Raw genomic sequence first — 56,500 nt, 5'->3', positions numbered from 1 at the left:
GGCGGCATTGAAAGAGCTCAACCAGATTCTCGAGAAGCAGTTCTCCGGCAACTCGAATGCCTCGCGCACCACCCTGGGTGGCATCAAGCGTGCGGCCGACATCATGAACTTCCTCGACAGCTCGATCGAAGGCCAGCTCATGGACTCGATCCGCGAAGTCGACGAAGACCTGTCCGGTCAGATCGAAGACCTCATGTTCGTGTTCAACAACCTCGCCGATGTCGACGACCGCGGGATCCAGGCGCTGCTGCGCGAAGTGTCCTCCGACGTGCTGGTCCTGGCCCTCAAGGGTTCGGACGAAGGCGTCAAGGAGAAGATCTTCAAGAACATGTCCAAACGTGCCGCCGAACTGTTGCGCGACGACCTCGAGGCCAAAGGCCCGGTGCGCGTCAGCGACGTCGAAACCGCGCAGAAGGAAATCCTCACCATCGCCCGCCGTATGGCCGAAGCCGGAGAAATCGTGCTCGGTGGCAAGGGCGGCGAGGAAATGATCTAAGCCCATGGACAAGCACGACGACGATGTGACGGATCTGATCCGTGCCCGCGATGTACGCGGTTTCGAGTCCTGGGCGATGCCAAGCTTCGATCCGCCAAAACCGGAACCCGAGCCTGAGCCAGAGCCCGAACCGCCGGAAATGGAAGAAGTGCCGCTGGAAGAAGTCCAGCCACTGACCCTGGAAGAACTCGAAAGCATCCGTCAGGAGGCTTATAACGAAGGCTTCGCGACCGGCGAAAAAGAGGGCTTTCACAGCACCACTTTGAAGGTGCGCCAAGAGGCTGAGGTCGCCTTGGCGGCGAAACTGGCCAGCCTTGAGCAATTGATGGCGAACCTGTTCGAGCCCATTGCCGAGCAAGACACACAGATCGAAAAATCGTTGGTTGATCTCGTTCAGCACATCACCAAACAGGTGATCAAGCGCGAACTGTCCATCGATTCGAGCCAGATCGAACACGTCATGCGCGACGCCCTCAAGCTGTTGCCGCTGGGTGTCGACAATGTCCGCCTGTTCGTCAATCCGCAGGACTTCGAACAGGCCAAAGCCCTGCGCGAACGTCACGAAGAAACCTGGCGCATTGTCGAGGATGAAGCGCTGATGCCGGGCGGTTGCCGGGTTGAGACGGCGCACAGTCGCATCGATGCAAGCATTGAATCGCGTGTGACGCAGGTCATGGACAAACTGTTCAATCAGTTGCACGAACAGTCCCTGCACCCGGCGGCGGCGGACTTGAGTCTGGACATTGCCGAAGACGTCAAACCGGCTGCCGTGACTGAAGAGCCGCTCGCGGACGCCGACGATGCGCCTTGAACGCACCAGTTTCGCCAAGCGCCTGAGCACTTACGCCGAGGCCACTGAAATTGCCGGGGCGCCGATTCTTGAAGGTCGCCTGCTGCGCATGGTCGGCCTCACGCTGGAAGCTGAAGGACTGCGCGCCGCCATGGGCACGCGCTGCCTGGTGATCAACGACGACAGCTACCATCCTTCGCAGGTGGAAGCCGAAGTCATGGGCTTCTCCGGCAGCAAAGTCTTTCTGATGCCGGTTGGCAGCGTCGCCGGTATTGCCCCGGGCGCCCGCGTGGTGCCTTTGGCCGATACCGGTCGCCTGCCGATGGGCATGAGCATGCTCGGTCGTGTGCTCGATGGCGCCGGTCGTGCGCTGGACGGCAAGGGCGGCATGAAAGCCGAAGACTGGGTGCCGATGGACGGCCCGACCATCAACCCGCTCAACCGTGACCCGATCAGCGAACCGCTGGACGTCGGCATCCGTTGCATCAACGGTTTGCTGACGGTCGGTCGTGGCCAGCGTCTGGGTCTGTTCGCCGGTACCGGTGTCGGTAAATCAGTATTGCTGGGCATGATGACTCGCTTCACCGAGGCCGACATTATCGTCGTCGGGCTGATCGGTGAGCGGGGTCGGGAAGTGAAAGAATTCATCGAGCACAGCCTTGGTGAAGAAGGCCTCCAGCGCTCGGTGGTGGTCGCGTCGCCTGCGGACGACGCACCATTGATGCGTTTGCGCGCGGCGATGTACTGCACACGTATCGCCGAGTATTTTCGCGACAAGGGCAAGAACGTCCTGTTGCTGATGGATTCGCTGACCCGTTTCGCCCAGGCCCAGCGGGAAATCGCCTTGGCCATCGGCGAACCGCCAGCGACCAAGGGTTATCCGCCGTCGGTATTCGCCAAACTGCCGAAACTGGTGGAGCGCGCCGGTAATGCCGAGAAGGGCGGGGGTTCGATTACCGCGTTTTACACCGTGTTATCAGAAGGCGATGACCAGCAGGACCCGATTGCCGACTCGGCGCGGGGCGTGCTCGACGGTCACATCGTGCTGTCGCGGCGTCTGGCCGAGGAAGGTCACTACCCGGCCATCGATATCGAAGCGTCGATCAGTCGGGTAATGCCGGCGGTGGTCTCGGCGGAGCACATGCAGCGCGCGCAATATTTCAAGCAGCTGTGGTCGCGTTATCAGCAGAGTCGCGACTTGATCAGCGTCGGTGCCTATGTCGCCGGTGGCGACCGCGAGACAGACCTGGCGATTTCCCTGCAAGCGCAGTTGGTCAGGTATCAGCGTCAGGGCCTGAACGACAAAATCAACATGGGCGAAAGCCAGGCATATCTCGAAACCCTGTTCGCCCCTGCGGCGGGCGGGTAACCGTTTATGGCCGTCAGCCGAGCCGCGCGCCTGGCGCCGGTGGTGGACATGGCCGAGAAGGCCGAGAAAACCGCTGTGCAGCGCCTTGGGTACTTTCAGGGCCAGGTCAAGGTCGCTGAAAGCAAACTCGCCGACCTGAACGCCTTTCGTCTGGATTACTCCGAGCAGTGGATCGTGCGCGGCAGCACTGGCGTGAGCGGGCAATGGTTGCTCGGCTTTCAGGGGTTTCTCGCGCAACTCGATACGGCTGTTGATCAGCAGCGCCAGAGCCTGGTCTGGCACCAGAACAATCTCGACAAGGCGCGTGACGAATGGCAGAAAGCGTTCGCCAAGGTCGAAGGCCTGCGCAAACTGGTCCAGCGGTATCGCGAAGAGGCGCAACGCCTGGAAGACAAGCGTGAGCAGAAGTTGCTGGATGAGTTGTCCCAGCGTTTGCCACGGCATGATCCGTTTTAAACCACTGCGATATCTCCTGTGAGAGCGAGCCTGCTCGCGAATGCAATCGGCCAGTTGACTGAAATGTTGACTGACACGACGCCTTCGCGAGCAGGCTCGCCCCCACATTTGATCCTGCGTTGCACCTTGCCCCTGCGTCTACCAAGTGCTAAACCTTGTAGACGTTTGTTAATGACAAGGAAGCCAGTCAATGTCAGTCGTTACAGAAGTCTCTCCCGATGGTCACAAACTGACGATTTCAGTCAAAGGGCGGTTCGATTTCGGTCGCCATCAGGAGTTTCGCGAGTCCTACGAGCGACTCAATCAAAAGCCCGAGTCCATCGTGGTCGACCTGAAAGACGCCACTTACCTGGACAGTTCCGCGCTTGGGATGCTGCTGCTTTTGCGTGATCACGCTGGCGGAGACGACTCGCAGATCCGCGTCGTCAACTCTAACTCCGACGTGCGCAAAATCCTCGCCATCTCCAACTTCGACAAGCTCTTTGATATCAGTTGACGGCCATGCAGGCGCAAGAGCCGCTGATAATCCTGATCGCCGAAGACAGCGCCGCTGACCGGTTGCTGCTGTCGACTATTGTCCGCCGCCAAGGTCACGAGGTACTGACGGCGGCCAACGGTGCCGAGGCTGTCGATATCTTTCGCCAGCAGCAACCGAGTCTGGTGCTGATGGACGCGATGATGCCGGTGATGGACGGCTTCGAGGCTGCGCGGCAGATCAAGGCGCTGGCCGGGGAAACGCTGGTGCCGATCATCTTCCTCACGTCGCTGACTGAAAGTGAAGCGCTGGCCCGTTGTCTGGAGGCTGGCGGCGACGACTTTCTGGCGAAGCCCTACAACCAGGTGATCCTTGCCGCCAAAATCAAGGCGATGGACCGCTTGCGCCGCTTGCAGGCCACGGTGCTGCAACAGCGCGACCTGATCGCCAAACATCACGACTACCTGCTTAACGAGCAACGTGTTGCCAAAGCGGTATTCGATAAAGTGGCGCATTCCGGTTGCTTGAGTGCGCCGAACATCCGTTATCTGCAATCCCCCTACGCGCTGTTCAATGGTGATTTGTTGCTGGCGGCGTACACGCCGGCGGGCGACATGCACGTGCTGCTCGGCGATTTCACCGGGCACGGCTTGCCGGCTGCGGTGGGGGCCATGCCGTTGGCGGAGGTGTTTTATGGCATGACAGCCAAGGGTTACGGCTTGTCCGAAACCCTGCGCGAGATGAATGCCAAGCTCAAACGCATTCTGCCGGTGGATATGTTTTGCTGCGCGACGCTGCTGTCCCTGAGCTTTCAGCGGTGCTCGGTTGAGGTGTGGAACGGCGGCATGCCGGACGGTTATCTGCACCGGATCGCCAGCGGTGAACGCATACCGTTGGCCGCACGGCATTTGCCGCTGGGTGTGCTCAGCCCGCAAGCATTTGATGACGGTACGCAAGTGCACCCGATGGCCGTTGGTGATCGGGTCTTTCTGTTGTCTGACGGGGTGATCGACACCAGCGATGCCAACGATCAATTGTTCGGCGTCGAGCGTTTACAGCAAGTATTTGCCGCCAACCGTGAGCCGGATCGGCTGTTCGAGGACATCGAGCGGGCGCTGCGGGATTTTCGCGGCGAGGCTCGCGACGATGTCAGCATGGTCGAGGTCAGTCTGCTGGAGCCTGAGCAGGTTCATCCGCCGGCGCCCATGTATTCCGACAGCGGCCAATTGAGCCCGCTGGACTGGTCGGTAAGCTTCGAATTCCGTGGCGCTACGCTCAGGCGTTACAACCCGTTGCCCTACCTGCTGCAGTTGCTGTTGGAAGTGCACGGCCTGCGCACGCAAAGCGGCGCGCTGTACAGTGTGCTCGCGGAGTTGTATTCCAATGCGTTGGAGCACGGGGTGCTGGGGCTCGATTCCAGCCTCAAGCGCGATGCCGCAGGGTTCGCCCGCTATTATGAACAGCGCAACGCGCGTCTGGAGATCTTGCAGGACGGCTATGTGCGTGTGCATTTGCAGGTCAGGCCGCAAGGCGCGGGCGGCTGTCTGGTCATTCGTGTCGATGACAGCGGCAAGGGATTTGATGTGGCGCGGGTGATGGAGCGACCGCTGGACGGTGTCCGTTTGTCGGGGCGTGGTGTCAGCTTGGTCCGGCAATTGGGGCGCAACGCCCGTTGGTCGGACGAAGGTCGTAGTGCCCACGTGGAGTTTTTCTGGGAGGTTGAGGCATAATCCGCGCAATTCTTGATCAAGGAGTGAACAAGTGGCAGATAAACAAGTTGATCGCGAGGTACTCGATACCTTGCGCGAAGTGATGGAAGACAGTTATCCGGACCTGCTGGATACCTTCCTGAGCGATTCCGAAAGCCGTTTGCATGAGCTGCAAAAGACCGCTGACGCCAGGGTTCTTTCGGAGGTTGCGCACAGCTTCAAGGGCAGCGCCAGCAATATGGGGGCTGTTCGACTGGCAGCGCTTTGCCAGGAGCTTGAATCGGACGCAAAAAACAAGAGCCCGGCAGAAAACGTCAAACTGGTTGCTGAAATCAGCGGCGAATTTGCCAATGTGCGCCCTGTTTACGAAAACGAACGACAGCACATCCACCTCCACTGATTCTTCCGTTCGGCGCTTTTCTCAAGTGTGGGGCAAATATGGCCCGGTGCTTGCTAATAACTCCATAACTGTACCTACGATCCCAGTGCAGCGGAGACCGTTTCATGCCTGCGACCCCCAACATTCTTCTTCAGAACGCCGCCCAGGCCAAGGCTCAGGCCGCGTCTGCCAAATCGTCGGCAATGGCCGCAGACGCTGGGGACAAGGCTACAAGCTTCGCCAAAGTGTTCGCCGATCAGGGCTCGAACAAGCCTGCGGTCTCTGCTGATAATTCGGTGAAATCGGCGCGCGACAAGGTTGCCGATACCGGTGGCAAAAAGGACGCCGGCACCGATCAGTCTGCCGCTCCCGAGCCGGCGGTTGCCGATAGCGGCAAGGCGTTGCCTGCTGATACAGCGGCATCGAGCAACGACAAGGCTGCCAGCGACGATGGCGCACAGACGCCGGTAGCCGACGCCACTGTCGGTGACGCCGCAGTGGTTGACCCGGCCCTGGATCCGGCGTTGGCTGCCATCGTGCAGCCGACCGTGACGGCGCCCGTCGTAGCGGGTCCAGCGGCCGCACCGGCCCAGGACGAAACTCCGGAAGTTGCCGTGCTGGCGAGTATGGTCAAAGACCCGGCGGCCAGCGCCGACAGCGATTTCGACCCTTCGGCCGATCCGCTTGATTCGCTGCCTGCCGTGCGGATGGCGATGGAGCAGGGTGGTCATATTTCCGCCGCTAGCCAGGCTCAGCCCAAAGCTGCGCCAGCACAGGCCGATGGTGAATTGACCTCGGCGCAGACTTTTGCCGCGGGCATGGCGAGCATGCTCGACGTGCAGACCGACAAGGACAGCACCAGTCAGGGCGGTGACAAAGCTTTCAGCGGGCTGCTCGATGACGGCCTCAAAGACCTCAAGTCCGCCACCAGCGATACCCGCGTCGATGACTTCGCTAACCGTCTGGCGGCGCTGACCCAGGCCGCTACACCGAAGACCGCGAACGCTGTGCCGGTCAATCAGCCGATTGCCATGCATCAGAGCGGCTGGACCGAAGAAGTGGTCAATCGCGTCATGTATCTGTCGAGCGTCAATCTCAAGGCGGCGGACATTCAGTTGCAGCCGGCCGAATTGGGTCGTCTGGATATCCGCGTGAACATGGTCCCGGACCAGCAAACCCAAGTGACGTTCATGAGTGCGCACCCGAGTGTGCGTGAAGCGCTCGATGGGCAGATGCATCGCCTGCGTGAGATGTTCAACCAGCAGGGCATGGGCCAGGTCGACGTCAACGTCTCCGACCAGAGCCGTGGCTGGCAGGGTCAGCAAGGTCAGGAACAGGCGCAACAAGGCCAGAGCGGGCGCACCAGCGCTGGCGGTGGTCGACTGGATTCGGCAGATGAAGAATTGGCAGCCGCCGCTGTTGCTGAAGCAGCCGTTCAAACCACCAGCGTGATCGGTACCAGCGCAGTCGATTATTACGCCTGATAAAGCACTGATCGCCCTTGTGGGAGCGAGCCTGCTCGCGAATGCGGTTTAACATTCAACTTTTATGTCGACTGTTACATCGCTTTCGCGAGCAGGCTCGCTCCCACAGTTGTTTTATGGTGCCCGTCCTCCCCTCCAACACTTCTGGCATAACACTTGCTCTTGCCTTGCCGTGCGACTGTGAAAACCCGAATAGTGACGGATTATTGGCATGGCGAAGAGCGAAACAGCAGCAGTAAAAGACCCCGCAACCAAAGGCAAACTCAAGCTGATCATCGTGATCGTGCTGGCGTTGTTGTTGGCCATTGGTGCGTCCGTGGGGGCGACCTGGTTCTTCATGCACAGCGCTCAGAGCAAGCCTGCCGATGCCGCCCAAGCAGCGCCGGTCGGCAAGCAGCCGGCGATTTTCGAACCTATGGCCCCCGCCTTTGTCGCCAACTACAACCAGAACGGCCGTCAGCGCTACATGCAGGTGAGCATCACCATGCTGGCGCGTAACCAGGCCGACCTGGAAGCGCTGAAAGTGCACATGCCGGTGATCCGCAACAACCTGGTAATGCTCTTCTCCGGTCAGGACTTCGCCACCTTGGCGACCCCGGTCGGCCAGGAAATGTTGCGCCAGAAGGCCACCGCCAGCGTCCAGGAAGTGGCGCAGAAAGAGCTGGGCAAAGTGGTGATCGAACAGTTGCTTTTCACTAATTTCGTACTGCAGTAGGAACACGACATGGCCGTGCAGGATCTGCTGTCCCAGGATGAAATCGATGCGCTGTTGCATGGCGTCGACGATGGTCTGGTACAGACCGATAACGCTGCCGAACCCGGCAGTGTCAAAAGCTACGACCTGACCAGCCAGGATCGCATCGTCCGTGGACGCATGCCGACTCTGGAAATGATCAACGAGCGTTTTGCCCGCTACACCCGCATCAGCATGTTCAACATGCTGCGCCGCTCGGCGGACGTTGCCGTCGGTGGCGTACAGGTGATGAAGTTCGGCGAATACGTGCACTCGTTGTATGTGCCGACCAGTCTCAACCTGGTCAAGATCAAACCCCTGCGCGGCACCGCGCTGTTCATCCTCGACGCCAAACTGGTGTTCAAACTGGTGGACAACTTCTTCGGCGGCGACGGCCGTCACGCCAAGATCGAAGGGCGTGAATTCACCCCGACCGAACTGCGCGTGGTGCGCATGGTGCTGGAGCAGGCCTTCGTCGATCTGAAAGAAGCCTGGCAAGCGATCATGGAAGTCAATTTCGAGTACATCAACTCGGAAGTGAACCCGGCCATGGCCAACATCGTCGGCCCGAGCGAAGCGATTGTGGTCTCCACCTTCCACATCGAACTCGATGGCGGTGGCGGCGACCTGCACGTGACCATGCCGTACTCGATGATCGAGCCGGTGCGGGAAATGCTCGACGCCGGTTTCCAGTCGGACCTCGACGATCAGGACGAGCGCTGGGTCAACGCCCTGCGCCAGGACGTGCTCGATGTCGACGTGCCGATCGGTGCCACCGTGGCCCGCCGCCAGTTGAAGTTGCGCGACATCCTGCACATGCAGCCGGGGGATGTGATCCCGGTCGAGATGCCGGACGAAATGATCATGCGCGCCAACGGCGTGCCGGCCTTCAAGGTCAAGATGGGCTCGCACAAAGGCAACCTCGCGTTGCAGGTGATCGAGCCGATCGAGCGTCGCTGAAGCGGCGCTTTTACCCCCACATTTAGCTGAATTTTTGCCCGCCGAGGACAAATGATGAACGACGATATGAACGCCCAGGACGATCAGGCACTGGCTGACGAATGGGCTGCTGCCCTGGAAGAGACCGGTGATGGTCAATCCGAAATCGACGCACTGCTGGCGGCCGATGCATCCAGTGGCTCGCGTCTGCCGATGGAAGAGTTCGGCAGCGTGCCGAAGAACAACGATCCAGTGACACTGGACGGCCCGAACCTGGACGTGATTCTCGACATCCCGGTGTCCATCTCGATGGAAGTCGGCAGCACCGACATCAACATCCGCAACCTGCTGCAACTCAACCAGGGTTCGGTGATCGAGCTCGATCGCCTGGCCGGTGAGCCGCTGGACGTGCTGGTCAACGGCACGCTGATCGCTCACGGCGAAGTAGTGGTGGTCAACGAGAAGTTCGGCATCCGCCTGACCGACGTGATCAGCCCAAGCGAACGCATCAAGAAGCTGCGCTGAGTGAAAAGGTTTCTCTGGGCTCTGCTGGCCTTGCCCCTGAGCGTGTTGGCCGCCGAACCGGTGGCTGGCCACGCCGCGCCTGCCGCTGCTACCGCACCGATGGTCAACAGTGGCGTGGCCGGGCAATTGACGCAGTTGGTGTTCGGCCTGCTGCTGGTGCTGGGGTTGATCTTCTTCCTCGCCTGGCTGTTGCGTCGGGTGCAGCAGGCAGGGCCTGCGGGCAAAGGGCAGGTGATCGAGCTGATTGGCTCGCGCGCGCTCGGCCCGCGTGACCGTCTGATGCTGGTGCAGGTCGGCAATGAGCAGATTCTGCTCGGCTTTAGCCCCGGCACCATCACCGCGCTGCACGTGCTCAAGGAACCGGTCGAGGTGCCGAGCACCAGCGAGAAAGCGACGCCGGAATTTGCCCAGCATCTGCTGAGGATTCTCGGCAAGGATCAGAAGGATAAGAAGTAATGGGTGCGCTACGCATCGTCTTGACGCTGGCCCTGATGCTGGCCGCGCCGCTGGCGTTCGCCGCCGATCCGTTGTCGATCCCGGCAATCACGCTGGGCACCAACGCCGACGGCGCGCAGGAGTATTCGGTCAGTCTGCAGATCCTGCTGATCATGACCGCGCTGAGTTTTATCCCGGCGGCGGTCATCCTGATGACCAGTTTTACGCGGATCATCATCGTCTTCTCGATCCTGCGTCAGGCCCTGGGCTTGCAGCAGACGCCGTCGAATCAGATCCTCACCGGCATGGCGCTGTTCCTGACGATGTTCATCATGGCGCCGGTGTTCGACCGGGTGAACAAAGATGCGCTGCAACCGTATCTGGCGGAGACACTCACCGCCCAGCAAGCGGTGGAAAAAGCCCAGGTGCCGATCAAGGACTTCATGCTCGCCCAGACGCGCACCAGCGATCTTGAGTTGTTCATGCGCCTGTCCAAGCGCACCGACATCGCCACCCCGGATCAGGCACCACTGACTATTCTGGTGCCGGCGTTCGTCACGTCCGAGCTGAAAACGGCGTTCCAGATCGGCTTCATGATCTTCATTCCGTTCCTGATCATCGACCTCGTCGTGGCCAGTGTGCTGATGGCGATGGGTATGATGATGCTCTCGCCGCTGATCATCTCGCTGCCTTTCAAGATCATGCTGTTCGTGCTGGTGGATGGCTGGGCGCTGATTATCGGCACCTTGGCCAGCAGTTTCGGAGGTGTCTCGCCATGACGCCGGAAGTCGCGGTCGATATCTTTCGTGAGGCGCTGTGGCTGACCACACTCATGGTCGCGATTCTGGTGGTGCCGAGCCTGTTGGTGGGCTTGCTGGTGGCGATGTTTCAGGCGGCCACGCAAATCAACGAACAGACCTTGAGCTTTCTGCCGCGTCTGCTGGTGATGCTGGTGACCCTGATCGTCGGCGGTCCGTGGATCGTGCAGACGTTCATGGAATACATCATCGAGCTGTACAAAAACATCCCGATGGTCATCGGCTAAGCCATGCAATCGCTGCTTCAGCTGACCGACACCCAGATCAGTTCCTGGGTGGCGACGTTCATGTTGCCGCTGTTTCGCGTGGCCTCGATGCTGATGGTCATGCCGGTATTCGGCACGACCCTCATCCCGCGGCGCGTGCGCCTGTATTTCGCCGTCGCAATCACCGTGGTGATTGTCCCGGGCCTGCCGCCGATGCCGGCGGTGAGTCCGCTCGATCTCAGTGGCTTGCTGCTGATTGCCGAGCAGATTCTGATCGGCGCCGTGCTCGGCTTTTCCCTGCAGCTGTTTTTCCAGGCATTTGCCGTGGCCGGGCAAATTGTCGCGATCCAGATGGGTATGGGCTTCGCCTCGATGGTCGACCCGGCCAACGGCGTTTCGGTGGCAGTGATCGGGCAGTTCTTCACCATGCTCGTGACGTTGTTGTTCCTGTCGATGAACGGCCATCTGGTGGTTTTCGAAGTCCTCACCGAGAGCTTCACCACGTTGCCGGTGGGTAGCGGGCTGATGACCGCGCATTATTGGGAGCTGGCCGGCAAACTCGGCTGGGTCTTGGGGGCTGCGTTGCTGTTGGTGCTGCCGGCAGTGACCGCGTTGCTGGTGGTCAACATCGCTTTCGGCGTAATGACCCGCGCCGCGCCGCAACTGAACATTTTCTCCATCGGTTTTCCGCTGACCCTGGTGCTCGGGCTGTTCATCGTCTGGGTCGGTCTGGCGGATATTCTCAATCAGTATCAGCCGCTGGCCACCGAGGCCTTGCAGTTGCTACGCGAACTCGCACGGGCGCGCTGAGTCATGGCAGAGAGCGAAAGCGGTCAGGACAAAACAGAAGACCCCACGGAGAAACGTAAAAAGGACTCCCGTGAGAAGGGCGAGATTGCCCGCTCCAAAGAACTCAACACCCTTGCTGTAATGATGGCCGGTTCCGGCGCGCTGCTGGTGTTCGGCGGCATGCTCGCCGAAGACCTGATGGACCTGATGCGCCTGAACTTCACCCTGTCGCGCGAAGTGATCATGGACCAGGGCTCCATGGGCGCGTTTCTCTTGCAGTCAGGGAAACTCGCTTTGGTGGCGATTCAGCCGATCATGATCACGCTGCTGCTGGCCGCGCTGATCGGGCCGATTTCCCTCGGTGGCTGGCTGTTCGCGGCTGGCTCCATGGCGCCCAAGTTCAGCCGCATGAACCCGGGAGCCGGCCTGAAGCGGATGTTCTCGATGAAGGCCATCATCGAACTGCTCAAGGCGCTGGCCAAGTTTTTGATCACCTTGTCCGTGGCCTTGATGGTGTTGGCTGCGGACGTCGATGACTTGCTGCGTATTGCCCATGAGCCACTCGAGCTGGCGATCATTCACAGTGTGGTGCTGGTCGGCTGGAGCACGCTGTGGCTGGCCTGTGGCCTGATCATCATCGCGGCGGTCGATGTCCCGGTGCAGATCTGGGAGAGCATGAAAAAGCTCAAGATGACCAAGCAGGAAGTGCGCGACGAGCACAAGGATCAGGAAGGTCGGCCGGAGGTCAAACAGCGCATCCGCCAGACCCAGCGCGAAATGTCCCAGCGACGCATGATGGCGGCCATTCCCGACGCCGATGTGGTCATCACCAACCCGACCCACTACGCCGTGGCGCTGAAATACGATTCGGAAAAGGGCGGGGCGCCGATACTGCTGGCCAAGGGCAGTGATTTCCTGGCACTGAAGATCCGCGAAATTGCCGTGGCCAATAACGTCATGCTCCTCGAATCGCCGGGGTTGGCGCGTTCGATCTACTACTCGACCGAACTCGATCAGGAAATCCCTGGTGGGCTTTACCTGGCCGTTGCCCAGGTATTGGCCTACGTCTATCAGATCCGCCAATACCACGCGGGCAAGGGTAAGCGTCCGGATCCGCTCAAGGACGACCTGCCGATCCCGCCGGACTTGCGCCGCGATTGCTGACAACATGCAGCTGCTACAGGGCCCAGAGCTTGAGCGTGTCTGCCGATTCCCCTGGATTTGCATCGTGACTATCAATGTCGAACCTTTTTTGGTTTGACTTTTTGATCTCTTCGGATTTTGGCTGGATTATTGCTTCGTCTGCGAGTGGTGTCTGGAAATAGCTATTTTTTTGACTACGCAGGGTTTGCCAGGCATGGCTAGGATACGGGGTGGGGGGATTGAGTTCCTTCGTGAGGATGCTGGGTTCGACAAGAAATAATAAGGCATGAATGAAATAATCTCGGTGACCAGTCCGCTCTTGCCGCCATTGGAGGAGTTTATTCCCTATCTTGAGCAGATATGGAAAAACAAACGGCTGACCAATAACGGTCCCTTTCACCAAGAGTTAGAGCAGGAATTAGCTCGTTACCTCGGTGTTGGGCATTTGTCGTTGTTTACCAATGGTACGCTGGCGTTGATTACTGCGCTGCAAGCGTTGCATGTGGTCGGAGAGGTTATTACCACTCCTTATTCCTTTGTTGCCACAGCCCATGCGTTGGTTTGGAATCGGCTGACTCCGGTGTTTGTAGATATTGATCCGCAGACTTTCAATATTGATCCGGAAAAAATAGAGCAGGCTATCACTGCGCAGACGACCGCTATCATGCCGTTGCATTGTTATGGTAATTCCTGCGATGTTGAGGCGATACAACGAATTGCCGATAAGCATGGCCTGCGGGTTATTTATGATGCCGCACATGCCTTTGGCGTGCAGGATAAGGGCGGCAGTATTCTACGTCATGGCAATCTCAGTGTATTAAGCCTGCATGCAACCAAAGTGTTTAATACGTTTGAAGGGGGCGCAATTATTAGCCCCGATGCGGAAACCAAGTTGCACATCGATCAGCTAAGAAACTTCGGCTTCGTCGATGAGGTCACCGTGGTGACTTGTGGCATCAACGGAAAAATGAGTGAGCTTAATTCAGCGTTCGGTCTCTTGCAGTTACAGCACATTGATCGCGCCCTCCAGCAGCGCAAGGAGATCAACAGCTTCTATCGCGCGCAACTTCAGTCAATACCAGGCATCGAACTGAAGCCGCCAACGCCATTGCAGGTATCCAACTACGCTTATTTTCCGATATTGGTGGGAGCTGAGTATCGATTGTCTCGGGACCAGCTTTATTACCTGCTGCAAGAACACAATATATTTGCGCGCCGCTATTTTTACCCGCTGATTACCGAGTTGTCGGTATATAGCGAAAAAGCTGAATTGCGTCGGCATCCGTTGACTCATGCTGAGGAGGTGGCAAAGAAAGTTATTTGCCTGCCGATTTATCCCGGGCTTGAATTGGTGGATGTTGAAAGGATTGTGTCAATTATTCGAGCCGGTTGTGAGTAGTATTTGTTTTGCTGGAAAACAGTGCGTCATTGGAATGCGCTGTTTTCTGGTCGTGGCATGATGATGCAGTGTAATCTATTAATTGATGGAGTTGCGGTATGAGTCAAGAACAATTTATTGAAAACTTCCTTTCGGCCACCGATTTTCAGACTCCGGTCGAAGTCAGTATGGACACCGAATTGATGAATCTGCCTGAATGGGATTCCCTGGCAGCACTGGGCGTTATCGTCATGTTCGACATGGAATACCAAAAAGTACTGAATGGGGATGATCTGCATAAGGCTGTCACTGTCGGTGATCTCTATAACTTGGTAGGTTAGTTGATATGCCACTTGTTACGTTGAAATCTGTGCGCTTCGCTGGAATGGCAACCTGCGTCCCAAAACGCATTGTTTCCAATCTGACTGACTGTAAACCACAACTTCGCCAGGAGCGCGAAAGGCTGGTCCGCAACATCGGTATTGAGTTTCGGCGACTAGCGCAGGAGTGGCAGTGTTTCTCCGATTTGGCTTTCGATGCCGCCGAAAAGTTGTTGGAAAGTCTGGAGTGGAAGCGTGAGGAAGTTGATGCGCTTATTGTTGTAACCCAGTCGCCAGACTACCTGGCGCCTGCCACTGCGATCATTCTTCAGGATCGCCTGGGGCTGGCTCATTCGACCCTCGCCTTTGATGTCAATCTGGGATGTTCGGGTTATCCGTTTGCCCTGCATCTGCTCGGGTCAATGATTGCTGCTGGCGGGGTGAGGAAAGGACTCGTGCTGGTCGGAGATCGTGGCGCAAGTTTGAGCGACCCTATTTTCTCTGATGCAGGAACCGCAACGGCTCTGGAGTTTTGTGCTGATGCGCCGCCGATGCATTTTGATTTGAACAGCGACGGTAGCGGTCACAAAGCAATTATATTGCCCGTCGGCGGGCACCGTGAGCCTGTCAGCATGCAGCACTTGATTCCGTTTCGTGAAGATGAAAACGATCACTGGAGGCGTGCTATCGATCTTCAGCTGGATGGCACTGCCGTATTGAGTTTCTCGACTCAGCGAATTCCTCCTGCAGTAGAAAAGATGCTTGAGTATGCGAATACATCGAAAGAAGAGGTGGATTATTTTGTTTTCCATCAGGCCAATCGGATGATCAATGAAACTATCCGGAAAAAGCTGGCTCTTCCGGTAGAGAAAGTGCCTTCCACTCTGCGCGACTTCGGTAATACCAGTGGCGCTTCTTTGCCATTGACCATGACCGTCAGGATCAACAAGCAGCTAGAAGATGGGCCTAATCGCCTATTGATGTCGGGTTTCGGTATCGGCTTGTCATGGGGCACTTGCTTGATCGACATCAATGGGGCGAAGTTTCCTGACCTGATCGAGTCCTGATATCCGTTTGCAAGTACTTGAATAATGAGTTGGAGAATACAGTGGTGAGTACCGATATCAGTTTCAATCCGTTCAGCTTGGTCGGCAAACGAGTGTTAGTGACCGGCGCAAGTTCCGGTTTGGGGCAGGCCATTGCGTTGAGCTGCGCCCGTATGGGGGCAGAGCTGATTATCACGGGCCGTGATAAGGGGCGTTTGACGAAGACTTTTGAGGACCTGCTGAGTATTTCGGATTTGCCTCATCGAATGATTGAGGCTGACCTGGTTCTTGTTGAGGGGCGCGCGGCGGTAGTGGAGGCACTTGGTTCAGAGATTCATGGTTTGGTGCATAGCGCAGGTATTTCCCGGCTTTGCCCCACTCGTATGATGAGCGAGGGGCATTTGAGAGAGCTTCACACTATCAATGTCGAGGCTCCCATGTTGCTCACCCAGAGCATATTGAAGCGCAACCTGATGGCTGTAGATGGATCAATTTTGTTTATTTCCTCTATCGCTGCCCACGTTGGCGTGGCGGGGGTTGGGGCTTACTCCGGAACTAAAGCGGCCTTGATCGCTATGTCACGGTGTCTGGCCATGGAAGTCATCAAGCGGCGTATTCGCGTCAACTGCTTGTCGCCTTCAATGGTCGAAACGCCGCTGTTTGATGCGGCAGTCAAAGTGATGAACTCTATGACTAAGCAACTTGAAGATCATCCTTTGGGCTTTGGCAAACCTGAGGATGTCGCTAACGCAGCGATCTTTATGCTCTCAAGTGCCAGTCGTTGGGTGACGGGCACAACATTAGTGATGGACGGTGGACTGACGATCAGTTAGGGGCCGAAGGAGCCAGGGCATGAAGAAGATAATCATTTTGGGTGCTGGAGGGCTCGGACGCCAGGTATTGGCTCAGCTACAGGTTGATTACTCTCACGGCATAGATTGGGTGATTGGCGGTTTTGTCGACGAGCGCGGGCCAGAGGTCGTTTCCGAATCGCTTTACTATCCCTGGTTAGGATATCCCGAACACTTTGAGCCTGGCCCAGAGCACCTGTTTGTTGTCGCTATTGGCGATCCGTCAAGCCGCCAGCGGCAGGTGAAGCTAATCCTCGATAAGGGCGCAGAGTTTGTGGCCATTCGTACTCGCTGCCAATTAGGTACACGAAGTAGTTGGGGCCCGACTTTTTTTGGTTATGACGCCAGTTGTGGTGTTGACTGCAAGATAGGTGATTTTGGCTTTATCGATCAGGAAACCATGATTGGTCACGACGTGGTGATTGGCGATTACGTTCATATCGCGCCCAGGTGTCTGCTGGCAGGCTATGTAAAGATCGAAAACGGAGTGGTGATCAATTCCGGAGCCATGATTGCTCGTGGCGTCCGTGTGGGTGAAGGTGCAGTAATTGGTATGGGGGCAGTGGTTTTTAAGGATGTCCCTGCCGGGGCGACCGTAGTGGGTAACCCGGCTCGCGTTATATTTAACAAGGCATTGTAAGAGCTCCAGGTTGTGGTTGCCTGGTCACGAATTTTTACGGGTAAGTTTATGCCGCGTCATGCTTTGGATGGAATGCACTACACCAGTCCGGAAACGCTCTCGCTTGAACGCGAAAAGCTTTTTGGGAAATTGTGGAGCTTTGTCGGTTTCAGTTCGATGGTGCACGAGCGTAACCAATTCTTCACTCGAAAGGTCGCGGGTACGCCTGTCCTCATTCAGCGTACCGAGGCCGGTATTCGTGCTTTTATCAATGAGTGTCCGCATCGACTGTCGCCCATTCAGACCAGCAGCACCGGCAAACGCCCATTAGTCTGCCCTTATCACGCATGGTCTTTCGGGGCTGAGGGTGAATTTCGTGGCATGCCCAATGAAGGGCTTTATCAGTTCAGTGCGGCAGAGCGAGAGAAAATTTGCCTGAAGAAGCTTCAAGTAGCAGAAGTAGGGCAGTTACTTTTTATAAACTTTTCGGAAAAACCGATTGCGTTGACGGAACAGTTCTCCGAGGAATTTCTTGAGCAGTTGAGAGATGTATCGTCTCATTTGGACTCTCAAGTTATCTACAGTTGTCATCGCGTTCGATACAACTGGAAGTTAAGCATGGAGAACGTAAAAGACTATAATCACGTGCCTTTCGTGCACTCGAAAACGTTTATGTCAGCATTGACCAAGATGGTGAAGGTGCTTCATGTTGTTGACTCGGAGGAGCCTTCGAAGGTGGTCCAGTTAATAGATGAAAGTGTTGCGCCAGAGCTTGGGAGTCTAAGTTATAGTTCAAAGGCCTCGATTAAGCCTTATGAGAACTGGTTTGCTTCTTTGTGTAACAAGTACGGTGATGAGCAGGCTTACTACAACTGGTTTATATACCCCAATGTAAATTTTTGTAGTGTCAAAGGTGAGCATTTTTTGCTGCAACAGTTTGACCCGGTGTCGCCAGGAGTCACCGATTACCACTTGTGGATGATGACGGCAACCCGAAAGGATGAGCGCACCGACTTTACGGCGTTGTTATCGGCGCTCATTCGTGGGGAGCGGACGGTTATCGCAGAGGATACGGTGGTCCTTGAAAGCCTGCAGGATGGGTTTGGAAAGCATTCAGGTCGATTTATGCATGGAGAATATGAAGCCCATATAGTTCAGCAGCATCTCTGGTATCGAACCCATGTGCTGGAGGAGAAGGTATGACGAACTATGTTGTATTGGGTGAAGGCTCGGCACTTGAGTGCGCCTGTGGAGTAGCGGACGATCTGGGGATGGCCTGCGTAAGGGTTGAGTTGCCTTCGGCGGATCGTTATAACTTTCAGCTTGATGATTTTTTTGCAACCTATGCGTCCGACGACACGCTGGTTTTTGTAGCGTTAGATGAGCGTGCAGTCAATTACTCTCGAAACAAATTGATTGCGCGAGTTCGTATGGCGGGCTATCGATTATTTAATTTGATATCACCCAAGGCGATAGTCGACGAGGGGGTCGTGCTGATGGGGAATGTCTATGTTGGCGCTGGTTGTAATCTCGCCGGACAAAGTGTTGTCGGTTTGGGCTGCTGGTTGGATCGCCAGGTCACTATAGATCACTCGGTGCGTTTGGGTTCATGCGTGACGCTGCAGTGTGGGGTGACTCTGGGGCGGGACGTGGTGGTTGGAAAAGGCACTACGCTTTCCACGGGAAGTTTTGCGTTGAAAGGAACAAAAATCGGCCACCATTGTGAGTGGTTATTGGGTGGGCAGTTGCCAGAAATAATTCCGGATCAATCTTTTTTTGATCGCTTGATGCCTGATGGAGCGAGAATCTTGAAAAACCATAATTAGATTTTTAGCCTGGTTTTTATACCGGTGCATCAACATGAAATTATATTTTTTTGGGAAGCGAAATGTCGAAGGGTTATAGCGAAATGATAGGTCTGGAAGTGGCAGGTAATTATCAACATCTCATAACCATTTTTCAGCAAGCGGTATCATCCTATCAAGTGAGTCCATGGTTTTGCATACCACCTGAGGCCTGCCGGATTTACCAGTCCGAAGGCGGTTTGACGCAGGTTGTATTGCTGGGTACAACCCTATTCTCTCAGCTTTTTATTAATGAAGCTGCAGGGCGGATTAAGATTGTTGGCGTGGTAGACGATTTTAAGGCAAAAGACGGCGCTGCTTTTCATGGCATTCCCATTATCAGTTCGGAGGCCATGTTGAGGTTGGCGCGCGAGCAGCGGATCATCAGTATCAACGGCTGCCGATATGACTATTCACGGCGTTATTTCAAGAATCTGACGTTGCAGCACGTCATTCCAATGTTGAACTTTGAACAGGCTCTGCGCTTGCTTTCAATTAGCCCCTGTACTGATCATCGAATTGATGACTGGGGCGGATACATCGCTTCGCATGCAGCCGAACTGATCGCTCTCAGTCATCGTTTGGATGACGATTATTCTCGCTTTACTTTGTTTAGCGTTTTACTCAGTCATCTGACCTGTAACCCTGAGTGGATTTTGAATGCGGCGAAACCGTACCTGACTTTATATTTTCGATCGGGCTTATGGCTACCCAGCCAGGGCGAACGCTTTGCTGATTGCGGTGCCTCGATAGCTGAATCCACTAAAGCTTTTATCGACGCGACAGATGGCGTCTTCAAGAAAATATGGATGATTGAGCCCGATGAGGTCAATCAGCGGACAATTGCATCTTTTATCACGGATTATTCGGGGCCCCCTGTCACGGGCGAAAAAGCTGTCATTGAGTTGTTGGGGGTCGCACTGGGTAGCGAGGATGGAGAAATGCCGTTCTTGCATGAGGGTGGGCATGGTGGTCATCTTTTGGCAGCCCCTACAGATCAAGCAATTTGCAGGAATGTTGCGGTTCGACGATTGGACGGTCTGCTGGATGATTCGCCTACGTTGATCAAAATGGATATCGAGGGCGCAGAACTCGAGACCTTGAAAGGGGCGCAGGAACATATTCTTCATGGGCGCCCAAAAATGGCGATCTCGGCCTATCACAGAGCTTCTGACTTGTTGGACATTTCCAAATACGTTGAAGGGTTGCGTGGTGATTATAAAATAGGCATTCGCCACCATACTGAAGAGCGCTGGGACACCTGCCTTTATTTTTATTAAGGTGCTTGGGAAGGGATGGTGATTTAAGTGCTGCCTTGCTGCAATCTAATGCGTAAGTTTTGATTGTGGCAAGCGTCGGCTGTAACTGATTACAGTATGTTGGTGTTAGAAATAAAGAAGGTTTATATGAACGACAAGCCACTGGTTAGTGTGGTTATTCCTGCCTACAAAACCATGTATTTTGACGCGGCACTGGCCAGTGCTTGTCGACAAACCTATGAACCTTTGGAAATTGTAGTTTGTGATGATTCGCGCACCGATATAATCAGTGCGTTGGTACGCCAGTATCAGAAGTCTTCGGGAGTTTCTATTCGTTATGAATTTAACGAACAGGTGCGCGGAGAGCTTTTCAATGCGATTGAATGTATAAAACTTGCCAGCGGCAAATACATAAAGTTTCTCCATGATGATGATGTCCTGCATCCCGACTGTGTGGCTGAACTCGTCGCCGCCATGGAGGGTGACTCTTCTGTTTCTATCGCTTCTTCGCGCCGGCGGCTGGTGGATTGTGAGGGGGAACAACTGCCGGATGTTATTGCTACGGCGCTGCCCTTTTCGACCGATGTCGTGATCAATGGCGCGGAGCTGACGTCGTTCCTCGGTGAGCACACTATCAACTTCATTGGTGAACCGAGTTGCGTACTCTGTCGTCGTGAAGATCTCTTGGCCTTGGGTGACGATTTAATGTCGCTCAACGGTTGTCTGATTTACTGGTTTGGCGACCTGGCGATGTATGTGAAGCTCTTGCAAAAGGGCAACCTGGCTTTGCTTAAACAACCATTGGCAGATTTTCGTGTGTCTGTTGAGCAGGGTAGTCAACTGGGGCGCGATCAGCCTGGCATTGGCAATAACGGTCGTGCCGACTTCAGGCGCAGTCTTCGAGAGTTAGGCTGGAGTCAGGAAGGTCCTGAAAATTGCCTGGTATCGGTTTCTCCAATGGATGGCGAGCGGGTATTCGAAAAAGTAGACATCCTGGATCTGCTGGAGCAAAGCCACGCCAAGCAGGTATCGGCGGAACAACAACGGCGCTGGATGGCTGCACGGGTGCCAAGCCAGATTCAGCACCAACTGATTGATAGTTACCTGCAGGCTAACGGTGGCGGCCCGTTGATCGGGGTGATTGTATTGGATCTGTCGGGTGAGCCTCAGGCGTTGAAGCGCACCTTGGAGAGTCTGGCGGGTGAGCGCAATTTTTATGACGCGCTGAAAGTGCTGGTGCTGACGCCTGAAGAACCTCCAGAGACCTCCACAGATGAGGTGGTGCAGTTCCTGCCCTTGCAGTCGGACTACGTCGCGCAAATCAATCAATTATTGCGGGCAGGGGAGTTCGAGTGGTGTCTGTTGGTCAAGGCGGGAGATGAATTCACCCGTAGCGGCTTGCTGATTGCCGGACTGGAACTGTTGCCCGATCCCGATTGCCGGGCGGTTTTTTGTGACGGCGTTCTCCGTCAGGGCAATGGCGAGATGGGTATCGCGTTGCGGCCGGACTTTAATCTGGATTATTTACTGAGCTTGCCGACGGCCATGGCTCACAACTGGATATTCAGGCGTGGGGTGGTATTGGACGCCGGTGGTTTCGACGCGGCTTACACAGAGGCGCTGGAGCTCGAGCTGATTTTACGTTTGATCAATCAGGGCGGGACCTCGGGTTTTGGGCATATATCCGAACCCTTGCTGATCAATCAGGCAGTAGTGTTGCGCGAAAACGACGGGGAGCGGCGCGCGATTGCCGAGCATCTTCAGCAGCGTGGGTATCAACAGGCGCTGATCAATAGCTCGCAGCCGGGTCACTACCAGATTGATTATGGTCATGAGTCCAAGCCGTTGGTCTCAATCGTGCTGGTGCTGAACGATGAGTTGGCAGGGCTGCAGCGTTGTATTTTCAGTGTCCTGGAACAAACGCTCTACCCGTATTACGAAATACTGATCGTCGACAATGCGAGTCAGACGGACGAGGCTCGGCAGTGGCTGCAAGCGATCGAAGAGATGTCGGAAAATCGCATTCGCGTACTTGGATTGACGCACGCGGTGGACCGTTCGACAGCGAATAATATCGGTGCGCAATATGCCGAAGGCGAATACCTGCTGTTTCTACGTACCTTCACCGCCGTTCTCCAGGGGCAGTGGCTTGGTGAGTTGCTGAACCATGCGCAGCGTCAGGAAGTGGGGATTGTCGGGGCGAAAACCGTTTCCAGCGACAGTCAGATTACCGATGCCGGGTTGATCCTCGGCTTGCAGGGCGCAGCGGCACCGGCATTTGCTGGTGAAAAGATTGATTCTGCCGGGTACATGCACCGTTTGCTGGTTGATCAGAGTTGCGGCGCCGTTTCCGATGCCTGTTTGATGGTTCGCAAAACGCTGTTCGATGGCGTCGGCGGGTTTGATACAGAGCAGTTTCCAGAGTTGGGTGCGGACGTGGATTTGTGCCTGCGACTCGGTGAGCATGGCTATCTGACTGTCTGGACGCCTCGCTCGCTACTCATGCATAGCGTGCAGGCCGAGCCGCTAGGAGAAAAGGTCGAGGATGCTTTATACGAACGTTGGCTCCCTGTTCTCGCCCGCGACCCGGCTTACAATCTCAATTTTTCATTGATGCAGAGCAGTGCCTTCCAGTTCGCCGACCCTCAGCTGTGCTGGCGTCCGCTGGTCTGGCGACCCTCGCCGACAGTGTTGGTACACCCCGCCGATCGTTACGAGTGTGGTCAGTATCGGGTGATCCAGCCGTTCAATGCGCAGAAGAAGGCCGGTTTGATCGACGGGGTAATGTCAGGAGTGTTGCTGCCGGTGACTGAAATAGAACGCCTTGCACCCGATGCAATCGTCCTGCAACGGCAGATCGGTGAAGAGCAGCTCAATACTCTGCGTCGCATGCAGAAATTTTCCGGAGCCTTCAAGGTCTTCGAACTGGATGACTACCTGCCTAACCTGCCGCTAAAAAGCATCTATCGTGAGCAGCAGCCCAAGGATATTGTGCGCAGCTTGCGTCGTGCCTTGTCGTATGTGGATCGCTTTGTAGTGTCGACCGAGCCATTGGCCGAGGCGTTAAAAGACTTCCATCCTGATATCAAGGTGATGAAAAACCGCCTTGATCCAGATTGGTGGAGTGAGTTACCGGTCAGTCAGCGTCGAACCAGCGCCAAGCCGCGAGTAGGTTGGGCGGGCGGGATAGGTCATAAGGGTGATCTGGAAATGATCAGCGATGTGGTCAAGGCTCTGGCGCATGAAGTCGACTGGGTTTTCTTCGGCATGTGTCCGGACAAGCTTCGGCCCTATGTGAAGGAATTTCATAGCGGGGTCGAAATCAGTCTTTACCCGGCCGCGCTGGCCAGGCTGAATCTGGATCTGGCGGTGGCGCCGGTGGAGCAGAATCTATTCAACGAATGCAAAAGCAATCTGCGCTTGCTGGAGTATGGGGCGTGCGGCTTCCCGGTAGTGTGCAGTTCTCTGGTCTGCTACCAGGGTGATCTGCCGGTTACTCGAGTGAAAAATCGCTTTAAAGACTGGGTCGAGGCCATTCGCATGCATCTGGCTGATCTGGATGCCACGGCGCTTGCTGGCGATGCCTTGCGTGAAGTGGTCCGGCGCGACTGGATGCTCAACGACGATGCGCTGGCATCGTGGCGTAAGGTCTGGCTGCCTGATTGAGGCAAGTTGAGGAGGGCCAAGATACAGTCCTCGGCCATGCTCGCTCGCGACGACACCTGGACATTCAACATTGATATGAGTTGATACTGCCGGAGAGAAAAAAGTGACAGATCTGTGACAGATCCATTCATTGCACCTTGTCATCGAAACCGCTGATTCTTTTCTGGTCAGCGGTTTTTTTTTTTGGGGGGGGGGGGGGTATTGAGTCGACGTTGTTTGTTCGGCGTTTGCAGCTTGTGAAAACTGCCACCACTCGTCGGAATAGACTCCCTACCTGTAATTTCTGACAGTAGCCAACCCTCCCTGTCGCGGGTGTAAATAAAACTATCCGCCCCAGCCGCGATAGGAGTCTGCCCCCATGACCAGCCAAACCCCCAACTCCCCGGACAGCAGCGCGTTGAACCTGCGCGAACAAAAGATCTCCAACGGCGCCAGTGTGCTGGATGTGACGACGCTGCCCAGCGACGCGCGCACCCGGATCGCCAGGTGGCCGCAGATTGCCGTCGGGCAGAAGCTCTGGCTAAGTTACGCCGGCACCAACGCGGATGACACGCCTTATGCCGCGCAGACCTATGACGCGACGCCCGTTCCCATCGAAGGCCTGCCTGGCGGGATGTACCCGAATGCGCCGGTGGCCCAGTTGCGCGGCTTGAAGGACGGCTCGACCCTGCGCATCGAGTTCAAGGTCACCTTCGATGGCAGTACGGATGAAAGCACGGCGGTCCTGTTCCCGATCCGTATATACACGGTCAAGGCGCTGGTGGCGCTCAAGCCCGAGATCACCTCGGTCAAGGACAGCAAGGGGGTGGAGATTCCCGATGGTCACACCACGGTGGACACCACCGTGAAGCTGGCCGGCACGGCGACGGCCAACACGAAGGTGGAGATCCTTGACGGCACGACCTCCAAGGGTCAGGTGGATGTCGATGGCAACGGCATCTGGACGCGGGATGTCACGGGGCTGGCCGTGACCAGCCACAGCTTCACGGCCAAGGGGCTCTATGCCAGTAACCCGGTGTCCACGGTGCGGAGGGTGGTGGTGTTGGCGGCGCTGACGCCGGCGATCAACTCGGTCAAGGACAGCAAGGGAGTGGAGATTCCCGATGGTCACACCACGGTGGACACCACCGTGAAGCTGGCCGGCACGGCGACGGCCAACACGAAGGTGGAGATCCTTGACGGCACGACCTCCAAGGGCCAGGCGGATGTCGATGGCAACGGCATGTGGACGCGGGATGTGACGGGGCTGGCCGTGACCAGCCACAGCTTCACGGCCAAGGGGCTCTATGCCAGTAACCCGGTGTCCACGGTGCGGAGGGTGGTGGTGGCACATCCGTTGGCGATTTCTCAATCACAGATGAATCTGAAGGGATTCAAGCTCATCCAGAGTTATGGGTGGGCTACCCCCGGTGAGGTTATTGGCAACACAGAAACGCGTGTGCCGACGGGGGGTGTCCCTCCATATATTTTTACCCCGGAAAACAGCACCTTCGCGTCCGTGAGCACAGATGGGAAAGTTATAGGGCTAAAGAATGGCAGCACCAACATCATTGTTAGCGACGCATCGAAGAACAGAGTGTCTTACCAGGTGGTGGTTTCCAACGTCTACAGGTTAATCACATCAAGTTCGGCGATGACGCCGGCTGAGGCGAATACGTGGGCTCTGAACCAAGGGGGGCGCGCGGTGAGGATGGACGGTCTTGCCTTGAACTATAATTTTTCCGTTTTAGCACAAATGTTCCCTACCGAAGGAGCGTCCGGCGGACGGTGGCACGTGCCCTATGAGGGTGTGCCTCCGGGCGTAAGATTTTATTGGCGGCGCTATGCTGATGAAGTCGTGGCGACCGGTTACCCGATCTCCGATTTGCCCACAAACCGGCAGTTCGCGTTCACCTTGGTCCCGGTGTAAGCAGCCGGGGCCCGGAAGCGCCCGTGATGAGGAAATTGGGTCTCTAGTCTCACCGGATTCACCAAATGCCCGATGCACCGCATCGGGTTTTTTGTATTCGTGCGCCAGGCATGGCGCTGTCCGGCCTACTGCGGTGGACGACGAGGTGGAGGGACCATACCGGAATTGCAGACATTGAATCTGCGACAAAGCATGGAACGCTGATGCACCCGTTAAAAGCAAAAGATCGCAGCCTTCTGCAGCTCCTACAAGAGGCGTAAATCCATTTAGGAACTGCCGAAAGCTTGGATCTTTTTATGCCAGCGCAAAAGTTGGAAAGCTTCTTGCAGTAGCCGCCGTACGTCCGCTCTGGGCGTCAAAAGTTTGCTTTAAAGGAACGGGGAAAACCGGTGGATCGCTCTCAGTTACTCAACAGTGCTCGCTCAAACGTTGCCGACCTCAGTCGAGGCAATCTGGGCGTGCCGTTGTTGCTGTTGGTCATGTTGGCAATGATGATGTTGCCGATTCCACCGTTCCTGCTGGACGTGTTTTTCACCTTCAACATTGCCTTGTCCATCGTCGTGCTGCTGGTGTGCGTTTACGCCCTGCGGCCACTGGATTTTGCGGTGTTCCCGACCATCCTGCTGGTGGCGACGCTGATGCGGCTGGCGTTGAACGTGGCGTCGACGCGGGTGGTGATGCTCCACGGTCAGGACGGCCACGCCGCCGCCGGTAAGGTGATCCAGGCCTTCGGTGAGGTGGTGATCGGCGGTAACTACGTGGTCGGTATCGTGGTTTTCGCGATTTTGATGATCATCAACTTTGTCGTGGTGACCAAGGGTGCCGGGCGGATTTCCGAGGTGAGCGCACGTTTCACCCTCGATGCGATGCCCGGCAAACAAATGGCGATCGACGCCGACCTCAACGCCGGTCTGATCGACCAGAACCAGGCCAAGTCGCGCCGTCAGGAAGTCGCCCAAGAGGCCGAGTTCTACGGTTCCATGGACGGTGCGAGCAAATTCGTCCGTGGTGACGCCATCGCCGGCCTGCTGATTCTGTTCATCAACCTCATCGGCGGTATGGCCGTCGGTATCTTCCAGCACAACATGAGCTTCGGTGACGCTGGCCGGGTTTACGCCTTGCTGACCATCGGTGACGGTTTGGTGGCGCAATTGCCATCACTGTTGTTATCAACAGCGGCGGCGATCATGGTGACCCGTGCTTCCGGTTCGGAAGACATGGGCAAGCAGATCAACCGCCAAATGTTCGCCTCGCCCAAAGCGCTGGCAGTGGCTGCCGGTCTGATGGCGGTCATGGGCCTGGTGCCGGGCATGCCGCACTTCTCGTTCCTGAGCATGGCCGCACTGGCTGGCGGCGCCGCGTACCTGTTCTGGAAAAAACAGAACGTGGCCAAAGTCGTCGCGCTGGAAGAGGTCAAGCGTCAGCAGGAATTGCTGCCATCGCCGGCCCGCGCCATGGAAACCAAAGAGCTTGGCTGGGACGACGTGACCCCGATCGACATGATCGGCCTGGAAGTCGGCTATCGCCTGATCCCGCTGGTGGATCGCAATCAGGGCGGGCAATTGCTGGCGCGGATCAAGGGCGTGCGCAAGAAGCTGTCGCAGGATCTGGGCTTCCTGATGCCCACTGTGCACATTCGTGACAACCTCGATCTGGCCCCGAGCGCGTACCGCCTGACCTTGATGGGGGTGATCCTGGCCGAGGCCGAGATTTACCCGGATCGCGAACTGGCGATCAACCCCGGTCAGGTCTACGGCGCGCTCAACGGTATCAACGCCAAAGATCCGGCTTTCGGTCTGGAAGCGGTGTGGATCGAAATCAGCCAGCGCGCGCAGGCACAATCGCTGGGTTATACCGTTGTGGATGCGAGCACCGTGGTCGCGACGCACTTGAACCAGATTCTGTACAAGCACTCCAGCGAGCTGATCGGCCACGAGGAAGTGCAGCAACTCATGCAATTGCTGGCCAAAAGCTCGCCAAAACTGGCGGAAGAGCTGGTGCCGGGCGTGGTTTCGTTGTCGCAGTTGCTCAAGGTGCTGCAAGCGTTGCTGGCCGAGCATGTGCCGGTACGCGATATCCGCAGCATTGCCGAAGCCATCGCCAACAACGCCGCGAAGAGTCAAGATACCGCCGCGTTGGTGGCTGCTGTGCGGGTCGGCGTATCTCGCGCAATCGTCCAAAGCATTGTAGGCACGGAGTCTGAGCTACCTGTTATCACTCTGGAGCCAAGGTTGGAACAGATATTGCTCAATAGTCTGCAGAAGGCAGGACAAGGCTCGGAAGAGGGCGTTCTGCTGGAGCCAAGCATGGCCGAGAAGCTGCAGCGTTCGCTGATCGAAGCGGCGCAGCGGCAGGAAATGCAAGGTCAGCCGGTCATCCTCTTGGTAGCCGGCCCGATCCGCGCGATGCTCTCGCGCTTTGGCCGCCTGGCAGTCCCTGGATTGCACGTGCTGGCCTACCAGGAAATACCGGACAACAAGCAAGTGACGATCGTTGCGACAGTAGGGCCCAACGGCTGAGGTAGTGGTTTATGCAAGTTAAGCGTTTTTTCGCCGCCGATATGCGTCAGGCCATGAAGCTGGTTCGTGATGAGCTGGGCGCTGATGCCGCCATCATTGGCAACCGCCGCATTGCCGGCGGCGTCGAACTGACGGCGGCGCTGGATTACAAGTTGTCGGCGCTCGCGCCACGGGTTCCGAACATGGAACTCGAAGACGAGCTGCGCAAGACCCAGTCGCGCATCGTCACCGCCCAGGCCGAATTGAGTCTGCGGGGCGAAGCCGACGGCGACACCAATCGCCAGCTGTTCGCCGGTTTGCCAATGACGGCCGGCCTGCCGCTGACCGCTGCCGAACCGTTGAGCGAGCCGACTTACGCGGCCCCGGCGCGTCCGGCCCCGGCACCTGCGCAATCGTCAGGCGGGATTGATCCGCGTGCACTGGATTCGATGCGTTTTGAATTGAACAGCCTGCGCGAGCTGATGGAAGTTCAGCTCGGCACCCTCGCCTGGAACCAGCTGCAAGGCAGCCGCCCGGCGCAAGCCAACCTGTATCGCCGTCTGCAACGGATCGGCCTGTCCGGCCCGTTGTCGCGCGACCTGCTGGCGATGATCACCGATATCGAAGAACCTCGTCAGGCCTGGCGCATGCTGCTGGCGCACCTGGCGCGGATGATTGCCGTACCGGAAGTCGAGCCACTGGAAGAGGGCGGTGTGATTGCCATGGTCGGCCCTGCCGGCATGGGCAAGACCACCACGCTTGCCAAGCTTGCTGCCCGCTACGTGCTCAAGTACGGCGCGCAGAATGTCGCGCTGGTGAGCATGGACAGCTTCCGCATCGGCGCTCAGGAACAACTGAAGACCCTGGGCCGGATTCTCAACGTGCCGGTAACGCACGTCGATCCGGGTCAGTCGCTGGTGCAGGCCCTGGACCCGCTGCTGCGCAAACGCGTGGTGCTGATCGATACCGCCGGCCTGCAGGCCAGCGATCCGGCACTGCGTATGCAGCTCGAAAGTCTGGCCGGGCGTGGCATCCGTTCAAAAAATTATCTCGTGCTGGCAACCACCAGCCAGAAACAGGTTCTAACCGCCGCTTATCACAGTTACAAGCGTTGCGGGCTCGCCGGGTGCATCCTGACTAAACTGGATGAAACGGCCAGCCTCGGCGAAGTGTTGAGCCTGGCGATCAGTCATGAATTGCCGGTCGCGTATCTGACCGATGGCCCGCGGATTCCGGATGATTTGCATCTGCCGCGCCGTCATCAACTGGTCAGCCGCGCCGTCAGCGTGCAAATGCAGGAAGAACCCAGCGAAGAAGCCATGGCTGACATGTTCGCTGATATCTATCACAGCCCGACCAAGCAGGTAGGCTGAGGTAATCATGAACAATTTTTGTACCTACATCGATGGTCTGCCATGCATTGTTCCGTTTGTGAACGCGCAGCCAGTAATGTGGCCTCCGTCTATGCAAGACAAGGTAAAGAAATAACATGGGCAGCATGCATCCCGTACAGGTTATCGCGGTGACTGGCGGCAAAGGTGGCGTCGGCAAGACTAACGTGTCAGTGAACTTGTCTCTGGCGCTGGCAGAGCTTGGCCGTCGGGTCATGCTGCTGGACGCCGATCTGGGACTGGCGAACGTCGACGTTCTGCTGGGTTTGACGCCCAAACGCACCTTGGCCGACGTGATCGAAGGCCGCTGCGAATTGCGCGACGTGCTGTTGCAAGGCCCGGGCGGAATTCGCATCGTGCCGGCTGCATCGGGCACTCAGAGCATGGTGCATCTGAGCCCGGCTCAGCATGCCGGTCTGATTCAGGCGTTCAGCGACATCGGCGACAATCTCGACGTACTGGTGATCGACACCGCTGCGGGCATTGGTGACTCGGTAGTCAGTTTCGTACGCGCCGCGCAAGAAGTGTTGCTGGTGGTCTGCGACGAGCCGACTTCGATTACCGACGCTTACGCGCTGATCAAGTTGCTCAACCGCGATTACGGCATGAACCGCTTCCGCGTCCTGGCCAACATGGCGCAGAGCCCGCAGGAAGGGCGCAACCTGTTCGCCAAGTTGACCAAGGTCACGGATCGCTTTCTTGACGTGGCCCTACAATACGTAGGCGCCGTGCCTTACGACGAAAGCGTGCGCAAGGCCGTGCAGAAACAACGTGCGGTCTATGAAGCCTTCCCGCGTTCCAAGTGCGCACTGGCGTTCAAGGCAATCGCACAGAAGGTCGATACCTGGCCGCTGCCTGCCAACCCGCGCGGCCACCTTGAATTCTTCGTCGAGCGCCTCGTGCAGCAAACGGCAGGGCCTGTCATATGACCGCAAGCGGTATGAACTACTACAAAAAGTCGGCACGTGATGCGCAGTACGAGTTGATCGAGCGTTATGCGCCACTGGTCAAACGCATTGCCTACCACTTGCTGGCACGGTTGCCGGCGAGTGTGCAGGTCGAGGATCTGATCCAGGCCGGGATGATCGGCCTGCTCGAAGTCTCGACCAAATATGACGCCAGCAAAGGCGCCAGTTTCGAAACGTATGCGGGCATTCGAATCCGCGGCGCGATGCTCGACGAAGTGCGCAAAGGGGACTGGGCGCCACGCTCGGTTCACCGCAATACCCGTATGGTCAGCGACGCAATTCGCTCGATTGAAGCTAAAACCGGCCGTGATGCTAAAGATCACGAAGTTGCGGCCGAACTCCAATTGAGTCTCGACGATTATTACGGGATTTTGAATGACACCCTGGGCAGCCGCTTGTTCAGTTTCGACGACCTGTTGCAGGACGGCGAACACGAAGGGCTGCACGAGGATGGCGCGAGTGCTCATCTTGAGCCGTCACGCGATCTGGAAGATGAACGCTTCCAGGCAGCGCTGGCGGACGCGATTGCCAATTTGCCGGAGCGTGAGCGACTGGTGTTGGCGCTGTACTACGACGAAGAGCTGAACCTCAAGGAGATCGGTGAAGTCCTTGGCGTCAGTGAGTCGCGGGTCAGCCAGTTACACAGCCAGTGCGCGGCCCGTTTGCGGGGGCGTTTGGGGGAGTGGCGAGCGCGCTGAAGGCAGTGTGGGGACACTGCGAACGAGGCTGGTGCGGTGATGAACGGCACCGGTCTTGCTCTGTTGTGCTCCAGACAGTCTTTGAGTGTTACGCCGGATTGAATGAAATGGCGCGTCCAGGTGCTGGGCGCGTTTAAGACTGCTTGGAGGTCGAATTGGACAAGAACATGAAAATCCTCATCGTTGATGACTTCTCAACGATGCGGCGGATCATCAAGAACCTGCTGCGCGATCTGGGGTTCACCAACACCGTCGAGGCTGACGATGGCATTACCGCCATTCCGGTTCTCAACAGCGGCAGCATCGACTTTCTGGTAACGGACTGGAACATGCCGGGCATGACCGGTATCGACCTGCTGCGTCACGTGCGCGCCGATGAAAAACTCAAGCACCTGCCAGTGCTGATGGTGACCGCTGAAGCCAAGCGCGAGCAGATCATTGAAGCAGCCCAAGCCGGTGTAAACGGCTATGTGGTGAAACCCTTCACGGCCCAGGCGTTGAAAGACAAAATCGAGAAGATTTTCGAACGCATCGGTTGAGAAACTGCGCCACGGGGGAGCTATGGACCACAAAGAATCTTCACAGGGCGATTTTGAATCGACCCTGAAAAAACATGCGGTCGAACTGGTCGAAAGCCTTGAAAAGGGCAGGTTCGGCGACGCTGTGCAATTGATCCATGAGCTCAATCAGACCCGTGACCGTGGCCTGTACCAGGAAGTTGGCAAGCTCACACGTGAACTCCACAGTGCGATCGTCAATTTCCAGATTGATCCGAACATGCCGCAGGCCGAGGAAGTGTCGCAAATTACCGACGCCACCGAACGCCTGGGCTATGTGGTCAAGCTGACGGAAGCCGCGGCCAACCGCACCATGGATCTGGTGGAAAGCGCCACGCCGGTGGTCAATGGTCTGGCTGATGAAGCCCAGGCCTTGAGTACCGATTGGGGTCGCTTCATGCGTCGTGAGGTCGGGGCCGAAGAGTTCCGCGAACTGGCGCGCCGGGTCGACGGTTTTCTGTCACGCAGCAGCACGGGCAACCGTGCGGTGTCGAGCAATCTGAACGACATCCTGCTGGCTCAGGATTACCAGGACCTCACCGGTCAGGTGATCAAACGTGTGACCCAACTGGTCACCGAAGTCGAAAGCAATTTGCTCAAACTCGTGCTCATGGCCAGTCAGGTGGACCGCTTTGCGGGCATCGAACATGACCGTGCGGCGATGCTCGCTGAAAAAGATCCACAAAAACATCTCTCGCAGGGTGAAGGTCCGCAGATTCATGCCGATAAACGAGAAGACGTTGTGTCCGGTCAGGACGATGTGGACGATTTGCTATCCAGCCTTGGATTTTGAGTTTTAGGTTTTTAGACCTGTAGGAGCACCCCCTTAATGAGCTTCGGCGCCGATGAAGAGATCCTTCAGGATTTCCTGGTTGAGGCCGGCGAGATTCTTGAGCAGCTGTCAGAACAATTGGTCGAGCTGGAAAGCCGTCCGGATGATGCTGATCTGCTCAACGCAATTTTTCGCGGTTTCCACACTGTAAAAGGGGGCGCCGGCTTCCTTCAGCTCAATGAGCTGGTTGAGTGCTGTCACATCGCCGAAAACGTGTTCGACATCCTGCGAAAGGGTGAGCGTCGCGTTGATTCAGAACTGATGGACGTTGTGCTTGAAGCGCTGGATGCGGTGAACGGCATGTTCACCGAAGTGCGCGAGCGCAGCCCGATTACGGCGGCTACGCCTGAGCTGCTGGCCGCCCTGGCGCGTCTGGCCGAACCGCAATCGGCTGAAGCCGAAGCGGTTGAAGAAGTCGTTGAGGCACCGGTTGCCGAAAGCGATTCGGGCGACATCACCGATAACGAATTTGAACAGTTGCTGGACTCGCTGAACGCCGTCAAGGCTCAGGCCGAAGCCCCGGCGGCTGCCGCTGCGCCTGCTGCAACTGAAGCGGCCAGCGATGAAATCACCGATGCCGAGTTCGAGTCGTTGCTCGATCAACTGCACGGCAAAGGCCAGTTCGCGGTTGATGCGGCGGCCCCTGCGGCGGCCCCTGCGGCACCGGCCAAGGGCGACAGCTCGGACATCACCGACGACGAATTCGAAGCGCTGCTTGATCAGTTGCACGGCAAGGGCAACTTTGCCGTTGATGCGCTGGAATCGGCGATTGCCGCGGTGCCTGCGCCTGCTGCTCCGGCAGCGGCTGCGGCCGGCAGCGATCTGATCAGCGATCTGATCAGCGATCACGAATTCGAATCGCTGCTCGACGAACTGCACGGCAAAGGCAAGTTCACTGAAGTAGGGACCGCGTCTGCCGGCAGCACTGCCGCTGTCGCAAAAACTGCCGCCAAGGCCCCGGCCGCAGCGCCCAAGCCTGCGCCGAAAGCCGAATCGCCAAAACCGGCGGCCGCTGCTGCACCGGCTCCGGCCCGTGCGCCAGCCGCGCCACCGCCGGAAAAACCGGCCAGCGAAGCCGAAACCACCGTACGGGTCGACACCGCGCGTCTCGACGAAATCATGAACATGGTCGGCGAGCTGGTGCTGGTGCGTAACCGTCTGGTGCGCCTGGGTCTGAACAGCGGCGACGAAGCCATGCAAAAGGCTGTGTCGAACCTCGACGTGGTCACGGCTGACTTGCAGACCGCGGTGATGAAAACGCGGATGCAACCGATCAAGAAGGTCTTCGGGCGCTTCCCGCGTCTGGTTCGCGATCTGGCCCGTCAGCTCAAGAAAGAAATCAATCTGGAACTGGTCGGCGAAGAAACCGACCTCGACAAAAACCTTGTCGAGGCCCTGGCCGATCCGCTGGTCCACTTGGTGCGCAACGCGGTCGACCACGGCATCGAGTCGCCGGAAGAACGCGAAGCTTCGGGCAAGGCCCGTGGCGGCAAAGTGGTGTTGGCCGCCGAGCAGGAAGGCGATCACATCCTGCTGTCGATTTCCGATGACGGCAAAGGCATGGACCCGAACGTCCTGCGCGCCATCGCGGTAAAACGCGGTGTGATGGACAAGGATGCAGCCGATCGCCTGAGCGATACCGAGTGCTACAACCTGATCTTTGCACCTGGGTTCTCGACCAAGACCGAGATCTCCGATGTGTCTGGCCGCGGTGTCGGCATGGACGTGGTGAAGACCAAGATTTCCCAGCTCAACGGTTCGATCAACATCTACTCGACCAAGGGCCAGGGCTCGAAAATCGTCATCAAGGTGCCGTTGACCTTGGCGATCATGCCGACGCTGATGGTCATGTTGGGCAATCAGGCGTTTGCGTTCCCGCTGGTCAACGTCAACGAAATCTTCCACCTCGACCTGTCGACCACCAACGTTGTCGATGGTCAGGAAGTGGTGATCGTGCGGGACAAGGCCTTGCCATTGTTCTACCTCAAGCGCTGGCTGGTCAGCTCCGCCGCTCACGAAGAGCAGCGCGAAGGCCATGTGGTGATCCTTTCGGTGGGCACCCAGCGGATCGGCTTCGTCGTCGATCAACTGGTCGGCCAGGAAGAAGTGGTCATCAAGCCATTGGGCAAAATGCTTCAGGGCACTCCGGGCATGTCCGGCGCCACCATCACTGGTGACGGCCGTATCGCGCTGATCCTTGATGTTCCGAGCATGCTCAAGCGTTACGCCGCACGGCGTATTTGAATCCGGGGCGGCGGGGCGATGATGCTCCGCTGCACCTAATGGAGTGTTTATGGCAGTCAAAGTCCTGGTGGTGGACGATTCGGGTTTTTTCCGCCGCCGCGTCTCGGAAATTCTTTCAGCGGATCCGAGCATCCAGGTTGTCGGTACGGCAACCAACGGTAAAGAGGCGATCGATCAGGCCATGGCGCTCAAGCCTGACGTGATCACCATGGACTACGAGATGCCAATGATGGACGGCATCACGGCAGTGCGGCACATCATGCAGCGCTGCCCGACCCCGGTGTTGATGTTCTCCTCGCTGACCCACGAAGGCGCCCGGGTAACCCTGGATGCGCTGGACGCCGGCGCGGTGGATTTCCTGCCGAAGAATTTCGAAGACATCTCGCGTAACCCCGAGAAGGTCAAGCAACTGCTGTGCGAAAAGGTGCATAGCATCTCGCGCAGTAATCGTCGTTTCAGTGCTTACAGCGCACCTGCGCCTGTTGCTGCTCCAGCCCCTGCGCCGACGCCGGCCCCGGCTGCATCGAGTTTCAGTAGCCAAAGCAGCCACGCCAGCAGCGCACCGGCACGCCCGGCACCTGCTCCGGCGCCGACCCGCGCGCCGGCTGCAAGTGCTTCGTCGCCGGCACCGAAACGCAAGGCCTACAAACTCGTCGCTATCGGTACATCAACAGGTGGCCCGGTTGCGCTGCAACGCGTGCTGACGCAGTTGCCGGCGAATTTCCCGGCGCCGATCGTGCTGATCCAGCACATGCCGGCGGCGTTCACCAAAGCCTTTGCCGAGCGTCTGGACAAGCTCTGCCGCATCAGCGTCAAGGAAGCCGAGGATGGCGACATCCTGCGTCCGGGCCTGGCGCTGCTGGCACCGGGTGGCAAGCAAATGATGATCGATGGCCGTGGGGCGGTGAAAATCCTGCCGGGCGACGAGCGTCTGAACTACAAGCCGTGCGTGGACATCACCTTCGGTTCTGCAGCCAAGTCGTACGGCGACAAAGTTCTGGCGGTCGTGCTGACCGGCATGGGCGCTGACGGCCGTGAAGGCGCGCGCCTGCTCAAGCAGGGCGGCAGTTCGGTGTGGGCGCAGGATGAGGCAAGCTGCGTGATCTACGGCATGCCGATGGCCATCGTCAAAGCCGACCTCGCTGATGCGGTGTACGGTCTGGACGACATCGGCAAGCACATCGTCGAGGCGTGTATCTGATGGATGTTCTAAGCCTTATCGGGATCATCATGGCGTTCGTCGCCATCATCGGCGGCAACTACCTGGAAGGTGGTCACCTCGGTGCGCTGGCCAACGGCCCGGCGGCACTGATCGTAATAGGCGGCACCATCGGTGCCGCGCTGTTGCAATCGCCGATGAGCGCGTTCAAGCGCGCGATGCAGATCCTCGCGTGGATCTTCTTTCCGCCACGCGTGGACCTGGCTGGCGGCATCGACCGCGTGGTCAACTGGAGCCTCACCGCGCGCAAGGAAGGCTTGCTCGGGCTGGAAGGGGTGGCTGACGCCGAACCTGACAACTACTCGCGCAAAGGCCTGCAACTGCTGGTCGATGGCGCCGAGCCGGAAGCCATCCGCAGCATCCTCGAGGTGGATTTTTACACTCAGGAAGCGCGCGATATCGAAGCCGCCAAAGTCTTTGAAAGCATGGGTGGCTACGCGCCAACCATCGGCATCATCGGCGCGGTGATGGGCCTGATCCACGTGATGGGCAACCTCGCCGACCCGACGCAACTGGGCAGCGGCATCGCCGTGGCGTTCGTTGCGACGATCTATGGTGTGGCCAGTGCCAACCTGATCCTGTTGCCGGTAGCGGCCAAACTGAAGTCCATCGCGTTGCGGCAGTCGCGTTATCGCGAAATGTTGTTGGAAGGGATCTTGTCGATCGCCGAAGGTGAAAACCCGCGCTCTATCGAGCTGAAGCTTCAGGGCTTCATGGATTGATGGGGGTAATGGACTATGGCTCGTCGCAGGCATCAGGAAGAACACGTTAATCACGAGCGCTGGCTCGTGTCCTACGCCGACTTCATTACGCTGCTGTTCGCTTTCTTCGTGGTGATGTACTCGATTTCGTCGATCAACGAAGGCAAGTACAAGGAAATTTCCGAAGCGCTGGTCGGGGTCTTCACCGACTCCGACCGCGCGCTCAAGCCGATCCCGATTGGCGACGAGAGACCGAAGACCGTGACCCCGGCCAAACCGCTGGTCAAGGACGCCGAGCAGGTTGACGCCGGTATCGCCGGCGCCAGCGATCCGCTGAAAAGCATTGCCGACGACATCAGCGCCGCATTCGGTGACCTGATCAGCTCCAACCAGATGACTGTGCGCGGCAATGAGTTGTGGGTCGAGATCGAACTCAACTCCAGCCTGTTGTTCGGCAGCGGTGACGCCATGCCGAGCGACATCGCCTTCAACATCATCGACAAGGTTGCAGCGATCCTCAAACCGTTCGACAACCCGATCCACGTCGAAGGTTTTACCGACGACCAGCCGATCCGCACCGCGCAGTACCCGACCAACTGGGAGCTGTCCTCGGCGCGCTCGGCGAGCATCGTGCGCATGCTGGCGATGCAGGGCGTCAATCCCGGTCGGCTGGCCTCGGTGGGCTACGGCGAATTCCAGCCAGTAGCGAATAACGCCACTGCCGAAGGCCGGGCGAAAAACCGTCGCGTGGTGCTGGTGGTGTCGCGCAATCTGGATGTGCGCCGCAGCCTGACGGGTACCGGAACCGCTCATGCGCAACCGGACGCCGCACTGAAGCGCGCTGGCACACAAACTGCACCGACCCCGGTCAAGACGCCGGGACGCGAGAGTGCCGTCAATTCTCCGTCACCCGCATTAATACGCTGAGCCATGTCTCGGCCGAGCATCTCGGTCGGGAGGAACGAACTGAATGAGAGTCTGGGCAGTCGCCAATCAAAAGGGTGGGGTCGGTAAAACCACCTCTTCCATCGCTTTAGCCGGATTGCTGGCCGAGGCGGGCAAGCGCGTGGTCGTGGTCGATCTCGACCCACACGGCTCGATGACCAGCTATTTCGGCTACGATCCCGACAGCCTGGAACACAGCAACTACGACCTGTTCCTGCACAAGGGCAGCGTGCCGCAAGGCTTGCCCGGGCAGTTGCTGCTGTCGACCAGTGACGAACGCATTTCCCTGCTGCCATCGAGCACCGCGCTGGCAACGCTCGAGCGCCAGTCGCCTGGGCAAAGTGGCCTGGGGCTGGTGATCGCCAAGAGTCTGGCGCAGTTGTGGCAGGACTTTGATTATGCAGTCATCGACAGCCCGCCGTTGCTCGGCGTGCTGATGGTCAACGCCCTCGCGGCGAGCCAGCAACTGGTGATCCCGGTACAGACCGAGCACCTGGCCGTCAAAGGGCTGGAGCGCATGGTCAACACGTTGGCGATGATCAACCGCTCACGCAAACAGGCGCTGCCGTTCAGCATCGTGCCGACGTTGTTCGACCGCCGTACTCAAGCGTCGATGAGCACCTTGCGCGTGCTGCGCGACAAATTTCCCGACGATATCTGGCAGGGCTACATCCCGGTCGATACGCGTCTGCGCGACGCCAGCCGCGCGGGTGTCACGCCTTCGCAATTCGACGGCAAGAGTCGTGGTGTGCTGGCTTACCGCGCGCTGCTCAAACATCTGTTGGCGCAACAACTTGTTGCGCAGGTGGCTTGAGATGATTTTGCCCTGTGTAGGAGCTGCCGCAGGCTGCGATCTTTTGATCGGGTTTTGTGGCGCTTCTGAAAAGATCAAAAGATCGCAGCGTTCCGCAGCTCCTACAGGGGGTTGTGTATGAATCGGCCGGTGAAGTTGACCTCCAAGCCGCAGATGGCGTTGCAGTCCTATCTGGACAGCTTGTTGGAGGAGATCCCGGACGAGTTGCCGGTGCAGGTCGCTTCCCAGCCTGAAGTGATTGAAAGCGCCGAAGCGCTGGATGAATTCCAGGCGGCGGTGCTTGAAGAGCAGGCGCGCGATGCCGAGAAAGCGGCCAGAGCTGTTGCGCCGGTCGCTGCGCCCGCCCCGGTGGCCAGGGCGCCCGTGGTGTTGCTCGAAACGGCTGAACCTGTGCGCGTGGTATCGACCCTTGCGCCGCTGCTGCAAACGCAGTTGCTGCAAGCTGTGCCTGAACCCGTCGAACCTGAGCCAGAGCCAGAAGCGCCAGCGGCCGAACCGGTTGTTCAAGCGCTCGTCACGCCGCTGGTGGAAGTGCATCTGCCGCCAAGCAACACACCGCCGCCGGTCGACACCGACGGCCGTCCGGCCTGGGCCTCCGAAGCCTTCGAATGCCTGCTGTTCGATGTCGCCGGATTGACCCTGGCCGTGCCACTGGTGTGCCTGGGCTCGATCTACTCGCTGGCCGGTCACGAGCTGACGCCGCTGTTCGGTCAGCCGGAATGGTTCCTCGGGATTCTGCCGAGCCAGGCCGGCAACCTGAAAGTTCTGGACACCGCGCGCTGGGTCATGCCGGATCGCTATCGCGATGATTTCCGTCAGGGCTTGCAGTACGTGATTTCGGTACAAGGTTACGAGTGGGGCCTGGCGGTGCATCAGGTCAGTCGTTCGTTGCGTCTTGATCCGAATGAAATCAAATGGAGAAGTCATCGGGGTCAGCGGCCATGGCTTGCCGGCACCGTGATTGAACACATGTGCGCCTTGCTCGATGTCGCAGCTCTTGCGGAGTTGATCGCCAGCGGCGGGGCAAAGCACATGCCCGGCAGTAAGCCGAACCACAAACCGACTTAACACTTACATAACAGACAAGCACCGGCATACGCATGGCGGGGCACAGAACATACACCGCCAGGGGCGGTACTTCGAGGGGCTAGGGTATGAACGACAAGGCGACGGCGGCAAAGGGTTCTGAAGATCCGATCCTGCAATGGGTGACCTTCAAGCTGGACAACGAAACCTACGGCATCAACGTGATGCGCGTTCAGGAAGTGCTGCGCTACACCGAAATCGCTCCGGTGCCGGGTGCGCCAAGCTACGTGCTGGGCATCATCAACCTGCGCGGTAACGTGGTCACCGTGATCGACACCCGTCAGCGCTTCGGCCTGAGCACCGGCGAGATCAGCGACAACACCCGTATCGTCATCATCGAAGCCGACAAGCAAGTCGTCGGCATCATGGTCGACAGCGTGGCCGAAGTGGTTTACCTGCGTCAGTCGGAAATCGAAACGGCGCCAAACGTCGGTAACGAAGAGTCGGCCAAGTTCATCCAGGGCGTATGCAACAAGAACAACGAGTTGCTGATCCTGGTCGAGCTGGACAAGATGATGAGCGAAGAAGAGTGGTCGGACCTGGAGAACATCTGATTGATTCTCGAAGTTGCGGTCATTGTCCTGTTCCTCTTCTGGGCAGGCACGCTGGCAATGTTTCTGGCGTACATCAAGGCGCAGCGGGTGATCGCTGCGCAACAGGCCGAGGGCGATGCGCTGCGTGATCAGCGCATCAAGGAACTGGCCAAGCGCGTTGACGATTATCAGAACGGAAATGTGCGCATGGGCGAAGCCCTGCACGAACTGCGTGCGGTAGTCGGTCCGTTGCCGGACAAAATCGTTCAGCTGGAACAGCGTGATCCATCCAGCCTGTCGTTCGCCCAAGCGGCGAAACTGGTGGGGATGGGCGCGAGCGTTGATGAGCTGACTCAGTCCTGTGGCTTGACCCAGGCTGAGGCGGAGTTGATGCGTAAGTTGCACAAGAGCAGCTAGAAGCTTCAAGCAGAAAGCTGCAAGAAAAGTCAAAAGATCGCAGCCTTCGGCAGCTCCTACAGGTGGGTAGATGACCCTGTAGGAGCTGCCGAAGGCTGCGATCTTTGCTTTTACGGCTTAATAATCATCGCCGCGCTCGGTGATGTCCTTCTCGACCATCGGTGCATCCGGGTCGTGTCCCTCGGGGAATTTCCCCTTCAGATTCCACGCAAACGCGATGATCTCGGCGATGGTGCGGTACAGCTCTTCGGGAATGCTGTCGCCCAATTCCATTCGCGCCAACAGTCGCACCAGTTCGGCGTTCTCATAGATCGGCACTTCACAGTCGCGGGCGATCCGCAGGATTTCTTCGGCCAGTTCGTCATCACCTTTGGCGGTGAGCGTCGGGGCGTGGTTGCCGTCGTACTTGAGGGCGATGGCCTGGCGTGGAGCGGTGGCGTCATTCATGCGGTTTCATCAACCCAGCGGTGGTCGAGACGGGTTTGATTGCCTTGTGGCGGGGTGCCGTGGTGACAGTCGATATCACCAACGTTGAGCCCACGATCCAGCAGGCGCTGGCGCAGCGCGAACAGGTTGTTTTCGATCAGGTCGGCGGTGTACGGCCGTTCGGCCCACAACTGGCCCGACAGGCTGCCGGCGATCAGTTGCGCCTGAATCTGCATCGGCCCGAGCGGCTCCATGTCGAACGCCAGATCGACGCGCCACAGTTGTTGTTTCGGCTCGCGTTCGTCGCGCCGCTCGTTCGGTTGCGGTTCTTTCTCCGGCGCTTCTTCGCGCTGGAACTTGACCTGCAACGGCACGATGTCTTGCAGGTTGCGCATGGGAATTTCCAGCTGCCAGGTGCTGAGCAGCCGCCCGTCATCGGTGACGCCAGTTTGTTCCAGGCTCGACAACTGATGGCTTTGCAAGCGCGAGATGGCAGCAGCAGCGAGGCGCAGCAAATGCTCCAGATCACCTTCGCCGTCCTGGCTTTGCAGCAAACGGTCGGGCAGCGGGAAGCTGCTGGGCAGCGGTTTGGCGCTGACCTGGCCGAGCATGCCGAGGGCGTTGCGTACGAAACTCGGCATCGCCTGCGCGAGGGTGTTGGCGGCGATGATGGCGTTGAAACTGGTGCTGCTCGGCAGGCCCGGTGTCAGTTGCGCGACCAGTTTGAGCAGATCGGCTTTCATGTCCGGTGCCAGCGTCGGGGTTTGTCCGGTCAGCAGTTTGGCTTCGAGAAACATGCCGCTGTTGGCCAAGGCCTGTGCGACGCCTTTGGCGGTGCTCAGCTGTTGCACGTTCGGCAGGCTGGCGAGCAGGCGATCTACCGCAGCGCGTAAATCTGTCGACGTTTGATCGGTGTTGGCTGGCAGGTTTTGCAGCGCGTTCAGCAAACCGGTCAATGAAGCCTGACGACCTTGCTGGCCGACCAGTTGCTGGCTCACGGCCAATTGCTCCTGACGACTGCTCAGCGGCAGGAATTTCAACGTTTGCGAATCTTCTACCAACGCCGAGAGCAGGGTGCCGATGCGCAGTGGCTGCGGGCTGTCGATGGTCAATGTGCTGCCGCTCAAGGCGGTATTGAGCAGGCTGACCATCGAACGAAACACCGTCGTTTGCCCCGGCGTTTGCGGGAGCACCTGCGAAGTCAGCACTTTGCCTTGCAGCAGGGTGCCCACGGGCAATTGCGCCGTGTCGATGCGGGTGAGGGCGGCAACGCTGCTGGCAATGGCCTGTTGTACGGTAATCGCCAGATTACCCGCAGACGGCTGAGTGATCGCCAGACTGGTGCCTTGCGCCAGCGGTAGATTGCTGGTCGCTTGCACGGTGGTCTGGCGGCCGCTGTCCAGCGTTACCTTGAGCAGCAGTTCAAACGTCTGATCCGCCTGCTTGAGCGACAACACCTCAGCCTTGGCGCTCTGGCCGGTCCCGATCAAGCCTTCGACCGGTGTCAGCAGCTTGAGCAACTCGCCGACCTGCGGGCGAACGGTCGCCGGGGTGGTCGTCGGGAGCGGGAGGATGTTCATTTCGCCTGTCATACGCGGACACAACCTGAGGAAATTGCACTCTTGAGAGTAAGGCACGACATGTATAATGCCGCCCGTCTTGCGCTTCGTTCAAAAAACATAGCAATTGTTTGACGCAGCTCTCTAGATCGAGCCGTCATTGCATTTATGCTGCATCTCTTTAACGGCCGCGCCAGAGCCGACTTGAACCGTATAAGGCCCGTGATCCCTTGACCAGTCCTGTCCTGCAAACCGTTGCCCTCGCGTGTGAACGTGATCTGAGGCTGCTCTTCGAAAATCTCGAATTGCGACTCGTCAGCGGCGATATGGTGCAGATCAGCGGCCCCAACGGCAGCGGTAAAACCAGTTTGCTGCGTTTGCTGGCCGGTTTGATGCAGCCGACCGAAGGTCAGGTCCTGCTCAATGGTCAGCCATTGACCGAGCAACGCAGTGAACTGGCGCGCAATCTGTTGTGGATCGGCCATGCCGCCGGGATCAAGGACTTGCTGACTCCGGAAGAGAACCTGTCGTGGCTCTGCGCCCTGCACCATCCCGCCGAACGCGATGCGATCTGGCAAGCACTGGCAGCGGTAGGATTGCGCGGATTCGAAGATGTTCCCTGCCACAGTCTTTCTGCCGGTCAACAACGCCGCGTGGCGCTGGCGCGTCTGTATCTCGATAGCCCGCCGCTGTGGATTCTCGATGAGCCGTTTACCGCCCTCGACAAGCAGGGCGTGGCGCAACTCGAAGAACATCTGGCCGGACACTGTGAGCGCGGCGGTCTCGTCGTATTGACCACTCACCACACCCTGAGCCGGATGCCTTCGGGTTATCGCGACATCGATTTGGGGAGCTGGGCAGTATGAGTGTGTTCGGCCTGCTGGTTGCCCGTGAATCCCGACTGCTGTTTCGCCGCCCGGCGGAGCTGGCCAATCCACTGATTTTCTTTGCCATCGTCATCGCCTTGTTCCCGCTGGCCGTCGGCCCGGAAACTCAAGTGTTGCAAAACCTGTCCCCGGGGTTAGTCTGGGTGGCGGCGCTTTTATCCGTGCTGCTCTCGCTGGACGGGCTTTTCCGCAGTGATTTCGAAGACGGCTCTCTGGAGCAGTGGGTCCTTTCGTCGCACCCGCTGCCACTTCTGGTTTTGGCCAAGGTGCTGGCACACTGGCTCTTTTCCGGGCTGGCGCTGGTTTTGCTCTCACCCTTGCTGGCGTTGATGCTCGGTTTGCCTGCTGCCTGTCTGCCGGTATTGCTGCTGTCATTGCTGCTGGGTACCCCGGTGCTGAGCTTGCTCGGCGCGGTGGGCGCGGCGCTGACTGTGGGTTTGAAGCGTGGCGGCCTGTTGCTGGCGCTGCTGATTCTGCCGTTGTACATCCCGGTGTTGATCCTCGGCAGTGGCGCCTTGCAGGCAGCCTTGCAAGGCATGCCGGCGACCGGTTATCTGCTGTGGCTTGGGAGCCTGACCGCCCTGGCGATAACCCTGACACCCTTTGCAATAGCGGCTGGCCTGAAGATCAGCGTCGGCGAATAATAATGAGGTCTGGTTAAAAATTAACCGCTTTTTTCAGGAAAGGCATGACCCAAATGCCAGCTCACACCGATGAGCGGCACCCGTGATGGATACAGTATGAACTGGACCTGGTTTCACAAGCTCGGCTCGCCCAAGTGGTTCTACGGCATCAGCAGCAAGTTTTTGCCGTGGTTGAGCATTGCAGCGTTGCTGCTGATTGGTGTCGGCGTAGTCTGGGGCCTGGCCTTCGCGCCGCCGGATTATCAGCAAGGCAACAGCTTTCGCATCATCTACATTCACGTGCCCGCCGCGATGCTCGCTCAGTCGATCTACGTGATGCTGGCGGTGTGCGGTGTGGTCGGTCTGGTGTGGAAGATGAAACTGGCCGACGTCGCCCTGCAATGCGCTGCACCGATCGGCGCGTGGATGACCGCCGTGGCGCTGGTCACCGGGGCTATCTGGGGCAAACCGACGTGGGGCTCGTGGTGGGTCTGGGATGCGCGCCTGACTTCGATGCTGATTCTGCTGTTCCTGTATTTCGGCCTGATCGCGCTGGGCAACGCGATCAGCAACCGCGACAGCGCCGCCAAGGCCTGCGCAGTGTTGGCCATCGTCGGCGTGATCAACATCCCGATCATCAAATACTCGGTGGAGTGGTGGAACACCCTGCACCAGGGCGCGACTTTCACCCTCACCGAAAAACCGGCAATGCCTGTCGAAATGTGGCTGCCGCTGCTGCTGACGGTGTTGGGTTTCTACTGCTTCTTCGGCGCCGTGTTGTTGCTGCGCATGCGCCTCGAAGTGCTCAAGCGCGAAGCCCGCGCCAGTTGGGTGAAAGAAGAAGTGCAGAACAGTCTGGAGGGCGCGCGATGAGTTTTGCTTCATTCGGCGACTTCCTCGCCATGGGCCATCATGGCCTGTATGTCTGGTCGGCCTACGGCATCTGTCTGGCGGTACTGGTCCTCAACGTCGCGGCGCCAATTGCCGCCCGCAAGCGTTATCTGCAACAAGAGGCGCGTCGTCTGCGCCGGGAGAACGGCAAGTGAATCCGCTGCGTAAAAAGCGTCTGATCATCATTCTGGCAATTCTGGTCGGGGTCGGCACTGCCGTCGGCCTGGCCTTGAGCGCGCTGCAGGAAAACATCAACCTGTTTTACACGCCAACCCAGATCGCCAATGGCGAAGCACCGCAGGGTACGCGCATTCGCGCTGGCGGCATGGTGGAGGCCGGTTCACTGCAACGCTCCCCGGACTCGCTGGACGTCAGATTCGTCGTCACCGATTTCAAGAAATCCGTGACCATCACCTATCGCGGCATCCTTCCAGACCTGTTTCGCGAAGGGCAGGGCATTGTCGCCCTCGGCAAGATCAACGCCGACGGTGTAGTCGTCGCTGATGAAGTGCTGGCCAAGCATGACGAGAAGTACATGCCGCCGGAAGTGACCAAAGCGTTGAAAGACAGCGGTCAATCCGCCCCGACCCCAGCGAAGGAGAGTTGATTGATGACTTCCGCAATCTTTATTCCCGAGCTCGGCCATCTGGCGATGATTTTGGCGCTGTGTTTTGCGCTGGTGCAGGCCGTGGTGCCATTGGTCGGTGCCTGGCGCGGTGACCGTTTCTGGATGAGTCTGGCCCAGCCGGCCGCGTGGGGGCAGTTCGCGTTTCTGCTGTTCGCCTTCGGCTGCCTGACCTACGCATTCATGGCCGATGACTTCTCCGTCGCCTATGTGGCCAACAACTCCAACAGCGCGTTGCCGTGGTATTACAAATTCAGCGCGGTGTGGGGCGCCCACGAAGGCTCGTTGCTGCTGTGGGCATTGATCCTCGGCGGCTGGACGTTCGCCGTGTCGGTGTTCTCGCGCCAGTTGCCGCAAGTGATGCTCGCCCGTGTGCTGGCAGTGATGGGCATGATCAGCACCGGTTTCCTGCTGTTCCTGATCCTCACGTCCAACCCGTTCAAACGCATCCTGCCGCAAATGCCCAGCGATGGCGCCGACCTGAATCCCTTGTTGCAAGACATCGGCCTGATTGTTCATCCGCCGATGTTGTACATGGGTTACGTCGGGTTTTCCGTGGCGTTCGCGTTCGCCATCGCGGCATTGATGGGCGGTCGCCTTGATGCGGCGTGGGCGCGCTGGTCGCGTCCCTGGACCATCGTTGCCTGGGCCTTTCTCGGTATCGGTATCACCCTCGGATCGTGGTGGGCTTACTACGAACTCGGCTGGGGCGGCTGGTGGTTCTGGGACCCGGTGGAAAACGCCTCGTTCATGCCATGGCTGGTCGGTACCGCGCTGATTCACTCGCTGGCGGTTACCGAGAAACGTGGCGTGTTTAAAAGCTGGACGGTGTTGCTGGCGATTGCCGCTTTCTCGCTGAGCCTGCTCGGTACGTTCCTGGTGCGTTCCGGTGTGCTGACTTCGGTGCATGCATTTGCGTCCGACCCGGAGCGCGGCGTGTTCATCCTGATCTTCCTGCTGTTTGTCGTCGGTGGTTCGCTGACCCTGTTTGCGTTGCGCGCACCGGTCGTAAAAAGCCAGGTCGGGTTCAACCTGTGGTCGCGTGAAACGCTGCTGCTGGGCAACAACCTGGTACTGGTCGTGGCGGCGTCAATGATCCTGCTTGGCACCTTGTATCCGCTGATTCTCGATGCCTTGAGCGGCGCCAAACTGTCGGTCGGCCCGCCGTACTTCAACGCGCTGTTCATTCCGTTGATGGCGTTGTTGATGATGGTGATGGCGGTGGGCATGCTCGTGCGCTGGAAAGACACGCCGGTGAAATGGCTGTTGAACATGCTGGCCCCGGTGCTGCTCGGCAGCGTTGCTCTGGCCGTGGTCGCCGGTATTGCTTACGGCGATTTCAATTGGGCGGTGATCGCCACCTTCCTGCTCGCCGCGTGGGTATTGCTCGCCGGTGTGCGCGACATCTTCGACAAGACGCGCCACAAAGGCCTGATCAAAGGCCTGCCAACGCTGACTCGCAGCTATTGGGGCATGCAGATCGCTCACCTCGGTATCGCCGTTTGCGCGTTGGGCGTGGTGTTGTCGAGCCAGAACAGTGCCGAGCGCGACCTGCGTCTGGCACCGGGCGAGTCGATGGATCTGGGCGGTTATCAGTTTGTGTTCGAAGGCGCCAAGCACTTCGAAGGGCCGAACTTCACGTCCGACAAAGGCACAATCCGGGTGATCCGTGACGGCAAGGAAATCAGCGTGCTGCACCCTGAGAAGCGTCTATATACGGTGCAGAATTCGGTGATGACCGAAGCCGGAATCGACGCCGGTTTCACCCGTGACCTCTACGTCGCATTGGGTGAACCGCTGGAAAACGGCGCCTGGGCGGTGCGCGTACACGTCAAACCGTTCGTGCGCTGGATCTGGTTCGGCGGCTTGCTGACAGGTTTCGGCGGGTTGCTGGCAGCGATGGATCGACGCTACCGAGTCAAGGTTAAAGCCCGTGTGCGTGAAGCGCTGGGCATGGAAGGAGCGGCTGCATGAGACGTTGGTTGATGCTGGTGCCCCTGGCGATTTTTCTGCTGGTGGCGGTATTCCTTTATCGCGGTCTGTACCTTGATCCGGCGGAACTGCCGTCGGCCATGATCAACAAGCCATTTCCGGATTTTTCCCTGCCAAACGTGCAGGGTGATAAAACCCTGACCAAAGCCGATATTCTCGGCAAACCGGCACTGGTCAACGTCTGGGGGACCTGGTGCATTTCCTGCCGGGTCGAGCATCCGGTGCTGAACAAGCTCGCCGAACGCGGAGTGGTGATCTACGGCATCAACTACAAGGACACCAACGCCGATGCCTTGAAGTGGCTGGCCGAGTTCCACAATCCTTATCAGCTCGACATCCGTGACGACGATGGCTCGCTGGGTTTGAACCTCGGTGTTTATGGCGCGCCGGAAACCTTTTTCATCGACGCCAAGGGCATCATCCGCGACAAGTATGTCGGTGTGATCGACGAGCAGGTCTGGCGCGAAAAACTCGCGGCCAAGTACCAGGCGCTGGTCGATGAGGCCAAGCCATGAAGCGCTTTTTAGCTGCCCTGGTGCTGGGTTTGAGTCTGGTCGGCGTGGCTCACGCGGCCATCGACACTTACGAGTTTGCCAAAGAAGGTGATCGCGAGCGTTTCCGCGAACTGACCAAGGAACTGCGTTGCCCCAAGTGCCAGAATCAGGACATCGCTGACTCCAATGCACCGATTGCCGCTGACCTGCGCAAAGAGATTTTCCGCATGCTGGGCGAGGGCAAGGACAATCAGCAGATCATCGACTTCATGGTCGATCGCTACGGTGATTTCGTCCGCTACAAACCCGCGCTGAACGCCAAGACCGCGCTGCTGTGGTTTGGCCCGGCCGGTCTGCTGCTCGGTGGTTTTGTGGTGATCGCCGTGATCGTCCGCCGCCGTCGCGGACAACGCGCCGAGACACCGCAATCGCTGTCTGCCGAAGAACGTCAGCGCCTCGACCAACTGTTGGATAAAACCAAGAATGATTGATTTCTGGCTCGCCGCAGGGCTGTTGCTACTGGTCGCCCTGAGTTTTCTGCTGATCCCGGTATTGCGTGAACGTCGCGCCCAGCGTGAAGAGGATCGAACTGCCCTGAACGTCGCGCTCTATCAGGAGCGCGTCGCCGAGTTGCAAACGCAACAGGCCGAAGGCGTACTCGATGCCGTGCAAATGGACAGCGGCCGCGCTGAAGCCGCGCGTGAACTGCTCGCCGATACCGAAGGTGTCGTTGCGCCACGGGTATCCCGACTGGGCAAGCCGTTGCCGCTGCTGGCTGCCGTGTTGGTGCCGGTATTGGGCCTGGCGCTGTACTTGCACTTTGGCGCCGTCGACAAGGTTGAACTGACTCGCGAATTCGCCCAGGCGCCGCAGTCGATGGAAGAGATGACCCAGCGTCTGGAGCGCGCCGTTGCCGCGCAACCGGATTCCGCTGAAGGCCTCTACTTCCTCGGCCGTACCTACATGGCTCAGGAGCGTCCCGCGGACGCGGCGAAGATGTTCGAGCGCGCTGCCAACCTCGCCGGTCGCCAACCGGAGTTGCTTGGTCAGTGGGCGCAGGCACAGTATTTTGCCGACGGTAAAAAGTGGTCGGACAAGATTCAGGCCCTGACCGACGAAGCACTGAAGGCTGATCCGAAAGAAGTGACCAGCCTCGGCCTGCTCGGCATCGCCGCGTTTGAAGGCGAGCGTTATCAGCAAGCCATCGATTACTGGAACCGCTTGCTGGCGCAACTGCCGCCGGACGACAAATCCCGGGCCGCGCTGCAAGGCGGAATCGAACGTGCAGCCGAGCGTCTCAAGGCCAGTGGCGGCACAGTCGCTGAAGCCACAGCGCCGAAAGCCGCATTGTTGAAAGTCAGCGTCGATCTGGCCAGCGAACTCAAAGGCAAGGTGCAACCGGGCGACAGCGTGTTCATTTTCGCCCGCGCTACGTCCGGCCCGCCGGCGCCATTGGCGGCCAAGCGCCTGACCGTGGCTGATCTGCCAGTGACTGTCGAACTGGGCGATGCCGATGCGATGATGCCGCAGTTGAAACTGTCGAACTTCCCTGAAGTCCAACTGGTTGCGCGCGTCTCCCGTGCCGGCCAGCCGACTGCTGGTGAATGGGTCGGTCGCAGCGGGCCTTTGCCCAGCAGCACCACCGCGCCGCAAAAACTGACCATCGACAGCCCGGATAAATAACCGGAACCAGAGGAACGCACCGACATGCACACCATCGCCCGAATCACAGTCCTCACACTGGCCCTGGGCATGAGTGCATGTGCGGTGCAGCAACGACCGGAACCGACCACCAACCTGCCGCCGATTCCGCCATCACAGCCAAGCCCGACCCCGTCGACTTCGCCGACCCCAGGCAAAAGCATCCCGGCCAAACCGGCAAAACCCGTCCCGCGCACCTCGGCCAGCTTCGCCCCACCACCGGGCGGCAACAGCCACTGGGATCAGAAACTTGGCGTCTACGTTCTCGACGATCAGACCAATACGTTCTATCGCCAGCGCACCTACTACCGCTGGAACAACGGCTGGAGCCGCGCGGTCAGCCCCAACGGCCCATGGGAAGACACCAACATCCACGGCGTGCCTCCGGGGTTGGGCAAGAAATTCGGGCAGTAATGAAAACGGCGATCTTCGGATCGCCGTTTTGCTGTGTGTCTGTTGGGAGCTCACAGAATCGCGCGATAGCTTGCAAGTGCCTGAACCGATCGGGACAGCCCCTGCCGTTGCAGAAGATTCAGAAACGATTCGATATCCATGACAGGGTTTTTCAGTTGCTGGCGCTGACGCTGAGCGGCTGCAACAACGGCTGACGGATCCAGATGAAATAGATTTTCGACAAACTCATCTGGATGTTGCGCCTCGATGCCAAAAGGAGCCAAGAGCACATCGGGAAAGTCTTTAAGGTTAAAGGTCACGATCACACCCGCTCCACAACGTATGGCGGCCGCCAGAACATGGCGGTCATCTCTGTCTGGCAATGTCAGTCCCGTGACGAGATCCTCATAGTCAATGACGCAGGCTTCGGGGATCGCACGATCCATTAGGTCCGATGTTCGATCCAGTTGCTCCATTGTCAGGTCAGTTCGGTTCTTCAATAGATTGCGTTTCCATTCGCAGTGAATCTCCTTCGTCCATCGCGCTCGAAACCTGCCGGAGAGCGCGAGCCACATCAGAAAGTCTCTCAACGGAGCCGGGTACAAAACACATGCATCGTATACAGCGGTGAAAGAGGAGTGCCTCACTCGTATCCTGTCCTTAGTGCCTGTGCCTGCTCTGCGAGAAGCTTCATTGCCTGCTCGCTGGCGGTGTCTCGCCGGGTTTTATAGTCCATCAAATCGGCAAAACGCACACGTCGGTGCTTGCCTGTTTTGTGGTAGGACAACTCGCCGCTTTCCAACAGCTTTATCAGGTGCGGGCGTGAGACGTTAAGCAGGTCGGCAGCTTCCTGCGTGGTCAATTCAGCGTGGATCGGTACTACCTTGACGGCATTGCCTTCTGCCAGCGCAGCAAGGATGTCGACCAAAAGGCGCAGGGCGGAGGTGGGCAATTCGACAAGGTGGGCTTTGTTCTGCTCATCGAAAATCTGGATGTGCTGGGTTTCGAATTGAGTTGCAAGGTAAGCGGCCAGCGCACGTTTGCCCTCGACGGCGGCTTTGACTTCGCGTTCAACGGGGAGGTTGATAGCGGGTTGAATGACTATCGACATAGGGATGTTCCAGCAATCTCAAAGGGGATGCCAGGAACGTTATTCGAATTAAACGAAAATCGCAATAAACGAAAATTAATGTGACAGTCTTGAAATTGATTCAGTGTTAAATGGCATCGCGGGCGGATATGCCCGCTCTGCTCTTGCATTTTTACGCTGTCGCCAGCGACCGTCTTCGCGACGCACTCAAAAATCGCAGCAACGCCAGCAACGGAAATACGCTGCCGACAATCACGATCCATAACCAACTGCCATGCTCATACACCGCGCTGGCCACCGACGAGCCGAAAGCGCCGCCGATGAAGATACTGGTCATGTACAGCGCGTTCAGACGACCACGGCTTTTCGCGTCCAGCGAGTACACCGCACGCTGGCCGAGCACCATGTTCATCTGCACGCAGAAGTCGAGGACAACGCCGGTCACGGCCAGGCCGATGACGCTGTAGGCCGGGTGGATGAAGGCGGGCAGGAAGCTCAGGCTGGCGAACAGCATGGCCAGCAAGGACGCGATTCGGGTGTGGCCGGCGTCGGCCAGGCGGCCGCTGATCGGCGCGGCGATGGCACCGATGGCGCCGACCAGGGCGAAGATCGCAATCTCGGTTTGCGACAGGCCATGATTGCGCGCCAGTTCCAGCGGCACTGCAGTCCAGAACAGGCTGAACGCGGCGAACATGCAGCCTTGATAAAACGCACGCTGACGCAGCACCGGTTGCTGGCGCAGCAGCGTCCACAGCGAGCCGAGCAGTTGTCCATAGGATGCGCTGTGATCCGGTTGACGCTTGGGGACTGTCAGCGCCAACACCACGCTGATCGCCGCCATCAACGCCGCCGCGATCATGAACATCGCCCGCCAGCCCAAGTGGTCGGCCACCACGCTCGATACCGGTCGCGCCAACAGGATGCCCAGCAACAAACCGCCCATGATTCCGCCGACAACGCGACCGCGAGATTCCTCAGGCGCCAGATGCGCGGCCAATGGAATCAGGATCTGCACCGACACCGAACTGAAGCCCACCAGCAACGAGATCAGCAGAAACAGGTTGGGTTGATCGGTGAACGCCGCAGCCAGCAGGCTGGCGATAGCGACTAACGTGGTGATGATCATCAACCGACGGTTTTCCAGCAGGTCCGCCAACGGCACCAGAAAGAACAGGCCCAGCGCGTAGCCGATCTGCGTCAGCGAGACGATGAAACTGGCCATGGTGTCGGTCAGACCGATGTCCGGCGCGATCAGGCCGATGATCGGCTGCGCATAGTAGATGTTGGCAACGATGGCGCCGCAGCAGAATGCGAACAGCAGCACCATGCCTCGGGTCATTGCGTGAGTCGTGGCGGTCATAGGGTTTCTCGATCCAGCGAAAGGAATGCGGTGAGGCTATGGGACAAACCGGGCGGGCAGAAGACGCCTTTGGTTGATATCAGTTATCAAGGTGCGCAATGTTGGGGTGTTTCAGCGTTTCATCTTGGATGGACTGGCGTCCGACTGGTGAGCGCCGATGATACATTCACTTACATCTGTTCGATAGCGTGCTTATGATCACACGCTCCCCCTCACCCCAGCCCTCTCCCTCGGGAGAGGGCTGGGGTGAGGGGATGCTGGACACAAAAAAGGCGACCTGCCGAGGTCGCCTTTTTCATTGCTACTTAAGCCTTACTGCCCCGTGTAAATCTGATCAAACACCCCACCGTCATTGAAGTGAGTCTTCTGCACGGTGCGCCAGTCACCAAAAGTCTTCTCCACCGAAAGGAAATCGACTTTCGGGAAACGATCGGTGTACTTCGCCAGCACCGCCGGATCACGCGGGCGCAGGTAGTTGGCGGCAGCAATTTCCTGACCTTGTGGCGACCACAGGTACTTCAGATATTCATCAGCCGCCGCACGCGAGCCTTTCTTGTCGACGACTTTGTCGACCACGGAAACCGGTGGCTCGGCCTCAGCGGAGACACTTGGGTAGACGACTTCAAACTGATCACGGCCAAACTCGCGGGCGATCATTTCGGCTTCGTTCTCGAAGGTCACCAGCACGTCGCCGATCTGGTTGGTCATGAACGTGGTGGTGGCGGCGCGACCACCGGTATCGAGCACCGGCGCTTGCTTGAACAGTTTGCCGACGAAGTCCTTGGCCTTGTTCTCGTCACCGCCGTTCTTCAGCACATAGCCCCATGCCGACAGGTAGGTATAGCGGCCGTTGCCCGACGTTTTCGGGTTTGGCACGATCACTTGTACGCCGTCCTTGAGCAGATCCGGCCAGTCTTTCAGGGCTTTCGGGTTGCCTTTGCGGACGATGAACACGGTGGCGGAAGTGAACGGCGCGCTGTTGTTCGGCAGGCGTGTGACCCAGTTCTCCGGCACCAGTTTGCCGTTGTCGGCGAGGGCGTTGATGTCAGTTGCCATGTTCATGGTGATGACGTCAGCCGGCAGGCCGTCGATCACCGATCGCGCCTGTTTGCTTGAACCGCCGAAGGACATCTGCACAGTGATGTTTTCGTTGTGCTCGGCTTGCCAGTGTTTCTGGAACGCAGTGTTGTAGTCCTTGTAGAAATCGCGCATCACGTCGTACGAAACGTTGAGCAGGGTCGGTGCGGCTTGAGCCACGCTGCCGAACGCGAGACCAGCGGCGAGAATTGAGGCGCCAAAGAGTTTTTTCACTGCGCATTCCTTGTTGTGTCTGCTACAGGGGAGTGATGTTTAATTGCCACTGACTATAACGGGTCGGACATAGTCGTTTAAAGATTAAAAAACTCTTTGCTTATTCCATTTTTTTGAACAGCGCGTTGCCACATCGCGAGCAAAACGCGGCGCCATGTTCGTGGCTGTTCTTCTTGCACACAGGGCAATCATGTTGCAGCTGTTCACCGCGCATGGCGTTGGCCAGTTCGGCGGTGAAAATCCCGGTTGGCACGGCGATGATCGAGTAACCGGTGATCATCACCAGCGACGAAATCACCTGACCCAGAGGCGTTTTCGGCACGATGTCGCCAAAACCCACGGTGGTCAGCGTCACGATAGCCCAATAGATGCCTTTGGGAATGCTGGTGAAACCGTGCTCCGGGCCTTCGATCACGTACATCAACGTACCGAACACCGTCACCAGCGTGCAGACACTGACCAAAAACACCACGATTTTCTGTTTGCTGCCGCGCAGCGCCGACATCAGGTAATTGGCTTGTTTGAGGTACGGACTGAGCTTGAGCACGCGGAAAATCCGCAACATGCGGATGATGCGAATAATCAGCAGGTACTGCGCATCACTGTAATACAGCGCGAGAATGCCCGGCACGATCGCCAGCAAATCCACCAGCCCGTAAAAACTGAACGCATAGCGCAGCGGCTTGGGCGAACAGTAAAGACGCAGGATGTACTCACCGAGAAAGATGATCGTGAAACCCCACTCGATGTAGGCCAGCACGTTGGCGTAGTTCTGGTGAATGCTGTCGATGCTGTCGAGCATCACGATCACTAGGCTGGCGAGGATGATCAACAGCAAAATGCCGTCGAAGCGCCGTCCGGCGAGGGTGTCGCTCTGGAAAATCATGACGTAAAGCCGTTCACGCCAGTTGCTGCTGCTGTCCATGAATAATGCCTGAATCAAAGATCAGCGCAGCCTAGGTTGATTCTCCCCCTGAGCGCAAGGCGTGCTGTCGACGTTGGCTTTGCCAAGCATCTGGATACCGACGCGGATCAGCCAGCAGGCCAGGATGAACGGCGCGGTCAATGTGGCCAGACCCATGGCGGCGAACAGCGGTGTGATCAGCAATGCCAGGACGATGCCGAGCAATGGCAACCACGGTTGTTCGCGTTGAGCACTGAAGGCGAGGGCGGCGAGCACGGCGTTGTAGCTGCCCAGGCCTAGCAGCGCGGAACTGGTTTCGTGGTGCAGCAAACTGGACGCCAGACCGATTGCAGAAGCCAGCAGTGCCCAGGCAAAAGCGCGGCGATCAGCGATCAGCAAACCGATGGCAATCAACCCCCCGGCCAATGGATGCCCGAGGAACATCACCTGTCCGAGCCCTTTGAACTCGGCTGCGAACAGATTGATCAGGTTCATCTCGACGTGAGCCATCGGCGCCAACGGTTCGGCGAACAGCAGTAACACCCAACTCATGGCCACGAACGGCGAGGTGTAGGCCGGTATGGCGCGGTTGCGGTACACATGTTTGAGCCATTGTTGCGTGAGCATCGCGCTCAAGCCGCCGGCGGCGAGAATCAGCGGCGGCAGCAGCGGTGACCACGGGAAATACAGGCTCAGCAACAAACCAAGCAGGACGCCGTTGTAACTGAACAACCCGGCCTGGCGATCAGCCTTGGCGTAGTTGCGCCGTTGCGCGGTGAGCAATCCGGCGACGGCGCCGAGCAGCGCACCGGCGAACAGCACAGGCGCGGTCAGCAGGATCGCCAGCAGACACAGCAGGCCGCACAGTGGATGGCGCTGGAGGAATATCTGACTGAAACCGTTGAGCAAAGCCTCGGCCCAGTCGGGGCAGTGGGTATTGAAATGTTTGGCAGGCATGGCAGTTCTGAAAGTCAGGGAAACCGGGTCACCCGCATCGCCAGCAGGCTGGCTCCCACACCGAATCTCTGTTCAGTCTTGATCTTGTGAACGACACAAAACCCATGTGGGAGCCAGCCTGCTGGCGATGAGGCCAGTTGTAGCGCTCAAGCATTTTGATTGAAGGAATTACCGCTATCCCCCCAGGTGCTTTTTGAGCTTGAAACGGTGTGGCTTAAATCAATGTTTCGATACGCAGCGAGTTCGTCGACCCCGGCTGCCCAAACGGCACGCCGGCAGTGATCAGCAGCGTGTCACCACGCTCGGCCATTCCCTGCGCCTGGGCGATTTCCAGGGCAGTCGAGCAGACTTCATCGACCTGACGCAGGCGATCGTTGACCACCGAGTGAATGCCCCATGCCACGCTCAAACGGCGCGCGGTCTGCAGGTTCGGCGTCAGGTTGAGGATCGGTGCTTTTGGCCGTTCCCGCGATGCACGCAGGCTCGATGCGCCCGACTCGCTGTAGTTGACCAAAACGGCCACCGGCAACACGTTGCTGATGCGCCGGATCGCGCAACTGATCGCGTCGGATACGGTGGCCTCAGCCTTCGGCCGACTGACGTCCAGTTGCGTCTGATAATCCGGACCGTTTTCCACCTGGCGGATGATCTTGCTCATCATCTGCACAGCTTCCAGCGGATACTCGCCGGACGCGGTTTCCGCCGACAGCATGACCGCATCGGCACCTTCGGCCACCGCGTTGGCA

At 58.1% G+C, this 56,500-nt stretch carries 59 protein-coding genes (2 of these 59 only partly in view); 50 read left to right on the top strand and 9 right to left on the bottom strand.

The features are described from left to right. From fliG to JJD74_RS01360, 40 genes are all read left to right on the top strand, one after another. Positions 1-496, top strand: partial view of a flagellar motor switch protein FliG gene (gene fliG / locus JJD74_RS01555; protein WP_016771079.1) — the 3' portion only. It extends 524 nt beyond the left edge of the window; only the last 496 of its 1,020 coding nucleotides appear in the window; its start codon lies off the left edge, out of view; the stop codon is at positions 494-496. Positions 497-500: 4 nt separating this feature from the next. Beyond that, positions 501-1,307: a flagellar assembly protein FliH gene (gene fliH, locus JJD74_RS01550; protein ID WP_042558220.1), complete on the top strand. Its 807-nt coding sequence runs from the start codon at positions 501-503 to the stop codon at positions 1,305-1,307. Further along, positions 1,297-2,655, top strand: a complete 1,359-nt coding sequence (fliI, locus tag JJD74_RS01545) for a flagellar protein export ATPase FliI (RefSeq protein WP_042558221.1) — start codon at positions 1,297-1,299, stop codon at positions 2,653-2,655. The genes fliH and fliI overlap by 11 nt, the downstream gene beginning before the upstream one ends. Before the next feature lie 6 nt (positions 2,656-2,661). Then, positions 2,662-3,111, top strand: a complete 450-nt coding sequence (gene fliJ / locus JJD74_RS01540) for a flagellar export protein FliJ (protein WP_042558222.1) — start codon at positions 2,662-2,664, stop codon at positions 3,109-3,111. A gap of 190 nt (positions 3,112-3,301) precedes the next feature. Continuing rightward, positions 3,302-3,607, top strand: a complete 306-nt coding sequence (locus JJD74_RS01535) for an STAS domain-containing protein (protein WP_042558223.1) — start codon at positions 3,302-3,304, stop codon at positions 3,605-3,607. A gap of 5 nt (positions 3,608-3,612) precedes the next feature. Beyond that, positions 3,613-5,316, top strand: coding sequence for an ATP-binding SpoIIE family protein phosphatase (locus JJD74_RS01530; RefSeq protein ID WP_200610812.1), 1,704 nt, complete (start codon positions 3,613-3,615; stop codon positions 5,314-5,316). Positions 5,317-5,347: 31 nt separating this feature from the next. Further along, positions 5,348-5,695: an Hpt domain-containing protein gene (locus JJD74_RS01525; protein WP_042558224.1), complete on the top strand. Its 348-nt coding sequence runs from the start codon at positions 5,348-5,350 to the stop codon at positions 5,693-5,695. Between the two features lie 104 nt (positions 5,696-5,799). Next, entirely contained in the window at positions 5,800-7,158 is a 1,359-nt protein-coding gene (locus JJD74_RS01520; RefSeq protein WP_200610809.1) for a flagellar hook-length control protein FliK, read from the top strand. Between the two features lie 211 nt (positions 7,159-7,369). Continuing rightward, on the top strand, positions 7,370-7,873 hold the full coding sequence (gene fliL / locus JJD74_RS01515; protein ID WP_042558226.1) for a flagellar basal body-associated protein FliL: 504 nt from the start codon (positions 7,370-7,372) through the stop codon (positions 7,871-7,873). 9 nt (positions 7,874-7,882) lie between these two features. Beyond that, positions 7,883-8,851 carry a flagellar motor switch protein FliM gene (gene fliM, locus JJD74_RS01510; protein ID WP_007920032.1) on the top strand — a complete coding sequence of 323 codons (969 nt, stop codon included), beginning with the start codon at positions 7,883-7,885 and terminating at the stop codon, positions 8,849-8,851. Between the two features lie 54 nt (positions 8,852-8,905). Next, positions 8,906-9,355: a flagellar motor switch protein FliN gene (gene fliN, locus JJD74_RS01505; protein WP_042558227.1), complete on the top strand. Its 450-nt coding sequence runs from the start codon at positions 8,906-8,908 to the stop codon at positions 9,353-9,355. Next, entirely contained in the window at positions 9,356-9,811 is a 456-nt protein-coding gene (gene fliO, locus JJD74_RS01500) for a flagellar biosynthetic protein FliO (RefSeq protein ID WP_200610806.1), read from the top strand. Beyond that, entirely contained in the window at positions 9,811-10,569 is a 759-nt protein-coding gene (gene fliP, locus JJD74_RS01495) for a flagellar type III secretion system pore protein FliP (protein ID WP_016984314.1), read from the top strand. Before fliO ends, fliP begins: the two co-directional genes overlap by 1 nt. Next, on the top strand, positions 10,566-10,835 hold the full coding sequence (gene fliQ / locus JJD74_RS01490; protein ID WP_042558229.1) for a flagellar biosynthesis protein FliQ: 270 nt from the start codon (positions 10,566-10,568) through the stop codon (positions 10,833-10,835). The genes fliP and fliQ overlap by 4 nt, the downstream gene beginning before the upstream one ends. Positions 10,836-10,838: 3 nt before the next feature. Further along, positions 10,839-11,624: a flagellar biosynthetic protein FliR gene (fliR, locus tag JJD74_RS01485; RefSeq protein ID WP_042558230.1), complete on the top strand. Its 786-nt coding sequence runs from the start codon at positions 10,839-10,841 to the stop codon at positions 11,622-11,624. A gap of 3 nt (positions 11,625-11,627) precedes the next feature. After that, on the top strand, positions 11,628-12,767 hold the full coding sequence (gene flhB / locus JJD74_RS01480; RefSeq protein WP_200610803.1) for a flagellar biosynthesis protein FlhB: 1,140 nt from the start codon (positions 11,628-11,630) through the stop codon (positions 12,765-12,767). Between the two features lie 265 nt (positions 12,768-13,032). After that, on the top strand, positions 13,033-14,145 hold the full coding sequence (locus JJD74_RS01475; RefSeq protein ID WP_042558232.1) for a DegT/DnrJ/EryC1/StrS family aminotransferase: 1,113 nt from the start codon (positions 13,033-13,035) through the stop codon (positions 14,143-14,145). Positions 14,146-14,243: 98 nt separating this feature from the next. Then, positions 14,244-14,465 (top strand): acyl carrier protein, encoded by a 222-nt coding sequence (locus JJD74_RS01470; protein WP_200610799.1) that lies wholly within the window; start codon positions 14,244-14,246, stop codon positions 14,463-14,465. Between the two features lie 5 nt (positions 14,466-14,470). Further along, a complete protein-coding gene (locus tag JJD74_RS01465; RefSeq protein ID WP_200610797.1) occupies positions 14,471-15,511 on the top strand; it encodes a ketoacyl-ACP synthase III in 1,041 nt (346 codons plus the stop codon). 44 nt (positions 15,512-15,555) lie between these two features. Continuing rightward, entirely contained in the window at positions 15,556-16,323 is a 768-nt protein-coding gene (locus JJD74_RS01460) for an SDR family NAD(P)-dependent oxidoreductase (protein WP_200610795.1), read from the top strand. A gap of 19 nt (positions 16,324-16,342) precedes the next feature. Then, entirely contained in the window at positions 16,343-16,981 is a 639-nt protein-coding gene (locus JJD74_RS01455) for an acetyltransferase (protein WP_200610793.1), read from the top strand. Between the two features lie 48 nt (positions 16,982-17,029). Next, positions 17,030-18,163, top strand: a complete 1,134-nt coding sequence (locus tag JJD74_RS01450; RefSeq protein WP_200610792.1) for an aromatic ring-hydroxylating oxygenase subunit alpha — start codon at positions 17,030-17,032, stop codon at positions 18,161-18,163. Next, entirely contained in the window at positions 18,160-18,786 is a 627-nt protein-coding gene (locus tag JJD74_RS01445) for an acetyltransferase (protein ID WP_200610791.1), read from the top strand. Before JJD74_RS01450 ends, JJD74_RS01445 begins: the two co-directional genes overlap by 4 nt. Before the next feature lie 62 nt (positions 18,787-18,848). Then, positions 18,849-20,084 (top strand): FkbM family methyltransferase, encoded by a 1,236-nt coding sequence (locus JJD74_RS01440; protein WP_200610790.1) that lies wholly within the window; start codon positions 18,849-18,851, stop codon positions 20,082-20,084. A gap of 126 nt (positions 20,085-20,210) precedes the next feature. Continuing rightward, positions 20,211-23,729: a glycosyltransferase gene (locus JJD74_RS01435; RefSeq protein WP_200610951.1), complete on the top strand. Its 3,519-nt coding sequence runs from the start codon at positions 20,211-20,213 to the stop codon at positions 23,727-23,729. 358 nt (positions 23,730-24,087) lie between these two features. Next, complete coding sequence (locus JJD74_RS01430; protein WP_200610789.1) at positions 24,088-25,638, top strand: hypothetical protein; 1,551 nt, start codon at positions 24,088-24,090, stop codon at positions 25,636-25,638. 389 nt (positions 25,639-26,027) lie between these two features. Beyond that, the gene (gene flhA / locus JJD74_RS01425) at positions 26,028-28,157 is read left to right on the top strand and encodes a flagellar biosynthesis protein FlhA (protein ID WP_042558242.1); all 2,130 of its coding nucleotides are present in this window, start codon (positions 26,028-26,030) and stop codon (positions 28,155-28,157) included. An 11-nt stretch (positions 28,158-28,168) separates the two neighbouring features. Beyond that, positions 28,169-29,509, top strand: a complete 1,341-nt coding sequence (gene flhF / locus JJD74_RS01420; RefSeq protein ID WP_047300277.1) for a flagellar biosynthesis protein FlhF — start codon at positions 28,169-28,171, stop codon at positions 29,507-29,509. 116 nt (positions 29,510-29,625) lie between these two features. Then, a complete protein-coding gene (fleN, locus tag JJD74_RS01415) occupies positions 29,626-30,456 on the top strand; it encodes a flagellar synthesis regulator FleN (RefSeq protein WP_016771060.1) in 831 nt (276 codons plus the stop codon). Further along, positions 30,453-31,193, top strand: a complete 741-nt coding sequence (gene fliA / locus JJD74_RS01410) for an RNA polymerase sigma factor FliA (RefSeq protein ID WP_007920004.1) — start codon at positions 30,453-30,455, stop codon at positions 31,191-31,193. The genes fleN and fliA overlap by 4 nt, the downstream gene beginning before the upstream one ends. A gap of 167 nt (positions 31,194-31,360) precedes the next feature. Then, complete coding sequence (locus tag JJD74_RS01405) at positions 31,361-31,732, top strand: chemotaxis response regulator CheY (RefSeq protein ID WP_008072643.1); 372 nt, start codon at positions 31,361-31,363, stop codon at positions 31,730-31,732. Between the two features lie 22 nt (positions 31,733-31,754). Then, complete coding sequence (locus JJD74_RS01400; RefSeq protein ID WP_042558244.1) at positions 31,755-32,543, top strand: protein phosphatase CheZ; 789 nt, start codon at positions 31,755-31,757, stop codon at positions 32,541-32,543. Positions 32,544-32,579: 36 nt separating this feature from the next. After that, entirely contained in the window at positions 32,580-34,826 is a 2,247-nt protein-coding gene (locus JJD74_RS01395; protein WP_200610787.1) for a chemotaxis protein CheA, read from the top strand. A gap of 49 nt (positions 34,827-34,875) precedes the next feature. Beyond that, complete coding sequence (locus JJD74_RS01390) at positions 34,876-36,027, top strand: protein-glutamate methylesterase/protein-glutamine glutaminase (RefSeq protein ID WP_047300279.1); 1,152 nt, start codon at positions 34,876-34,878, stop codon at positions 36,025-36,027. Continuing rightward, entirely contained in the window at positions 36,027-36,767 is a 741-nt protein-coding gene (locus tag JJD74_RS01385; RefSeq protein WP_047300280.1) for a flagellar motor protein, read from the top strand. The genes JJD74_RS01390 and JJD74_RS01385 overlap by 1 nt, the downstream gene beginning before the upstream one ends. A 15-nt stretch (positions 36,768-36,782) precedes the next feature. Further along, positions 36,783-37,673, top strand: a complete 891-nt coding sequence (motD, locus tag JJD74_RS01380) for a flagellar motor protein MotD (protein ID WP_042558248.1) — start codon at positions 36,783-36,785, stop codon at positions 37,671-37,673. 43 nt (positions 37,674-37,716) lie between these two features. After that, positions 37,717-38,505: a ParA family protein gene (locus tag JJD74_RS01375; RefSeq protein ID WP_042558249.1), complete on the top strand. Its 789-nt coding sequence runs from the start codon at positions 37,717-37,719 to the stop codon at positions 38,503-38,505. Between the two features lie 117 nt (positions 38,506-38,622). Beyond that, the gene (locus JJD74_RS01370; RefSeq protein WP_200610785.1) at positions 38,623-39,573 is read left to right on the top strand and encodes a CheW domain-containing protein; all 951 of its coding nucleotides are present in this window, start codon (positions 38,623-38,625) and stop codon (positions 39,571-39,573) included. 86 nt (positions 39,574-39,659) lie between these two features. Further along, complete coding sequence (locus JJD74_RS01365) at positions 39,660-40,145, top strand: chemotaxis protein CheW (RefSeq protein ID WP_042558251.1); 486 nt, start codon at positions 39,660-39,662, stop codon at positions 40,143-40,145. Next, complete coding sequence (locus JJD74_RS01360; RefSeq protein ID WP_042558252.1) at positions 40,146-40,541, top strand: DUF2802 domain-containing protein; 396 nt, start codon at positions 40,146-40,148, stop codon at positions 40,539-40,541. It begins immediately after the preceding gene. Between the two features lie 117 nt (positions 40,542-40,658). On the opposite strand, the gene JJD74_RS01355 is transcribed toward JJD74_RS01360, so the two are convergent. Both JJD74_RS01355 and fliK read right to left on the bottom strand, forming a co-directional pair. Beyond that, entirely contained in the window at positions 40,659-40,988 is a 330-nt protein-coding gene (locus JJD74_RS01355) for an EscU/YscU/HrcU family type III secretion system export apparatus switch protein (RefSeq protein WP_047300283.1), read from the bottom strand. Next, positions 40,985-42,559 (bottom strand): flagellar hook-length control protein FliK, encoded by a 1,575-nt coding sequence (gene fliK / locus JJD74_RS01350; RefSeq protein WP_200610783.1) that lies wholly within the window; start codon positions 42,557-42,559, stop codon positions 40,985-40,987. The genes JJD74_RS01355 and fliK overlap by 4 nt, the downstream gene beginning before the upstream one ends. A gap of 197 nt (positions 42,560-42,756) precedes the next feature. Here fliK and ccmA point away from each other — a divergent pair, with 197 nt between their 5' ends. The 10 genes from ccmA to JJD74_RS01300 all read left to right on the top strand — a co-directional run bounded on the left by ccmA (position 42,757) and on the right by JJD74_RS01300 (position 50,153). Next, the gene (gene ccmA / locus JJD74_RS01345) at positions 42,757-43,392 is read left to right on the top strand and encodes a cytochrome c biogenesis heme-transporting ATPase CcmA (protein ID WP_047300285.1); all 636 of its coding nucleotides are present in this window, start codon (positions 42,757-42,759) and stop codon (positions 43,390-43,392) included. Then, positions 43,389-44,057, top strand: a complete 669-nt coding sequence (gene ccmB / locus JJD74_RS01340) for a heme exporter protein CcmB (RefSeq protein WP_007919970.1) — start codon at positions 43,389-43,391, stop codon at positions 44,055-44,057. Before ccmA ends, ccmB begins: the two co-directional genes overlap by 4 nt. 96 nt (positions 44,058-44,153) lie before the next feature. Next, the gene (locus JJD74_RS01335; RefSeq protein ID WP_042558258.1) at positions 44,154-44,909 is read left to right on the top strand and encodes a heme ABC transporter permease; all 756 of its coding nucleotides are present in this window, start codon (positions 44,154-44,156) and stop codon (positions 44,907-44,909) included. Then, complete coding sequence (gene ccmD / locus JJD74_RS01330; RefSeq protein WP_007959239.1) at positions 44,906-45,082, top strand: heme exporter protein CcmD; 177 nt, start codon at positions 44,906-44,908, stop codon at positions 45,080-45,082. The genes JJD74_RS01335 and ccmD overlap by 4 nt, the downstream gene beginning before the upstream one ends. Then, positions 45,079-45,534: a cytochrome c maturation protein CcmE gene (ccmE, locus tag JJD74_RS01325; RefSeq protein ID WP_115147812.1), complete on the top strand. Its 456-nt coding sequence runs from the start codon at positions 45,079-45,081 to the stop codon at positions 45,532-45,534. The genes ccmD and ccmE overlap by 4 nt, the downstream gene beginning before the upstream one ends. A gap of 3 nt (positions 45,535-45,537) precedes the next feature. Then, entirely contained in the window at positions 45,538-47,526 is a 1,989-nt protein-coding gene (locus JJD74_RS01320; RefSeq protein ID WP_200610782.1) for a heme lyase CcmF/NrfE family subunit, read from the top strand. After that, positions 47,523-48,059: a DsbE family thiol:disulfide interchange protein gene (locus JJD74_RS01315; RefSeq protein ID WP_047300287.1), complete on the top strand. Its 537-nt coding sequence runs from the start codon at positions 47,523-47,525 to the stop codon at positions 48,057-48,059. Before JJD74_RS01320 ends, JJD74_RS01315 begins: the two co-directional genes overlap by 4 nt. Next, complete coding sequence (locus JJD74_RS01310) at positions 48,056-48,529, top strand: cytochrome c-type biogenesis protein (protein WP_042558263.1); 474 nt, start codon at positions 48,056-48,058, stop codon at positions 48,527-48,529. The genes JJD74_RS01315 and JJD74_RS01310 overlap by 4 nt, the downstream gene beginning before the upstream one ends. Further along, positions 48,522-49,721: a c-type cytochrome biogenesis protein CcmI gene (gene ccmI, locus JJD74_RS01305; RefSeq protein ID WP_200610780.1), complete on the top strand. Its 1,200-nt coding sequence runs from the start codon at positions 48,522-48,524 to the stop codon at positions 49,719-49,721. Before JJD74_RS01310 ends, ccmI begins: the two co-directional genes overlap by 8 nt. Positions 49,722-49,745: 24 nt before the next feature. Further along, positions 49,746-50,153, top strand: coding sequence for a hypothetical protein (locus JJD74_RS01300; RefSeq protein WP_042558265.1), 408 nt, complete (start codon positions 49,746-49,748; stop codon positions 50,151-50,153). A 50-nt stretch (positions 50,154-50,203) separates the two neighbouring features. Here JJD74_RS01300 and JJD74_RS01295 read toward each other — a convergent pair whose 3' ends face one another. From JJD74_RS01295 to pyk, 7 genes are all read right to left on the bottom strand, one after another. Further along, positions 50,204-50,779 carry a PIN domain-containing protein gene (locus JJD74_RS01295; RefSeq protein ID WP_047300289.1) on the bottom strand — a complete coding sequence of 192 codons (576 nt, stop codon included), beginning with the start codon at positions 50,777-50,779 and terminating at the stop codon, positions 50,204-50,206. Continuing rightward, positions 50,776-51,243 carry a helix-turn-helix domain-containing protein gene (locus JJD74_RS01290; protein ID WP_200610768.1) on the bottom strand — a complete coding sequence of 156 codons (468 nt, stop codon included), beginning with the start codon at positions 51,241-51,243 and terminating at the stop codon, positions 50,776-50,778. Before JJD74_RS01290 ends, JJD74_RS01295 begins: the two co-directional genes overlap by 4 nt. A gap of 151 nt (positions 51,244-51,394) precedes the next feature. Continuing rightward, positions 51,395-52,582, bottom strand: a complete 1,188-nt coding sequence (locus JJD74_RS01285; protein ID WP_200610766.1) for an MFS transporter — start codon at positions 52,580-52,582, stop codon at positions 51,395-51,397. A 312-nt stretch (positions 52,583-52,894) separates the two neighbouring features. Further along, positions 52,895-53,893, bottom strand: coding sequence for a sulfate ABC transporter substrate-binding protein (locus tag JJD74_RS01280; RefSeq protein WP_115147806.1), 999 nt, complete (start codon positions 53,891-53,893; stop codon positions 52,895-52,897). A gap of 100 nt (positions 53,894-53,993) precedes the next feature. Next, positions 53,994-54,818: an ion transporter gene (locus tag JJD74_RS01275; RefSeq protein WP_042558270.1), complete on the bottom strand. Its 825-nt coding sequence runs from the start codon at positions 54,816-54,818 to the stop codon at positions 53,994-53,996. A 21-nt stretch (positions 54,819-54,839) separates the two neighbouring features. After that, positions 54,840-55,754: an urea transporter gene (locus JJD74_RS01270; protein WP_200610764.1), complete on the bottom strand. Its 915-nt coding sequence runs from the start codon at positions 55,752-55,754 to the stop codon at positions 54,840-54,842. A 214-nt stretch (positions 55,755-55,968) separates the two neighbouring features. Continuing rightward, a protein-coding gene (gene pyk, locus JJD74_RS01265; protein ID WP_042558272.1) for a pyruvate kinase crosses the window boundary here: on the bottom strand, positions 55,969-56,500 show its end. 884 nt of this gene lie beyond the right edge of the window; only the last 532 of its 1,416 coding nucleotides appear in the window; the start codon falls outside the window, past its right edge; its stop codon occupies positions 55,969-55,971.

The organism is Pseudomonas sp. MF6776, assembly GCF_016613125.1.
In the GTDB taxonomy this organism is placed as follows: Bacteria; Pseudomonadota; Gammaproteobacteria; order Pseudomonadales; family Pseudomonadaceae; genus Aquipseudomonas; species Aquipseudomonas iridis.
Note: the sequence above shows the minus strand (reverse complement) of the source record. Positions and strands in the feature narration are given on the sequence as shown.

Excerpts from the sequence above, each read along its gene's own strand:
- fliH (WP_042558220.1), top strand. The coding sequence starts at position 501 with ATGGACAAGCACGACGACGATGTGACGGATCTGATCCGTGCCCGCGAT.
- fliI (WP_042558221.1), top strand. The coding sequence starts at position 1,297 with ATGCGCCTTGAACGCACCAGTTTCGCCAAGCGCCTGAGCACTTACGCC.
- fliJ (WP_042558222.1), top strand. The coding sequence starts at position 2,662 with ATGGCCGTCAGCCGAGCCGCGCGCCTGGCGCCGGTGGTGGACATGGCC.
- JJD74_RS01535 (WP_042558223.1), top strand. The coding sequence starts at position 3,302 with ATGTCAGTCGTTACAGAAGTCTCTCCCGATGGTCACAAACTGACGATT.
- JJD74_RS01530 (WP_200610812.1), top strand. The coding sequence starts at position 3,613 with ATGCAGGCGCAAGAGCCGCTGATAATCCTGATCGCCGAAGACAGCGCC.
- JJD74_RS01520 (WP_200610809.1), top strand. The coding sequence starts at position 5,800 with ATGCCTGCGACCCCCAACATTCTTCTTCAGAACGCCGCCCAGGCCAAG.
- fliL (WP_042558226.1), top strand. The coding sequence starts at position 7,370 with ATGGCGAAGAGCGAAACAGCAGCAGTAAAAGACCCCGCAACCAAAGGC.
- fliM (WP_007920032.1), top strand. The coding sequence starts at position 7,883 with ATGGCCGTGCAGGATCTGCTGTCCCAGGATGAAATCGATGCGCTGTTG.
- fliN (WP_042558227.1), top strand. The coding sequence starts at position 8,906 with ATGAACGACGATATGAACGCCCAGGACGATCAGGCACTGGCTGACGAA.
- fliP (WP_016984314.1), top strand. The coding sequence starts at position 9,811 with ATGGGTGCGCTACGCATCGTCTTGACGCTGGCCCTGATGCTGGCCGCG.
- fliQ (WP_042558229.1), top strand. The coding sequence starts at position 10,566 with ATGACGCCGGAAGTCGCGGTCGATATCTTTCGTGAGGCGCTGTGGCTG.
- fliR (WP_042558230.1), top strand. The coding sequence starts at position 10,839 with ATGCAATCGCTGCTTCAGCTGACCGACACCCAGATCAGTTCCTGGGTG.
- flhB (WP_200610803.1), top strand. The coding sequence starts at position 11,628 with ATGGCAGAGAGCGAAAGCGGTCAGGACAAAACAGAAGACCCCACGGAG.
- JJD74_RS01475 (WP_042558232.1), top strand. The coding sequence starts at position 13,033 with ATGAATGAAATAATCTCGGTGACCAGTCCGCTCTTGCCGCCATTGGAG.
- JJD74_RS01470 (WP_200610799.1), top strand. The coding sequence starts at position 14,244 with ATGAGTCAAGAACAATTTATTGAAAACTTCCTTTCGGCCACCGATTTT.
- JJD74_RS01465 (WP_200610797.1), top strand. The coding sequence starts at position 14,471 with ATGCCACTTGTTACGTTGAAATCTGTGCGCTTCGCTGGAATGGCAACC.
- JJD74_RS01455 (WP_200610793.1), top strand. The coding sequence starts at position 16,343 with ATGAAGAAGATAATCATTTTGGGTGCTGGAGGGCTCGGACGCCAGGTA.
- JJD74_RS01450 (WP_200610792.1), top strand. The coding sequence starts at position 17,030 with ATGCCGCGTCATGCTTTGGATGGAATGCACTACACCAGTCCGGAAACG.
- JJD74_RS01445 (WP_200610791.1), top strand. The coding sequence starts at position 18,160 with ATGACGAACTATGTTGTATTGGGTGAAGGCTCGGCACTTGAGTGCGCC.
- JJD74_RS01440 (WP_200610790.1), top strand. The coding sequence starts at position 18,849 with ATGTCGAAGGGTTATAGCGAAATGATAGGTCTGGAAGTGGCAGGTAAT.
- JJD74_RS01435 (WP_200610951.1), top strand. The coding sequence starts at position 20,211 with ATGAACGACAAGCCACTGGTTAGTGTGGTTATTCCTGCCTACAAAACC.
- JJD74_RS01430 (WP_200610789.1), top strand. The coding sequence starts at position 24,088 with ATGACCAGCCAAACCCCCAACTCCCCGGACAGCAGCGCGTTGAACCTG.
- flhF (WP_047300277.1), top strand. The coding sequence starts at position 28,169 with ATGCAAGTTAAGCGTTTTTTCGCCGCCGATATGCGTCAGGCCATGAAG.
- fleN (WP_016771060.1), top strand. The coding sequence starts at position 29,626 with ATGGGCAGCATGCATCCCGTACAGGTTATCGCGGTGACTGGCGGCAAA.
- fliA (WP_007920004.1), top strand. The coding sequence starts at position 30,453 with ATGACCGCAAGCGGTATGAACTACTACAAAAAGTCGGCACGTGATGCG.
- JJD74_RS01405 (WP_008072643.1), top strand. The coding sequence starts at position 31,361 with ATGAAAATCCTCATCGTTGATGACTTCTCAACGATGCGGCGGATCATC.
- JJD74_RS01400 (WP_042558244.1), top strand. The coding sequence starts at position 31,755 with ATGGACCACAAAGAATCTTCACAGGGCGATTTTGAATCGACCCTGAAA.
- JJD74_RS01395 (WP_200610787.1), top strand. The coding sequence starts at position 32,580 with ATGAGCTTCGGCGCCGATGAAGAGATCCTTCAGGATTTCCTGGTTGAG.
- JJD74_RS01390 (WP_047300279.1), top strand. The coding sequence starts at position 34,876 with ATGGCAGTCAAAGTCCTGGTGGTGGACGATTCGGGTTTTTTCCGCCGC.
- JJD74_RS01385 (WP_047300280.1), top strand. The coding sequence starts at position 36,027 with ATGGATGTTCTAAGCCTTATCGGGATCATCATGGCGTTCGTCGCCATC.
- motD (WP_042558248.1), top strand. The coding sequence starts at position 36,783 with ATGGCTCGTCGCAGGCATCAGGAAGAACACGTTAATCACGAGCGCTGG.
- JJD74_RS01375 (WP_042558249.1), top strand. The coding sequence starts at position 37,717 with ATGAGAGTCTGGGCAGTCGCCAATCAAAAGGGTGGGGTCGGTAAAACC.
- JJD74_RS01370 (WP_200610785.1), top strand. The coding sequence starts at position 38,623 with ATGAATCGGCCGGTGAAGTTGACCTCCAAGCCGCAGATGGCGTTGCAG.
- JJD74_RS01365 (WP_042558251.1), top strand. The coding sequence starts at position 39,660 with ATGAACGACAAGGCGACGGCGGCAAAGGGTTCTGAAGATCCGATCCTG.
- JJD74_RS01355 (WP_047300283.1), bottom strand. The coding sequence starts at position 40,988 with ATGAATGACGCCACCGCTCCACGCCAGGCCATCGCCCTCAAGTACGAC.
- fliK (WP_200610783.1), bottom strand. The coding sequence starts at position 42,559 with ATGACAGGCGAAATGAACATCCTCCCGCTCCCGACGACCACCCCGGCG.
- ccmB (WP_007919970.1), top strand. The coding sequence starts at position 43,389 with ATGAGTGTGTTCGGCCTGCTGGTTGCCCGTGAATCCCGACTGCTGTTT.
- JJD74_RS01335 (WP_042558258.1), top strand. The coding sequence starts at position 44,154 with ATGAACTGGACCTGGTTTCACAAGCTCGGCTCGCCCAAGTGGTTCTAC.
- ccmD (WP_007959239.1), top strand. The coding sequence starts at position 44,906 with ATGAGTTTTGCTTCATTCGGCGACTTCCTCGCCATGGGCCATCATGGC.
- JJD74_RS01320 (WP_200610782.1), top strand. The coding sequence starts at position 45,538 with ATGACTTCCGCAATCTTTATTCCCGAGCTCGGCCATCTGGCGATGATT.
- JJD74_RS01315 (WP_047300287.1), top strand. The coding sequence starts at position 47,523 with ATGAGACGTTGGTTGATGCTGGTGCCCCTGGCGATTTTTCTGCTGGTG.
- JJD74_RS01310 (WP_042558263.1), top strand. The coding sequence starts at position 48,056 with ATGAAGCGCTTTTTAGCTGCCCTGGTGCTGGGTTTGAGTCTGGTCGGC.
- ccmI (WP_200610780.1), top strand. The coding sequence starts at position 48,522 with ATGATTGATTTCTGGCTCGCCGCAGGGCTGTTGCTACTGGTCGCCCTG.
- JJD74_RS01300 (WP_042558265.1), top strand. The coding sequence starts at position 49,746 with ATGCACACCATCGCCCGAATCACAGTCCTCACACTGGCCCTGGGCATG.
- JJD74_RS01290 (WP_200610768.1), bottom strand. The coding sequence starts at position 51,243 with ATGTCGATAGTCATTCAACCCGCTATCAACCTCCCCGTTGAACGCGAA.
- JJD74_RS01285 (WP_200610766.1), bottom strand. The coding sequence starts at position 52,582 with ATGACCGCCACGACTCACGCAATGACCCGAGGCATGGTGCTGCTGTTC.
- JJD74_RS01275 (WP_042558270.1), bottom strand. The coding sequence starts at position 54,818 with ATGGACAGCAGCAGCAACTGGCGTGAACGGCTTTACGTCATGATTTTC.
- JJD74_RS01270 (WP_200610764.1), bottom strand. The coding sequence starts at position 55,754 with ATGCCTGCCAAACATTTCAATACCCACTGCCCCGACTGGGCCGAGGCT.